Here is a 57,671-nt window from a genome sequence, read left to right as displayed (position 1 = left end):
CGTCTTGCCCGCAACCGGTCTGTCGATCCGGGCTTTGCGGCCCGTACCGCTGTTGACGACGTTTTGCATCATCTGGGTCATTTGGTAAGCCGTGCTTTCTTTCATGACCCGTTCGCCGTTGTCCTTGTGTTCATAGACAACTTTGCCGTCGCTGTCCACGATTTTTTTAATCGAATAAGCTTTATAGAAGGTACCGCCGTTGGCGAACGCCCCGTATGCCTGCGCCATTTCCAGCGTGTTGGTGCCTTTGCTGATGCCGCCGAGCGCCATCGCCAGGTTTTTGTCCTCTTCCGTCAGCTGAATGCCCAGCTTCGTCGCGAAATCATATCCCCTTTTGACGCCGATTTGGTTCAGCAGCCATACCGCCGGGATGTTCTCCGATTTCGTGATCGCGTCTTCCATGCTGATCGTGCTGGAATACCCGTGAAGGTTCGTCGGGCAATAATTGCCGAAGCACTGTTTCTCGTTGCTCAGCCGCGAATTCATGTTAAAATCCCCTGAATCGATAGCCGGCGCATAAGAGACGATCGGCTTGAATGCCGAACCCGGCTGGCGGCGGCTGTTCGTGACGCGGCTGTAGCCTTTGCGTTCATAATCGCGTCCGCCGAGCAGCGCAACGAGCGAGCCGTTCTCCTGGTTCATGATGACCATTGAGCCCTGCACGAGCTGATCGTCTTTGCCCTTCTCGAAGTTCGACGCATCGGCGAATTCTTTTTCGAGCACTTTCTGGGCGTTGGCGTCCATCGTGGTGTAAATTTTATAGCCGCCGATGTTCAGATCGTCTTCGCTAAGGCCCGTGACATCCTCGGCTTCGTTCATGACGTAATCCATAAAGTTCTGGTAGTTTTGCTTTTTCTTCGGCGGCTCGTAGTCGTAAACGACCTTTTTCGCCTTCTCCGCTTCTTCGGCCGTAATGTAGCCCTGCTCGGCCATCAAGTTCAAGACGACCGCGCGGCGCTGCATGGACAGCTCGGGATTACGGAGCGGATTGTATTTCGACGGCCCCTTCGGCATCGCCGCGAGTGTGGCCATCTCCCACAATTCCAGCTGATTCAAATCGCTTTTTCCGAAATAATACTTCGACGCTTCCTTGATGCCGTAAATCTGGCCGCCGAAGTTGATCCGGTTCAAGTACATCGTCAAAACATCATCTTTGGACAAATTCCGGTCCAAAGCCAGCGCGATCGACACTTCCGTCGCCTTACGGAAAAACGTCTTGTCGCGCGTCAGGAAAATGTTTCGCGCCAGCTGCTGCGTGATCGTACTGCCGCCCTCCACCTTGGAGCGGGCGATGATGTCCTTGACCGCCGCACGGCCGATCGACCAAAGGTCGACGCCGCTATGCTCGTAGAACCGTTTATCCTCGGTCGCGACAAAAGCTTCCTTGAGCAGCTTCGGAATGTCCTCGCTGTTGACCGGGTCGCTTTTTTGCAGCGACAGCTCGCCCATCACGTTCCCGTTGCGGTCATACACCTTGGAGTTTTCATGCACCGAAATTTTGTCCTTGTTCGCCTGATACAGCCTCTCCCCGTTGACGGAGATGTACAAGTACCCTGCCAATGCGCAAAATACCGCAATGGCGCACGTAAAAAACAAAGTCCAAAAGATGCGTTTGCCTGACAGCTTTCTTTTCTTCTTTTTGGGCGTCTTGGACGGTTGTTCTTTGTTTCTGTTGCCCGTCCGCGACAGTTTATTGTTATCCATGGTGCCTCCTGACTCCCTTTAGGACGATTTTCGGTTTTGGAATGAAAAGAACAACCTTGTCAAGGTTGCTCCGCTCCATTTTCTATGCCTACAGACATCTCCGGCAAGCGTGCGGTTCGGCCGCCCCGCTCCCCCTTGCTGTCTATATACTTAAACGAAAATCATCCAGAAAAGTTTCAAATTCCGGCGTTAGCCCTCGTTTTGCGTCTCCTGCATCAATGAAACATTGCGTTGAGGCGTAACCGTAGAGATCGCGTGTTTGAACAGCATCTGCTGTTTACCGTCGGTATCCACGACAACGGTAAAGTTGTCAAATGCTTTGATGGTGCCGCGAATCTGAAATCCGTTCACGAGAAAAATGGTCACTGGGATATTTTCTTTGCGCAGCTGGTTTAAGAATGTATCTTGGATATTAATGGATTTGTTCATTTATCCGTACCCCCAACGTTTCATTTAGATTGTTTTGAAGTATATTCAAGATTTGAGAGAAACTTTCCTGCTATTATATCACGGATTTCCGCCATTTTAGCAGAAAAATTTACGGGCTCCGTGACGTCCACCCATGAAATTTCCTTCATGTGGCGGAACCAGGACAGCTGGCGTTTGGCAAACCGGCGGGTGTCTCTCTTGAGGACCGCAACAGCGTCTTCGAGGGATTCGCGACCTTGAAGATAGCTTGCGATCTGTTTGTAACCCAGCCCCTGCATCGAGACCAGGTCGGTTCCGTAGCCCTTGTTCAGCAGCGAAGACACTTCTTCTACCAAACCCTGCTTCAGCATTTCGTCAATGCGGGCTTCAATACGTTTATATAGCATTTGCCTATCCATTGTCAAACCGAGCAGGCATAATCGGTAAGGAGACTCCCGGGTTTGCCCCTCAAGTTGGGACGATAGGGGGATGCCCGTCAAATGAAAGATTTCCAAAGCCCTAATAATTCGTCTCTGGTCGTTGGGATGGAGTTTTTCCGCGCTGGCCGGATCTACCGCCTTCAGTTTGGCATGCAGCGCTTCCGCCCCATTTTTTTCGGCGAATGCCATCTGTTCGTCCCGAAAAGCTTTGTCTTCCCCCACCTGGGCAAACCGATAGTCGTAGCAGACCGATTCGACGTACAAGCCGGTTCCGCCGACGATAAAAGGCAGCTTGCCCCGCCCATGGATTTCCTGGATGAGGCGGTGGCATTCCTCTTGAAACTCGGCCACGGAATACGGCTCGTCCGGGTTGTGGATATCGATCAGATGATGGGGGATTCCCTCCATCTCTTCCTTCGCGATTTTGGCGGTGCCGATATCCATTTCCCGGTATACCTGCATCGAATCGCCGGAAATGATTTCGCAGTTCCATTCTTTCGCCAGCTCTATGCTCAGCCGCGTTTTACCGACGGCCGTCGGTCCGACGAGCACCAGCAGCTTCGGTTTGTTCCGGGGCTCATTTATCCCTGTCAACGGTGATCACTCCATAAGAAATTTTTGAATGTGCCCGGGTTTCCTCCGCAAACCCGAGACGGGCAAATTCCCCGCTGCCTCTTTTTTCTTTCAGCACCACCGTTTTCCGGGCAACCCTGACGGCTTCCTTGATGCTGTCCGGAGAAAGCGGATCGCTGTTCGCAAACCACCTGAGCGGCCGAATCGCCGAGGAATCCATCAGCGGTTCGCGGAACATCGGGTCAAAATAAACGATGTCCACGCTACGGTCCGGCATCGAGCGCAGCACGTCCAAATGATGGCCGTTCACGACCCGGATGCGGCGCATCGCTTCGTTGATCTCTTCCACGTTGGAGGTATAATGGGCCAAACCTTCGGTCAGAAGCGCCGACAGGGAAGCCGAGCTCTCCACCGCCGTAATCCGGGAACCTGGCCCCCCCTTGACGGAAAACACGAGCGTATCGGTTCCAAGCCCGGCGGTGCAGTCCAGCACGCTGTCGCCCGGATGCATGGAAGCGGCATCGAGCATCGGGTCGCTTTCGCCCTTCAAAATGCGTTTCGCACGGATGAACCCCATGCTGGGATGAAATTCCATCGGCTCCTCCCCGGGTCTGACCAGCCTCGCCCCGCCGTCCAGCACGACGATGATGTCGTCGTCCCCGTAAGCCCTGGACATTTTGCCGAGCGGCGTATGGCGCCTCGGGACGTAGATGCCCCCGGTTCGGGAGGCCAGGGCTTCGGCCCGGCGAATAACGGCTTCCCCTGCCTTATCCCCTGTTGTAATGATCATGACGTTCTCCAATCCTGCTTGTATAGTTTTCGGTGATGTCCTTCAAGATGGGCCGCCGTTTTACATGACCCGTTTAAACAGTTTTTCCAAATCATAGGTAGAAAATGAAACGACGATCGGCCGCCCGTGAGGGCATGTATACGGCTGCCTGCACGCTCCCAAACGTTCGATCAGCGTTTTGGCCTCATCCTCGGTCAGCTTCTGGTTGGCTTTGATCGAAGCCTTGCAGGAACAGAGGATCGAAGATTTCTCCCTCAACTTGGCAAGGTCGATTTTGCGTTCACCGAGCACCCACTCCGCCATTTCCTCGATCAGCGATTTTTCTTCGCCTTTCGGGAACCAATACGGGAGGGAGCGCACGCGGAAGGTTTGACCGCCAAAATGTTCCAAATAAACGCCGACCTGTTCGAACCACTGCAGCTTGTCTTTCAGCTGCTCCGCTTCGGATGGGGTAAACTCCAGCGTGATCGGCAGCAGGAGCTCTTGGGAAGCATCGGCAGGCTGCCCGAATTTTTCATAATAATATTCGTAGTTGACGCGTTCATGGGCCGCATGCTGGTCGATCAGGTACAAGCCTTGATCGTTTTGGGCGATCAGGTAAGTGCCGTGATGCTGCCCGATCAGCGTCAGTTCCGGAAACGGCGGAATGTCTGCGGGAGCGTCCGCCGATGCCTCCAACAGCCGGCTTGCCAGCCCGGGATTCGAGCTGGGGCTTACCCGCTGCTGGGAAGGGGCGGCCCATTCCCGGTACGATGCCGGGCGCGTCTCCCTGACCATTCCGTTTCCGGCCGTCCATGCATCCTGGGAGGGGCTTCCGTACGAACCGCCGCTTCCGTCAGCCGGACGAACCTGAAGCTTTTGAACCGGAGCCTGGGAGTCGGTAGCGATCATCGGCTCGGGCGCAGGGCGGTTTTCCGGAACGGCCGAAACGGGCCCGGACGCGTTTTCCAGCGCGGCCGCCGCCTCCCCTTTATGGTCCGCCAAAGGCGCGGGAGCGCTCCGATTCGGAAAATGGAACTGCTCCTGGATGAAGGAACCGCTGTTTTTTCCGCCGATGTTTTGCTTCACCGCCTGAGGAATGAGCACCTCCTGCCGGAGGACCCGGCGGATGCTCTCCTCGATGAACGGATACAGCTCCTGCTCTTTGCTGAAGCGAACCTCCAGCTTGGCCGGGTGCACGTTCACGTCCACGAGAGACGGGTGCATCTTGATCTCCAGCACCGCAAGCGGGTACCGGTTAATCGGGAGCAGCGTATGGTAGGCCCGCTGGATCGCCTGATTCAACCCGTAATTGCGGATGTATCTGCCGTTGACGATCGTCGACACGCCGTTCCGGTTCGATCTTGTCCATTCGGGCAGGCTGACGAAACCGCTGAGCTCAAAGTCGAGGTTTTCCGCCTGGACCGGCAGCATCGCTTTGGCTGCCTGCGTCCCGTAGATGGCCGCGATGACCTGCAGCAGATCCCCGTTGCCGAGCGTTTTGAGCAGCTGGTTTTCGTTGTGCCGGAGCGTGATCGCGATTTCCGGGTGGGAAAGGGCGATTCTGTACATATAATCGGACACGTGGCCGAGTTCCGTCTGGATCGTTTTCATGTATTTCAATCGGGCGGGCGTATTAAAAAACAACTCTTTTACCTGGATATCCGTCCCCCGCGGCGCCGGCGAATCTTCTTCCGCCAGCAGCTTGCCGCCTTCGACGCGGATGCGTCGGCCCAGCCCGTCGTCGCCGCCGGCCGTCGTCAGCTGAACTTTGGCGACGGCCGCGATGCTGGGCAAAGCCTCGCCCCGGAAGCCGAGGCTCGTGATATGGAACAAATCCCGGCTGCTGCCGATTTTGCTCGTTGCGTGGCGGTAGAAAGCCGTCTGCAGGTCATCCGGCTCGATTCCCGAGCCGTTGTCGGTTACCCGGATGCTCTCCAGGCCGCCTTCTTCGACGTGAACGTCGATGCGGGTCGCCCCGGCGTCGATCGAGTTTTCCACCAGCTCCTTCACGACGGAAGCGGGGCGCTCCACCACTTCGCCGGCGGCTATTTGGTTGGCAATATGCTCGTCCAAGATATGAATTTTGGCCATATCCGTCACCCCTTCATTTTCTTGCTTGCCGTATAATCCGTCCGTTACAAATCCTTGGCCTTCATCTTGAGCTCGTTGAGCAGCTGCATGGCCTGAAGCGGCGTCATGTTCATGACGTCCACGCTTTTGATCGCGTCCACGATCTGGCCGATCGCCGGATCGGGCTTATCGGCGGGCGGTGCCGTTTTGGGCGTCGGCAGCGCTTCTTCTTCGCCGAAAATCGACAGCTGCACGACGGCCCCGGCCGGCGCCTCCGGATTGGCCGGTTCTTCCGCAACCGGGCTTGTCACGGGCGGGCGTTCCGCAGCTTCCGCAGCTTCCGCGGCCGCAGCCGCTTGGGCCGCTCCGTGCTCGATCCCTTGCAGCAAGTCGTAAGCCCGTCCGATGATCGAAGAAGGGAGCCCTGCCAGCCGAGCGCAATAGATGCCGTAGCTGCTGCTTGCGGGTCCCGGCACCAATTTGCGCAGAAAGTGAACGTTTTCCCCGCTTTCCTGCACGGCCATCGAGTAATTTCTTAAACGATGGAGGCTTTCTTCCAGATGGGCAAGCTCATGGAAATGCGTGGAAACCAGCGATTTGCAGCCGATGGTGTCATGCACGTATTCGATGACGGCCTGGGCGATGGCCATGCCTTCGCTGGTCGACGTGCCGCGGCCGAGCTCATCGATGATGATCAGGCTCCGCGGCGTCGCTTTTTCGGTCATGACCTGGATATCGGCCATTTCCACCATAAACGTGCTCTGCCCGCCGATCAGGTCGTCGGCCGCGCCGATCCGGGTGAAAATCCGGTCGACCATCGGCACTTCAGCCTTGCCCGCCGGCACGAAGCTGCCGATTTGGGCCATGATCGAAATAAGGGCCACCTGGCGCATGTACGTGCTTTTCCCGGCCATGTTCGGGCCGGTTATGAGCAGAATCGCCGCATCGTCGCGGGTCAGCCGCGTTTCGTTGGCGATGAAGGAAGCGTCCTTCATCACCGCCTCCACGACGGGATGGCGCCCGGCTTCGACGACGAGATCGTAGCCGTCCGTCAGCACCGGCTTCACGAACCCTTGCTCGGCGCTGACCGCGGCGAGCGACTGGTAAACGTCAATCTCCGCCACCTTCTCGGCAAGGTGCTGCAGCCTCGAAATCTCGGCGGCCAGCTTATCCCTTAACTCGGCGAAAAGGGCGTACTCCAAGTCGACCATTTTTTCCTGGGCTTCAAGGATCAGGCCTTCCTTCTCTTTCAGCTCCGGCGTAACGTACCGTTCCGCGTTGGTCAACGTTTGCTTGCGTTCGTACCGGCCTTCGGGCAGGGAGCTAACGTTGGCTTTGGTCACTTCGATATAATAGCCGAACACCTTGTTGAATCCGATTTTGAGCGACCGGATCCCCGTGACTTCCCGTTCCTTCGCTTCCAGCTCGGCGATCCACTTTTTGCCGTTCGTGCTTGCTTCCCTCAGTTCGTCCAGACGCTCGCTGCATCCCGGCTTGATCAGCCCTCCGTCCCTGACGGACACCGGAGGATCCTCGACGATGGTCCGTTCAATGGCTTCGCTCAAATCGCGGCAGTCGTCCATTTCGCTTGCGATGCGGCGCAAGGTCGCGGAAGCCGAGGACGCACAAAGCTCCTTCAGGGCGGGAATTTGCTGAAGCGACACTTTTAACGCGTTCAAATCGCGCCCGTTGGCGCTTCCGAACGCGATCCGGGCCACGAGGCGTTCCAAGTCATAAATTTCGTCCAAGGAAGCTTTGAGGTCTTCCCGCAAAATAAACTGGTTGTACAAGTGATCGACCGCTTCCAGGCGCTCTTCAATCGCACCCCGCTGCAGAAGCGGTTTGTCGATCCATCTCCGCAGGAGGCGCGCTCCCATCGACGTCTGCGTGCGGTCCAGCAGCCAGAGCAGCGAGCCTTTTTTCGAACGGTCGCGCACCGTCTCGACAAGCTCCAGATTCCGGCGCGTGAACGGATCCAAGATCATGTAATTGCCCGGTTCGTAAGGCGCGATCTGCGTCAGCTGCCCCAAAGAGCGGCGCTGCGTCTCGCTTAAGTACGAGATCAGAACGGCGACGCAGCGGCGGCGCTCCGGATCCAGCCTTGCCCACGCCGCTTCCCCGAATTGGCTTCGCACCAGGTTTTCTTCTTTTTTCTCCCATGGGGTATATACGATCGGGCGGCTCCACTGGATTTGCTCCGCTTGGATCAGCTCCAGCATGCGGCTGTCGCCGATGATTTCCGCCGGCTCGTAAATGCCGATTTCGTCGCGCAGCCATTCGACGGAGGACGGCACCGAGGTGACGTACAATTCGCCCGTCGATATATCGCATGCGGAGAGCGCCATCATCCGGTCGCTTTCCGTGACGCACACCAGGTAGTTATTGGATTTGTCGGCAACGGTTTTGCCTTCCATGATCGTCCCCGGCGTGACCACCCGGACGATCTCCCTGCGCACCATCCCTTTGGTGACGGCGGGATCCTCCATTTGCTCGCAAATCGCGACTTTATATCCTTTTTCGATCAAACGCTGTATGTAGCCTTCGGCCGAATGATACGGAACCCCGCACATCGGAATGCGCTCGTCCCCGCCGCCTTCCCGGCCGGTTAACGTAATTTCGAGTTCCCTGGACGCCTTCACGGCGTCTTCAAAAAACATTTCGTAAAAATCGCCTAAACGAAAAAAAAGGAATGCATCTTGTGCTTGTTCCTTGATTGCCAAATATTGTTCAATCATTGGCGTATATTTTGCCATGACTTACCTCCACACTCGAACTTTGCTCACGCCCTATTATAGCAGAAATCGGAGGGAGTTCATCATCAGGGGCGAAATGGAATATTCCATAGCGGCCGGATATCGCGGCTTTCGTTCCACGTCCCTCCTTGCCGGATGCGGTTCAGCAAAGGCAGGATGTGCTTTTGGGCCTCTTTTTCCTCCGCAAGGGACTGTAGGTCCGCGAGCAGCGGCTCCAAATATTCCCGGATAACGTCCCGCTGCCCGGCGTAATACGCCCTGTGGAGCCGCTCTTCTTCATCCAGCGGGCGGCGCGTCAGCTCAGCGTGATTCGTGGCGATCAAATGCGCCGTATACACGATGCCTTTCGTCAACATCGGAGACACGAGAAAGCTCGGCAGCGTGCGGTACTCGAAGCCGCCGTGGGGCTGCCTGCGGAAATCCCCGAGGTATCCGTACTTCGGGCGCCTCTTCTGGCTGCTTGGCGCCTCCAGGACGGAAACGGGAAGCGTCAAATAATTATCGAGGGCCCGCAGCAGCTCCGCGGTCAGCGCAATCCCGCTGAAATGCAAATGCCCCCCGAGGGGCAGACCGGATTTCGGCATCCCTCCGGCAAGCCAGTGGAGGGAACGGTCGCCGATCATCTCGCCTGCCATGCGGAGCGTCCGCATCAGCCCGATGAGCAGGCCGCGCGGACTTTCGCTCGGCTCCGGGCGCAGCTCCGCGATCGGATACGATATCCCGCCTTCCCCGTGAACGGCGTCGCACCCCACTTCCCCTTCCTTGTCGAGAAACCGGGATGCGGGCACCACCTCCCCGCTTCTCGCTGGATCCACGATCAGGAATTCCGGATCCATGCCGAGCATGAGGGGCAAGCCGCCTTCCAGACCCTCCGCCTGCCTGCGCTCCTGCTCCTTTTGCGCCCGCTCGTAAAGCGATCTCAGCCGCCGGCTGCCGATCCAAGCGGAAGGCGTCACTTCCTCGACCGCATATCTCCTTTCGCCTCCGGCGGAAACCAAAATCACCTCGCCCGCGCTGAGCCCCAGCGTATAAAGGCTGCGAACGGCCATTTTTTCCAGCTGCCTCAGCAGGGAAGGGGAGGAAGCCCGGTCCCGGCTTAACGCGATCGGAGTGCGCAAATTCCGGTTCGCTCCCTCCACGCTTGCGATTTCGATCGCCTGCAGTCCCGAGGCATGAACCGCGTACCTGCGCCGGTACACCTCCTGACCGTCCCGCTTTCCGCCCTGAACGAGCAGCGAGCCGATTCCCGATCTTTGCAAGCGCGAATGCCTGAGCTGGACGGACCAGCTTCCGAAACGTTCCGCTTCTTCCCGACTGTCCATGGGCTCCCTTCCCTTCGCAAACGAAATTTTTTTGGCAAAAAAATAAAAAAGGAGGGCATCCGCCCTCTACGCCGCCGCCCTCTCGTCATATATTAAACCATACCTCTTTTCCAGCTTCCGCGATTTACAATTCATCGTCATCCAGCGAATCAGGATCCAAATCTTCATAATCCCCGTCGTCGCTGAAATCGAATTCCTTGTCTTCGTAATCGCCATGGCCTCTGCCGCACACGAGCACACGAACTTTGGTTTCGGCCACCAGCTCCACACGAAACTCGCGTTCTACCCGGATGATGACATTGCCTCCCCCTGACGAAACACTGGCTTCAACGCAGCTCGGTTCCTGCGTGGCCTCCGCTGAAACCTCCACGGTTGAAGCCCGGTGTTTCGGATCCAGGTACGAAAGCGGGACTAATTCTACATAAGATACCGTTTCTTTCGCGACGTCGGTTTGAGAGTTTTTGTCATAGGAATACCAGATGTTGATATCGTAAGTACCAATAACTTCAATTCCGTCGCCTGCGGCAACCGCTTCGTACTGGTGGTTTATAATCCAAGCCCCCAAAATACTGGTCGGATTATGAGGCGGTGTCACGGTATGTGTTACGGTAGAGAACTTACGACCCTTGCCGCAGATCGCTTTCGTGATGATCTCTCTACATTGATGTTTATCGCTTAATGACATCTTTGAACCTCCTCCATACAATCATTCACTTAAGTGTATGCAGGACATAGGCATTTGTTGATTAAACGAGCATAAATGTATGAAATATTATTCTTCCTTTCCGAAAAAGAATGAGGGCGATTCTCGAAAAAACGCAACTTTTCCGCCGGACGCCGCGTTTTAGAAAATAAATTCAAGAGAGCTTAGCTCTTATGGAGCGTGAAGCCGAATGAAGAAGATAAAGAGAATGGCCTGCCTGCTGCCGCTCTTCGGAGGGATTCTGGGAGGCTGCGCCGCCGCGTCCGGGCCGCCTGGGGACGAGCCGTTTTCGGCCGATGACGCCATCGCCAAGGTGATCCGCCAAGAGCAGTGCATCCATTTCCCCGAAACGGAGGGCAAAATCGAAGGCATCATCCACGGGGGCGGTCCGGATCCGGGAATGCGCGTCCCCGGTACGTTCGCGTCCGCCGCGAAAAAACGAAGCGGCGCGGTCTACGTCGTCATGCTGACGGAAACGTGGAACGCGAAAGATTTCAGGCCAGAAGGGGCGCCTGCGGAGGGAAATTTAAGTTATTCCTGGGAGTACGAGGTCAGTCCCGCGGGAGTCAAGCTGGTGTCGGAGGGCGGGGACTTCCCGCCGGATCATGTGGAGTGAACGCGCCCGTTGCAAACAAAACCCCTGCCCGGTCAGGTTCTTCGGAATCCTGGGGCAGGGGTTTTGCGATTGCCTTTCATTTCGACGCGATGGCGGCTTTTCTTGCGGCCACCGAGGTCGGCGCTTTATTTTTTTTGGCCAATTTGAGATAAAGCGAAAGCTCGCGGTTCAGCTGCAGAATCGCCGAGCGGATTTCGAACTCCTCCCGCGTTGCGGGCAGCTCCATCCGCTTGAATTCCTCCTCCAGACGGCTCAGCAGAAATTCCGTCCGTCCGGTGTAGATCTCCTCCGTGACGTCGCGGCTGAGCTGATCGAACAGTTCGGCGACGTCGTCGGCCTGCGGCAGCTTCCGGTAAACATGCGAAACCAGCTGCATCATGTTCTGGATCGACTCCAGCTGCTCTTTCCGCATGTAAAAATAAATGCTCCAGGTTTCGTCCGGATGAAGCATCTGGTTTTCCATCGCCCGGTGCGCGGCTTCCTTTCCCTTCCGGATTTCCTTGCCGGCTTCGATGATTTCTTTCCCGTCCCATATATCGTCGGGATTGCGCAGCGACTCGGCGATCTTGGAAAAGATGATCGAGAACTGCTTATCCACCCGTTTGCGGATTTCAACCATTTGGTCGGATGCGCGCGGCATATACGCCAAATTGACGATCAGCGCCGAGCCGAGCCCGATCACCAAAAGCTCGATCTGCGTCCAAAGCGACTGCATCGTGATGCTGCCGTTCCCGTACACCCGGAATACCACGACCGAACTCGTGACGATGCCTTCCTTGAAATTGGCGCGGGCGATGGCCGGAAAAGCGACCAAAATATAAATCGCCAGCACCCAATAATGGAAGCCCAACATTTCAAACAACACGCAGGCGAAAACGAGACCCAGAAGAGACGCGAAAAACCTGGCCGAAATCGTTTTGATGCTCCGTTTGCGGGTGACGTCCACGCCCAGCACGGCCAGCAGACCTGCGGACAGCGGTCCCGTCACGCCAAGCGCATCGGCCACCAGGATCGCCATCAGGGTCGCAATCGCCGTTTTAATGACCCGAAAGCCCATGAAACCGCCTCTTTCTTTTGCAGCAGGATTTGAACAATCCTCTCCTCTTTTGACGTATTCCATGGTATCGGATTTCGGCGGCCAACACAATGTTACGCAGGCCTGTCAGCTCTTAAGGCAAAGTCAAACTCTTCATAATATCCGCAATCCCAGGCTGTCACCGGTGCGTCAGCAGCTTGCGTTCGACGTAAACCACAAGCTGGTACATGCCCGTCGCAACGACGGCAATGATCACCAGGCTAGACAGCACAAGCGTAAAATTGAACACCTGAAAGCCGTAAATGATCAAGTAACCGAGCCCCATTTTCGCCACTAGGAACTCGCCGACGATGACGCCGACCCAAGCCATGCCCACGTTGACTTTCAGCGTGGATATAATCGTAGGAAAGGATGCGGGCAAAATCACTTTTTGGAACACCTGCGTCCTTGTGCCTCCGAAAACGCGCACCACCTTGATCAGATTCGCATCGACTTCGCAGAAGCTGTTATATACGACCAAGGTCGTCACGATCACGGTAATCGACAGCGTCGTCACCGTAATGGACAAAAAACCCGCCCCGAACATGACGATAAAAATCGGGCCTAAGGCGACCTTCGGCATGCTGTTGAATACGACCATATACGGGTCAAGCACCTTGGACAAAAACGGGGACCACCAGATCAGCACCGCAATAAGCGTGCCAAGCAGCGTCCCGAGCACGAATCCGACCACCGTTTCGCCGACCGTGATGCCGAGGTGTCCCCACAGCTCGCCGCTCGCGGCGTCCTTGCCGATCTGGGCGAATACTTTCGACGGGTAACTGAACAGCAGCACGTCGATCCATTTCAGCCTGCCGGCGAGTTCCCACAACGCAAAAAACAACAGCAGGATCGCTATTTGAACCGAAAACACCTGCAGCCGCTGTCTTTTTTGGCGTTTGAGATGCGCTGCATGCAGCGCCTGTATGCCGTCTTCCGAAAGAGCGGGCGCTCTTGCGCCGATGCGGCCGTCCACAGCTGACATTCCCCTCACTCCTTATCTCCGGCGCTCTCCATTTCGCGCCAAATGTCATGAAACAATTCGTTAAAACCCGTTTGCTCCCTTGCAAGCAGCGGTCTTGCGCTGCGAATATGTTCCGGCACGTCGAACGATTTGCGGATTTTGCCCGGACGGCTTCCCAGCACGATGACCCTGTCGCTGACGGCGGCGGCCTCGGACAAATCATGCGTCACCAGTACCGCCGTTTTGTTTTTTTCGCGAAGCGTCCCTGCGATCAGGTCTTCGAGCTGCAGCTTCGTCTGGTAATCGAGCGCGGAAAACGGCTCATCCAGCAGCAGGATGCCGGGATCGGTCGTCAAGGTTCGCACCAGCGCGACGCGCTGCCTCATGCCCCCCGACAACTGCTGCGGATAAAGATTGCGGGCATCCGAAAGGCCCATTTCTTCAAGCAAAGCGCCGGTGCGCGCCAGATGCTCCTGATCAAGCCGTCCCGTAAGCTCCAAACCGATCGAGGCATTTTCGAAAATGGTGCGCCACGGGAAGAGATAATCCTGCTGCAGCATATATCCGACCTCGGCCGTGGGTCCATCCACTTTCCGTCCGTACACGAATGCTTCGCCTTTCGTGGGCTTCATCAGCCCGGCGATGATCGAGAGCAGCGTCGTCTTGCCGCACCCGCTGGGTCCGACAAGGCTCACGAACTCCCCCGGATATACCTGCAAATCCAAACCGTCCAGGGCCAGCGAGGCTTCGCGGTCACTGACGTATACGTGTGTGATATGCTTTAATTCGACTACCGGCTCCATGCTTCCATTCTCCTTTCGGCGTTCGGAATGCTATTTGACGGAAGATTTGGCTTTTTCGGCAAAGCTGTTGTCGACGATCGCGTTTGCCGGCACCTTCTCCTTCAGTTCTCCCGCCTGGCTCATGACATCCAGCAGGTTGTTCCATTCCTCCTCGTCCACGACGGGGTCCGCCGCGTACGTTCCTTGATCTTTGTAGCGTTTGACGGCCGAAGCGATGATGCCTTTGTCCGTGTCCTTAAAATAAGGAGCAATCGCATCGGCGATTTCTTCCGGGCTGTGCTGCTGCACCCAGTTTTGCGCTTTTTGCAGCGCGTTCGTGAATTTTTGCACCGTGTCGCCGTGTTTTTTGATGTAGCTCTGCTTCGCCATAAACACCGTATAAGGAAGTCTGCCGCTTTCTTCCCCGAAGGAAGCCACGACGCGTCCTTTGCCTTCTTTTTCGAAAATCGACGCCTGCGGCTCGAACAGCTGCACGTAGTCTCCGGTTCCGGACAGATACGCCGAAGCGATGTTGGCGAAATCGATGTTCTGGATCAGGTTCAAATCCTGACGCGGGTCGATGCCATGCTTCCTCAGCGCGAACTCGCCCGCCATCTGCGGCATGCCGCCTTTTCGTTGGCCGAGGAACGTGCTCCCCTTGACGTTGTTCCAATCAAGCTCCCCTTCGGCATTTCGCGCCATCAAAAACGTGCCGTCCGTCTGCGTCACTTGGCCGAAATTGACGACCGGATCCTCCGAACCCTGCTGATACACGTAAATCGAAGTTTCCGAGCCCACCAAGGCGACGTCGATGGCACCCGACAACAACGCCGTCATCGTTTTGTCGCCGCCCGGAATCGTCTGCAGTTCGACATCGAGCCCTTCTTCCTTAAAAAATCCTTTTTCCAGCGCCACATATTCAGGGGCATAGAAAACCGATCTCGTGACTTCCCCTACCTTTACCTTTTGGGCGGCGTCGCTGCCTGAGCAGCCCGAAAATACCATTCCGCACAGGACTAGGGAGAAAAGTCCGATCCAGATTCCGCGTTTGCCTTTCGTCATACGCCTTCCTCCATCCTCTTCATTAGCCTACTGCCATCATATGCAGGCGCCCAGCAAAGGGTTATTCCTTCGAGTGCCAGGAAACAAGGAATGGCTGCCCTGGAAAACGAAACGACGCCAGGATGTTTCCTCGCCGGCTGCCCAAGAAAGAACAAAAAACCCCCGAGCTTTGATCCGCTGCTGGATGCATGCGCGAATCGGCTCAAGGGGTTTTGGTCGCTGTTTTTTCGCTTAAAGCTTGTAGATTTCTTTATACTTCTCTTCCAGATAGTCGGCCAGGTAATCCGGATTCAGTTCTTCGCCGGTCACGTGCATGATAATCTCGGCCGGCGTAAGGCTTTTGCCGAAGCGGTAGATTTTTTCGGTCAGCCATTCCTTGATCGGAATCAGGTTGCCTTCGCGGATGTATCGATCCAGCTCCGGCAGCTCTTTTTTCATCGTGTTCATGATTTGGGCCGCGTACATGTTGCCGAGGGAGTAGGACGCAAAATATCCGAAATCCCCGCCCGACCAGTGGACGTCCTGCAGGACGCCAAGGCTGTCGTTCGGAGGCGTGATCCCGAGGTACTCCCGGTATTTTTCGTTCCATACCTTCGGCAGGTCCTTCACTTCCAACCCTTCGTTAAAAATCATTTTCTCGATTTCGTAACGGATGATGATGTGCAGATTGTACGTCAGCTCGTCCGATTCGATCCGGATTAAGGAATTTTCCACGCGGTTCACCGCACGGTAGAAGTCGTCGAGCGAGACGTCCTGGAGCTGCTGCGGGAAATGTTTTTGCAGATCCGGGTAATAACGCTCCCAGAACGGGCGGCTGCGGCCGATGATGTTTTCCCACAGGCGGGACTGGGATTCGTGGATGCCCATCGACGTCCCGGTCGCAAGCGGCGTGCCCGCCAAATCCTTGCTGATGTTTTGCTCGTACAAGGCATGTCCGCCTTCATGCAGGGAGCTGAACAGCGCGCTGGTCACGTCGTCCTGCAAATAATGGGTCGTGATCCGCACGTCGCCGGAGTTCAGTCCGATGGCAAACGGATGCACGCTTTCGTCGAGGCGTCCGGCATCGAAGTCGTAACCCATCTGCTCCAGGATGAACAGCCCCATCTTTTCCTGCTGCTCCCGTTCGAAAATTTGGTCCAGGAACGTCGTGTCCGGCTTGTTCGGAGATGCTTGAATGGCCGCAACGAGCGGCACCAGACGGTCGCGCAGCCGGCCGAACACTTCGTCGAGCTTGGCTACGGTCAGATCCGGCTCGTATTTATCGAGGAGCGTGTCGTACGTCGTTCCCTTGACGCCCCAGTATCCGATGAACTCTTTCAGCAAATCGACGATTTTGGCCAGGTTCGGCTCGAACGAAGCAAAGTCGTCGTTGGCTTTGGCTTCTTCCCAAATCGTTTGCGTATGCGCGGACAGCACGGAGAACTCTTCGATTTTTTTCGCGGGGATCCGTCTGTTTTCGTCGTAGTCCTTTTTGCATTCCTTCACGACGCGGCGGGTCGTTTCATCCAGCTGGCTGTCGACTTCCGGCCGGGTAAAAAAGGCTATGTACTCTCCCATTTCGTCCGAGACGCGCAGCTTGAACTGCTCTGCGGACAAGGTGCCGATGACGCCGGAACGAAGCTCCACGCTTTTGCGCGGCGCGCCTGTGCGCAGGTCCCAATGCATCAGCGAGATCGCTTCGTTATATGCGCTAATTTTGCGGACAAGTTCCATAAATGCTTCCAATTTTGCTTTCAAGTCTGTTTCCATTTTAGGTTTCACCTCGCCACGTATTTTTACCTTCCCTCTTGATGATACTTTTTGCGGAAAGTATAATCAATATTTAATACGAAATGTTCGTAGAAGGATTGCCGAAACCACGGGGAGGGCGGGCGCGCCATGAATATGCGAATCTCTGAACGGGCGGCGCGTTTTTTGCGCCGAAAGATCGGGGACGCCCCTTCACCCGTCAGGCTTGTCTTCGACTCGGAAGGATGCGGCTGCGGAGCGAACGGCATTCCGGCATGATGAATCGTGCCCGCGCCCGACAAAGACGATTTGCCGATACATAGCGAGCATTTCCACTTTGTCATCAACCGGGACCATGCCGTATACTTCGAAGAGAACCTGTATCTCGATTCCGAAGAAACGTACCCTTCCTTCCGTCTCTTCGGGGACAGCCGGCTGTACGGCAAAAGTATCCGCTTGCTGGATCAACGGTAGAATCATATTTTTTAACGAAAGGTAGTGTTGCACCATGAGCCAAGTATCCGAAATTTTGCAGTATAACCGTCAATTCGTTGAAGACAAAGAATACGAAAAATATTTGACGGGCAAGTTTCCCGACAAAAAAATGGTCGTCATCACCTGCATGGACACCCGTCTCGTCGAACTGCTTCCGAAAGCGATGAACCTGAAAAACGGTGACGTCAAAATCATCAAAATCGCCGGCGGGATCGTTTCCCATCCGTTCGGCAGCGTCATGCGGAGCATTCTCGTCGCCCTGTACGAGCTGAAAGCGGACGAAGTGATCGTTGTCGGCCACCTGGATTGCGGCATGGCGGCGCTGGACGGCGATCATATGATTCAGGAAATCAGAAACCGCGGCATTTCGGAGGAAGTGCTGTCGACGCTCGAACATTCCGGCATCGATCTGAACAGCTGGCTGCGCGGATTCAAGGACATTAAAGCAGGCGTGACGGGAACCGTCGACCTGATCAAAAACCACCCTCTCCTGCCTGCCGGCGTGCCCGTACACGGCATGATCATCGATCCGAACACCGGCGCGCTTGATCTGGTGGTCGACGGCTACGAGGATACATCGGCAAAATAACGTATCATTCATAAAATTGTCAAAACACGGATACCTGTATCCGTGTTTTTGTTTGCTCAGGTTGAAAACCATACAGTTTAAGTGTACACTTTGGGTTGAAAGAACATATCACGTATGGGAGACATTGCAAATGAATACGTTATCCTACGGATTATTGGCTTTTTTGGCGCGGGAACCTTCCTCGGGCTATGACGTTATGCTGAAAATTCAGCCGTTCTGGCAGGCCAAGCACAGTCAAATTTATCCTCTTCTGGCGCAAATGGAGGAAAAGGAATTCCTTACTTCGCATTGGGTCAAACAGTCGGAAAAGCCCGATAAAAAAATCTACTCGATCACAGATAGCGGGATTCGCAAACTGAAGGAATGGATGTACATGCCTCTTCCCGACCCGGTCACGCGGGATGAGCTTTCGATGAAAACGTTCTGCATGTGGCTGACCGACCGCGACAACGCGATCGATATCGTGGAGACGAGAAGAGTGTATTTTACGCGCAGGCTCGAATCGTTCCATAAAATGATGGAAAGCATCCCGGAGGAAAAGCGTGTTTTCGGCCATCGCGAGTTTTATGACTACATTCTCATCCAAAAAGGCATATTCAACGCGACCGCGGGAAAAGATTGGTGCGAGTGGGTTCTGGGCATGCTAAGGGAGCAGCAGGCCAAAGAAGCGCCGGCCCAAACGGTGAATTGAAGCCAAAAAAATTTAAGTTGTTGTATATTTTTTTATTAAAAAATGAAACTTTAAGATACTAAGCACGTAAAGCATAGTAGGCAGCCTATACATGCCAGCAAAATATTCGGGAGGGTTATTACTTCATGATGAACAAATCGATCAAGAAATGGATCATGATTGTCATGGCGTTTACGTTTATCTTCGCGGTCACGGTACCGGCGGACAACGCGGATGCCCGTCGCGGCGGCGGCGGTGGCTTCAGATCCGGCACGAAGGGTTTCACCAACACGCCAAAAAAATCGACGACGTCGGACAATTACAAAAAATCCACGAATACGAGCAATGCTTCGACAAGCGCTCCTCAGAAACGCGGATTCTTCAGCGGCGGCGGCTTCTTTAAAGGCCTGATGATCGGCGGCCTGGCCGGCATGCTGTTCGGCGGATTGTTCGGCAACATGGGCTTCTTCGGCAACATCCTTGGACTTCTCGTCAACCTGCTTGCGATCTACGTTATCATCGCCCTCGTCGTCGCAGCGGTCAGAGCGTTCAAGAACCGGCGCAAACCGGATACGCGCAACGGACGGTATTAAGCCATGCTGGTACTGACCATGGATGAAATCGTCAACGCGATCTGCCTGCATATCGCCGAACGCAAACAAATTCGTCCGCAGGACGTTCAAGTCGAGCTATTCTGGGACGAAGACACGGGTTACAGCGCAGAGGTCTGGGCTGAGGGGCGCAGCCAGTATTTGGTGGAATCGAACATGATCGAAGCCATCATGCGTTATCTGTACAGCGAATACAATATTCGCGCGTACCGCGAGCAGATTACGCTGGATCTGGATGAAGAGATCACCGCGCATGTCGATGTGGAAATGGAACAAGCGTACTGATATATACCGCTTTGGAATGATGAAGCCTGGGACCTCGGTCCCGGGCTTTTATTTTATGCGGGAGAATGCACACGTCTTGGTTTAAACGTAACCCCCTCCGGAAGAAGCGGCCGCTGATCCGTACTCGATAGCCGCTAAACGTTGCCGCGTACGAAATGGCGGACTACCCCGGACTATCCTACGCTTCCGCCGATTTCTTCAAGTTCTTTCGCGAGGCTTGCCATCGTATTTGCTCTTTCCGCGTCCGTCTGTCGGTCAAATAAAAGCTGCTCCATAAACTCCCAAACATCCTCCAACTTGCGCCGGCCTTGATAAAACCGAAGGGCACCGGGATGGAGTTCGAAGTTTTCATGCTGATTGCGATACACCTTCAGAAAATCAGGATAATAAGGCTCATCGATCAAAAACATCAGGTCCGATTCGACGGGCGCCAATTTCAACCCTTCCCAGTCGATCAACATCAGCTGCCGGCCGGCTTGCATCAGATTCCAAGGATGAAGGTCGGTATGGCATAAGGCTAATCGGACGTGCTCTTTTTTCAAAGATTTCGACAATTCCTCTACCCGATTGATCCAATTACGAATCTGTTCCAAGTGCGGCTGAACCACTGCTTCAACATCGCCTGGCAGCCGCTTGCAATCCTGATCCAAGGCAATCTTGAGCTGCCGCAAAAACGGTACGTCAAAATCTTCTTTAACCCTATCCGTGTTTACCGGTATCTCCTCCCCGTAGGAATGAAGTTCCGCGATAATTTCCGAAAGCTGGGCAACCTGCGCCGCGGTCATTTTTTTCTCACCGACCGTTTCTCCGTCGATAAAATCGTAAAGCATGTAGATTCCTTCGCCATCTTCGCACTTGTAGTTGCCACGATTCGTTAAAAGCGGCACGGGAACTTTGCCTTTTAAATTGCTATTTTGCGAAAGCCATCCGAGAATGGGGGCATAATCATCGATCAAGGCCGTCCATTTGGGCGTCGACGCTCTTCTTTTTTCATACATTTTCAGAAAGTAACGGCGGCTGCCTGCACGTATTTTGTAAGCGAGTGCCGCCCAGCCTCCCTGCTGGGGTACAATGTCGTTTGCCTCAATACTATAATGATTTTTCAGCATGAAAAAGATGTCGTTCATAGGCCCTCCTCCCTTTAAAATATATAATACCAATACATCGCAACCTCATCCGTATCCTTGTTGATCCCTTTATATACCTGCATGTCGAATCCGCCGATAAAGAAGCCGCAGCGTTCGTAAAACTTGCATGCGCGGACGTTATTGTTTTGCGTTTCCAACATGAGACCGGGCATTCCGCTCGCTTTCGCCCAACGTTTGGCTTGTTCCACCAATTTCGTTCCGACCCCATGCCGCCTGAACTTTCGATCCACTTTAATGTCCTCAATGCATGCGTATTCGTTCCAATTGCGTTTGACGACAATTTGCCCGGCCAGTTGGTTTTCCACGAACGCCAAAAAAACGGCCTGATCCGGATGATCGATATACATCGAGCCATCGGGTTCCGCCATATCTTCAAATGGTTCGTCTTCATAGCTTTTTTCGTAGCTTGGCACGGGCTGGACCGTATATTCAATCCGATTGTCCCGCAGCGACAGAAGCAAAATCGAGTCCACCGTAAACCGGTCATCGATGTCGATTCGTTGCCTGCAATCCTCTTTCGTCATTTTCCGGACGATGATGTTCTCCATATAAACGACTCCCCTTTGTGATCACGCTGAAAGTAGTTTATAAGCCTTCGGGCCAACCGCAAAAAAGCCGGTACCTTGGTCTGTTCCCAAACCTGGCTTGTCTTCAAAATCTATCAAAATATTCCCTATTATGCTTATATATGCTATCATGGATAGGAATATTATACCAGCAAGGAGTTCATACTATGAAAAAAAGATGGTTAACTAGTTCTTTTGCATTACTATTTTTGCTTTCCGGCACTCTCGCATCTGCACACCCGGGCAGAACTGATGCCCGTGGCGGCCATACCTGCTGGACCAATTGCTCCCGATGGGGCCTGGAATATGGCCAATACCATTACCATAACGGAGGAGGCTCCTCTTCGGGTTCCAAAAAGTCTTCGAGCAGCTCTTCTTCGGCCTCGAAACGTTCCAGTGCGCAAACATCCAAGCCCAAACCGGCAAAACCAACGCCTTCCTATAAAGAGTCCGGGCTTAAGGTATACGTCAATGGAAACAAAATCAATTTCACGAGTGCGCCTTTAATCATTGAAAATACCAATCTGGTGCCTCTCCGGGATCTCGTTACCGCATTGGGAGCCAGCATGAATTACGATCCGGGCAGCGGGACGATCGGGGTCGCCAAAGGCAAATCCAAAGTCACGCTAACGATCGGAAGCCGCACCGTATTTTACAACGGCAAATCCGAAACGGCCAGCGCGGCTCCCAAAATCCTACACGGGATTACATACGTGCCGGTGCAAGTGATCGTCAAAGGACTGGGAGCGGGCATGGACTACAGCTCCGGCGATCATTCGTTCAAAATCACGATCAAATAAACGGCAGTCCAAACGTTCCGCACTGCGCAACACGGCGTACGACCCGTTTGCCATTCAATAAATGCACGACCTTTATACATCAAAGCCCTTGCCATCAAAATACCGGCAAGGGCTTTTTGTCATTATGCTGCTATTCCTCTACAGGTCTTTTGATTTGCAGCGGAGGCGGAATCAGCCAGCCTTTTTCCTTGCTGAGCCGAAGAATGCGGAGGCCAAGGGCCATTTTGGTCGCATGGTATTTCGCAAACAACGCGCCGATGTCCTCGCGGATGCACTGGCCGATGATCGAGCTTGCGGCGACCAGGCCGGCAGCGGTTTCCACCGCGATTTTGGCGGCGATTTCCTGGTCCATGAATCTGGCGCCGATCGGAATGTCCTCCAGCTTGGCATCGGGCCTTTCCGGGAGTACCGGCGCGGGGGCAATGCCGTTATCCGTCAACAGCGCGTCGCATTCCTTGATTTCAAGTTTGGCTTGGTCGATCAGGTCCTCGAGGATTTTTTTCAATTCCTTGTCGCCGGCGTGGTTCAGATAAGCCTGATAGCACGATACCGTTCCTTTGGCCGTCTTGGAAGCTTCCCATACACTAAATACTTCGCCGTAATGCATCGGCTCGTCTTTTGGATTTCCGTCTAGAATGCCCATTGTATTTGATCTCCTTTGATCGTTATCGTTACCGATTCATTATCTGCAGGAAATCATTGTTTTATGTTTCCGGAAATCGAAGTGGGGGTCACCCCTTAATCCTTATAAGGATCAAATTCGTCCGCGCCCGCCATGCAGACGCCGATCGGCTTCAGCACATGCAAAACCTCGATCGTTTCCGCATGCGCATCCAACACGTCCTGAAGCTTTCGGTAAACGAACGGACTTTCATCCGTACCGGCGCCGCGCAGCTCCACTCCGAATTCCTTGACGGCCGCCAACATTTGCCCGGTCGAAATTTGGCCGCCGCTTCGTTTGCGGGTTTTCCAATTCATCCTTCCGGCCGCCTGCGTCCGGCTCATCACACGCCCGGCCCCATGGACCGTGCTGTAATAGGCATCGCGGTTTTCCGCCGTATCCTTCCCTCTCACGATGACGGAAATATCCCCCATGCTGCCGCCGATAAACCCCGTTTGACCGGGCGCGGACGGCGTGGCCCCTTTGCGCACGACGATGACGTCCTTCCCGTGGTGCGTCTCCTTCCACGCGTAATTATGATGGTTATGCACCTCGAAATCCGCCGCGGCGCCCAAAATGGACAGCACCTGTTCGATCACGTAATCCCGCCCGGCATAAGCGTAACGCCCCGCAAGTTTCATTGCCCGGTAATACATATCGCCGAGTTCGCTCTCCAGCTCCAGCAGCACCGGTGGTTGATCCATCGATTCTCCAGGCGCATTTGCCAGAAATTCGCGCCCGGAGCACAAGTTGATGAAGCCGCTTGCCGTTTTATGCCCGAAACCGCGGCTTCCAAAATGGTTCCCGATCCACAGCCGCCCCGTCGCCTTCTCCTCGAACAAATCGACAAAATGATTCCCGCTGCCGACCGTGCCGAGCTGGCTTCTGGCCAGCGACAACAGTTTGTCATGCACCTGCTTGCCCAATGTTTTGTACACGTCCCAATCCGGGTCGTCAAACAAATCGTGATCCAACGGGGTATGGTTGACGCGTCCGATCCCGAAGGATACGCTGCGCGCGATTTCGTCCATGATTCCCGCCAGTACAGGCTTTACGTCGCTTGCGTACAGATTCGTGCGCACCGCTTTATTGCCGCAGGCAATGTCGTACCCTACGCCCGAAGGCGAAATCTGGCCGTCGTAGACGACGACGCCTCCGATCGGCTGGCTGTACCCTTTATGGTGATCCGCCATCAGCAGCGTTTGCACCGTGTTTCCCGTCCGGGCGCATCTGAGCGCCTGGGCTACCGAACTTTCGTCCGGCTTTCCCCATACCCGCACTCCGTCTATGTTTTGGTATCCCATTACGCGTTCACTCCATTGATTTTCTCATTGTTTTATTGTCGGCCAAGGACCGTTTGTTCGCTAGACGGCAGATGTCCCCCCCGCAATTCCATCCGGAACCGTTTGTCTGCTATTCAGGCGTTAAAACCATGATTCCATCATGACTCCATTCCAAAGAAATGAACATGGCGAAAGTATGGCGATCCCCGTGGGAACGGCCGATAAATTTGCCGGAATCTCTCATAAGTGCATCTCTTCAACCTTTTTTCCCGTCACCCTGCAGTCATTCAGCATAAGCATCAAGAGAGCTTCATCCGCTCGTTCGACCTTCCCTTGAATCCGGTAACCCGGATACATCCACGCCGGAGGCGTTCTTTCCCTTAGCCCGGGATCGTCCGCAACGGCATAAGCGCCTTCGTCCAATTGGATGATGACGCCCTGCGGATAGAACATTCGAATGGTACCGGCGACGTTTTTGCCGGGGGGACAAAGCGATTTAGCCTTTTCCCATGCCTCCCTGTAAGGCAGCACGGCCTGTTGCCAGATCTCTTCGAATGCCTCCCGCGTGATCTCCTCATCTCCTTCAAACAGCTCCACTTCCGTTTCGATCAGATGAAAATCGGGGGCGACCGATACGCGGCAATGTCCGTTCACGACCGAAACCTGGCGGTAAGCGGCCATCTGCCCGTCGACCTCGAAAAAATACATTTCATGTTCTTCCAGTCCGCAAGCTTGGATATACTTCATGCAAAATCCTACTTTCGTATGTTCTTTAAATCTTTTCGATTTGAGTATGTTGCAGCATCCCGATGGATTAAAGTATAAGGAAAGCGCCTGCCGGAAGACAACGTTTGAGTGGTATTTATTCGATGGGAGAGTTTTTTTCGCATGCGTCCCGCTGTTGGAACGAAATTTGCTTGCGTAATAGGGTGACAAAGGAAAACGCGAGTGGATGTCCAAAGCGAAAGGGGAAGCGAAACATATGATCAGAATCGAACAGGACGGGTTGGGGGCGCGGGTGCTGCCCTCCCACGCTTATTACGGAATCCGTACGCTCCGGGCCTCGGAAAAGATTCCGCACGGCGCGGGCATGCCGATCCATGGGGAGCTTATGAAGGCGCTGGCATGCGTAAAAAAAGCCGCGGCTCTTGCGCATCTGGAATCTGGGACGCTGCCGGCGCGGATCAGCGGTCTCATCGTCAAGGCGGCGGAAGAAGTAATCGCAGGACAACATGCGCGGGATATCGTCGTCGATTGGCTTCAAGACCCGACGGGCGAATCGCTGAATATGAACGTCAACGAGATTATAGCCAACCGGGCTCTTGAACTGATGCTGGAGGACAAAGGCAATTATTCCATTCTTGATCCCGTCCGGCACGTGAACCGGGGGCAGTCAGCATCAGGCGTCATCGCGATGGCCCTTCGGGTTGCCTCCCACCGGTTAACTGAGCGGTTGATCCGCTCCGTCGACCAATTGATCGGCGCCCTGGTCGCCAAAAAATCGGAGATCGGCAGCCGGCCAATGCCTGAAGGCCATCAGGAACAGCCGGGAACGCCGGCGTGGTTCAGCCGCCGACTGGATGAAGGCGCGCGGCAGCTGCAGTCGGGTATGGAACGCATGGCGGCCGCAAACGCCCGGCTTGCCGCAAGTTTGACGACGGCGAATGCCGACATGGAGGATGCGGCCATCGCTTCCAAAACGTTATCCCATTTGCGCAATACCGCCCAAATCGGCGAATCGATCGGAGACGTTAACGGGGCGGCGGAGCGAAACAACGAAGCGTTTACCCGGCTTTCGTCGGCCGTAAGGCACTTGGCGCTGAATCTGTCCAACCTGTGCAGCGACATTCGGCTCGCAGCCTCGCTGCAGAACCTTGCCGATTCTCCCGAATGGATCAGCGGCAAAGAGGTTGCCGCCAGCGAAGCCTTGGGCCAAATCGCTTTTCAGGCGATCGGTTTTGATCACAGCCTCGGCCTTGCCGCCGAGGCCGGCATGCTCGATCCCGGCGCCATCCCGCCCGTCGTCGCTTATAACCTGTTGGAATCGCTGACCATGATGGATAAAGGCGTGGAGGCCTTTGCGACGGCGATCCAGAGTCATGCCGGACGGAGTGCTTCCTGCCGGTAACGCCAAGCATCCCCTGACAATGGCATTGAATCCTTCGAAGACCATCCGGCGCATCATTGCCGCTCGTTTGAGCGGCATTTTTCATGCAGGACAAACATAGGCCGCTCCCGGAAGCCGCGTTTTCGGGAACGGCCTATGTTTTTAGATTTTGTTTTTCCGGCCCTGCGAGGATGCAATGTTTAATTCTTCCCGGTATTTGGTCACCGCTCTGCGCGATAGCCGGATCCCTTCCGAAAAAAGCGCGTCGGCGATGTTCTGGTCGGATAACGGGCGATGTTTATCTTCGGAAGCGATCATTTCCTTGATCCTTGCTTTCACCATCCTGGATGAAGCCGATCCCCCGTTTGAAGTCGCAACCCCGGCGGCAAAAAAATACTTCAGCGGGAACACGCCATGCGGCGTAAGCGCATACTTTCCGCGAATCGCGCGGCTCACCGTCGACTCGTGCATATCCAGCTTGCCTGAAACCGTGCTTAACGTCATCGGCCGGATGCCTTTAATCCCTTCGTCGAGGAATGCCTTCTGTTCCTCCATCATGGCATTTGCCACTTTCAGCAAGGTCGTCTTCCGCATCTCCACGCATCGCATGAGCCATTCGGCCGACCTGAAGCAGTCTTTTACGTAGGAAAAAGCCGCGGCCGACGAGCGGGTTTCCGCCCATTTCCGGTATTCTTCGCTTATGGAAAGTTTGGGACGACTCATCGCATGCAGCGTGACCGAAAAAGAGTCCGCATGACGTTCGACGATCATGTCCGGGACGACATACTGCGGCTCGAAAGCAGCCAAAGCCAGCCCCGGGCGCGGATTCAACGTCCGGATGTATTGCAGCGCGCGGACCGCGTGCTCCTTCGGAATCCGAAGTGCCGAAGCAATCCGGCCAAGATTGCCGCCGGCTGCATCGGACAAATACTTGTCGGCGATCTCGAAGGCATACGGCACGGATTGCGGATCGCGGACGATCTGGAGAATCAGGCATTCCCGCAGATCCCTGCAGCCGATTCCCGCCGGTTCCAAGGATTGCAGCTTTTCCAGCGCCAGCCCGACCACCGTTTCAGCAACCTTTAAGTTCCCGGCGATTTCGGTTAGCGGAACGTCCAAATACCCGTTTTCGTTCAAATTGCCGGCCAAATAAGCAGCCGCTTTAAACACGTCGGAAGGGAGCGAAAGCAGCCGAAGCTGGCTCAGCAGTTTTTCTTCCATCGTATCCTGCTTGGCGGCGGCGTACCAAAGCGGATCGGGCATCATCGCCCCGCCTTTTCCGGTTCCGGTCTTTTTTCCAAACGCCTCCCGGCTTCGGGAAAACTCAAACTCCAGCACCGGATTTTCCGTCGCCTGTTCCTGCAAATATTGCAGCAGCTCATCGGCGGACAACGATAAAATATGGATGGATTGCTTCAGTTCAGGAGTGATCGCCAGCTTCAAGCGTTGGTCTTGCGCCAGTTGGTAGCCCAACAACGTCCTCTCCCCTTCCGCAGGTCGTTCTATCTCAAAAATAAAGGTGCTTTTTACAATACTCAATAACGGTACTATGAAATTGATTCTACTTAACCTTATGCAAAAAGGCTACCGCTGCCACTGTCTAAAATTTTAGAATCGATCGGAAACCAGCTTCGCCTGCGTAAACAGCAGCAAATAATCCCTTCCTCCGGCTTTCGAATCGGTTCCCGACATGTTGAACCCGCCGAAAGGATGCGTACCGACGAGCGCTCCCGTACATTTGCGGTTAAAGTAGAGGTTGCCTACGAAAAACTCGCGTCTCGCCTTTTCCAAATGGGCCCCGTTACGCGAAATGACGGCTCCAGTCAACCCGTACACGGTATTGTTCGCGAACTCCAGCGCTTCGTCGAACGATTTGGCTTTCGTGAACGCAACGACGGGACCGAAAATTTCCTCCTGCGAAATGCGCGCCTCTGGATCCACGTCCGCAAAAATGGTCGGCTCGATAAAAAATCCGTCGGGAGATCCCGTGCCGCCGCCTAACACCAGGCGCCCCTCCTGTTTGCCGATTTCGATGTATTCCTGTATTTTGGCATACGCCTTCTCGTCGATCACCGGCCCGAGGTTCGCGGACGCTTCGGCCGGGTTGGCCATGACCAGCTTGCTTGCGCGCTCGACGACTTTGTCCAGGACGATCTCGTACACATCCTCATGAACGATGACGCGCGAGCAGGCCGAGCATTTTTGCCCGGAGAAACCGAAGGCGGAAGCGGTGATCGCATCGGCTGCAAGCTCAAGGTCGGCTTCTTTGTCCACGATGATGGCATCTTTTCCGCCCATTTCGGCAACGACGCGTTTGATCCATTTTTGCCCCGGCTGCGTTTTGGCTGCCCGTTCGTTGATTCGCAGTCCGACATCCCGCGAGCCCGTGAAGCTGATGAACCGGGTAAGCGGATGATCCACGAGGTAATCGCCGACCTCCCCGCCCGGTCCCGGCAAATAATTGACGACCCCCGGCGGCAAGCCCACTTCTTCGAGCAAAGCTACGAATTTCGCCGCGATGACCGGCGTCGTGCTGGCCGGCTTGAGAACGACCGTGTTGCCGGCGACAAGCGCCGCCGTGGTCATGCCGGCCATAATCGCAAGCGGGAAATTCCACGGAGGAATGACGACGCCTACGCCGAGGGGCAGGTAATAAAGCTCGTTTTCTTCCTCTTCGCTAACCGTCAACGGCTGCGGCAAGCTGAGACGCTGCATTTCCCGCCCGTAAAATTCAAGGAAATCGATCGCTTCGGCCGTTTCGACGTCGGCTTCCACCCTTGTTTTACCGGCCTCCAAGGTCATCAAGGCGGAAAACTCGTGGCGGCGCCGGCGCAAGATCGCGGCAGCCCGGAACAAATACCGCGCGCGTTCGTTCGGATCGGTACGCTTCCAAGTTTCGAACGTCGCCGCCGCCGTTTGAATCGCCTTCTCCGCGAGCGGAATGTCGGCTTGCGAGACGCTGCCGATGATCTGCTTCTTATTGGCCGGATTGATCGAAGCGATTTTGCGGTCGGTCATGATTTTTTCGCCGCCGATGACGACGGGATACGCCTTCCCCAGTTCCGCTTCCGCCTTTTTCAGCGCGGCATCGTATGCCTCGTTGTTGCTTTTTTCTTGGAAATTGACAAAAACCTCGTTTTTGAATTCGGATCTCATAAATCGTTACCATCCTCTCTTTTCGGTTTCGATAGTTCATCCTGCTTCTACAACGGTATGCAAGCAAAATCCGTGCCAAACCACCCTCCCGGTGCGCGTGCGAAGAGGCAACCAAGCAAAAACAGGAAGAGCGGCCTGCGGTACCCGCTTTTTTGGCATGCCTTTTGCTTGGATCATCGTTAAAGAACGTTTAGCGATATATTTCGAAAGGGGAAAGATCCATGGACGCTACCGAACTATACCGAAAGGTGCTGCTCTCGATCGCCGGCAACAAGCTGGTCGAGAAGCTGTCCCTTAAATATGGAAGGAAATTGGCGAGCAAATTCATCGCGGGAGATACGCTGAGCGAAGCGCTGGACGAAATCGAAGTTTTGAACCGCAAAGGGATCATGGTGACGCTGGACCATTTGGGCGAGGGCATTCAGGCTTTATCGGAAGCTGCCGGGTACAAAGAGGAATATCTCAGGCTGGTTGACGGCATCGCCGAAAGGAAAGTGAACTCCAACGTCTCCTTGAAACCGACCCAAATGGGGCTGGCGCTGGATCCGGAAGCATGCTTCGGCAATATACGGGCGGTCGTCAGCCGAGCCCAAAAACACGGAAATTTCGTCAGGATCGATATGGAGGACTCGCCTTTCACCCAAGCGACGATCGATATCGTTTTGCGCCTCCACAAGGAAGGGCTGACCAACGTCGGCACCGTCATCCAAGCGTATTTGCACCGTACCGAAAACGACGTCAAACGGCTCATCGAGGCGGGCGTCAATCTCCGCTTGGTCAAAGGCGCCTACAAGGAACCCGGAACGGTCGCTTTCCAGCAAATGAGCGAAGTGATCGACAACTACAAAAAAATCATCCGCATGCATTTGGACAAAGGCATTTACACCGCCATTGCCTCGCATGACGACCGCATCATTTCATGGGTCAAGGATTATGCCCGCGCGAACGGCATCCCGAAGGATGCCTTTGAATTCCAAATGCTTTACGGCTTGCGGATGAGCGAGCAGGAACGGTTGGCCAAGGAAGGCTACCGCATCCGCTGCTACATGCCGTACGGAACCATGTGGTATCCCTACTACACCAGACGGCTGGCGGAAAAACCGGCGAATTTGTGGATGGTGCTCAAAAACATGTTTAAGTGAAATGGAAAGATGATTTACACCGAAAAACAGGCTGGGTATAATGGCCCTAACGATAGAACATCACCTGCATAGGGGGCAGCAAAATGAAACACGTATTGCCCAGTCTGGAACGTTTAATCCGCACGACATTCCATATCATCGGGCCTGCCGACCTGGAGCTGTATCAGAAGGGCCACCCAGTCGCGGAGGATTTCCCGGTTTTCGTGAAGCAGCCCTCCGGTCCATACGGCTTGTTGGCCCCGTCGACGGAAGCGGACGGCCGGCTTCGAATCATGGATGTAAGGACGATTCAAGCAGAGGAATCATTCTTGAATATTTCTTCCGCTTTTTGTTCCTGTTCGTTGGCGATCGTGCTGCAGGACGGCGAACCGGCGGGTTATGTCGCGGCCAGCGATGTCATCGAGGCTGTCGTCGCAGCCCATCGGCATCTGGAGGCTTATTTTTCGACCACCTTGGAAGCGCTTAACCCGGACGTCGCCATCACGCTCATTGACGATGAAGGCCGCGTGGCCGGCTGGACGACCGGTGCGGAGCATATTTTCTCCATACAAAAAAACGAAATCATCGGCAAACCCGCTTCGGATTTTTTTCCCGTTGATCGGCTGCAATCGCTGAAAACGCTGGAGACCGGCGAATCGGTCCAGAAAAAACTCCATCGGCCCAGGCCGGACATGTTCGTTCTCATTAACTCGGCCCCCGTGATGCTGGATGGCCGGATTGTCGGAGCGGTCGCCGCCGAATCCGACCTGACCACGCAGATGAAACTTCACCAGGAATTGCTGCATATGACAAGCAAAGTCCATCACCTTCAAAAGGAAGTCGCGCTGCTAAACCCTTCCAGCGATCCGTTCCAGCCTATCAAAGGAACCAGCCCGGCGATCAAAAAAAGCATCGACGCGATCCGGAAGATCAGCACGACCAAAGCGACGGTTCTGATCCAGGGGGAAAGCGGCACGGGGAAGGAATTGTTCGCCCAAGCGATCCATCGCTGCCGCGAAGCGGCGAACGCCCCGTTCATCGCCATCAATTGCGGGGCCATCCCGGCCGCATTGTTCGAGAGCGAGCTGTTCGGATACGAAAAGGGCGCGTTTTCGGGGGCCGACCCGAAAGGAAAAAAAGGAAAAATCGAACTGGCTAGCGGCGGCACGCTGTTTCTCGATGAAATCGGGGAAATGCCGCTTGATATGCAGGTCAAAATGCTGAGGGTGCTTCAGGAAAAAAATTATTTTGCGGTAGGCGGCACGAAACTGAAGCATGCCGATTGCCGGATCGTCGCGGCCACGAACCGCGATTTGAAACAGATGATCGCCGAAGGCTCCTTCCGCGAGGATCTGTTTTACAGGCTGAACGTCGTCTCCCTGGATATCCCTCCCCTGCGCCGACGCAAGGAGGATATTTATGAGCTGACGCAATCGTTTTTGCATGAATTTTCCATCGTGTACGGCCGCCATATCCATACCATCCCGCCGGACGTGCTCGAAGATTTGCTGCAATACGATTGGCCGGGCAATATCCGCGAGCTTCGAAACACGATTGAACGGCTCGTCATTTTCTCGACGGACGGCGAGGTGAAACGCGAATATTTGCCGGCCAACATTTATGCGGGGGATACGAATGCCGACCCGGGACCCGATTCGCTTGGAACCGGGGAGGAAATCAACGGATCCCTATACCAGGCAAGGCTCGATGATTACGAACGAAACCTGCTGCAGCAGCTGCTCGAGGCGGCCGGCGGCAACAAGCTTGCGGTCGCGAAGCAGCTTGGCATATCGAGGGCGACGCTGTACAACAAACTGAAACGGCTGCAATTGTAAACGATGGCATTGTTTGCTTTCTTAGACAGTCAAACTTTGAATGTCTAAAATTTTAGACGCAATCATCCCGCCATGCGAGGAAATGCCTTCCATGATGCAATGGCCGTTCCGCATGCTTAATATATCCGCGGGTATTACAAAACCGAACCTTATAATGAGGCTGCGGCAAAAAACGCCGGCTGATCTCGCGGCCGCTGATCCTCCGTGCCATAGGCACCTCTCCCCCTCATTCCTAATAGTATGGAAGGGAAAGGCGGGATCGGCGTGTTGAGCGTAAAATCGGATCAGGAAAAGCGGGCTATTTTTCTCGCGGCGGTATGCGGACAGACGTATGCGCAATTTAACAACCCGGACGGCTTGTTCGTCGTTCCGGCGAACTATTCGGTCGCGGACGTGATCGAGGCCAAATCCATTACGGGGGTGTGGGAACGTTTTGGCTTCATCCTTGACGCTCCGAAGGAAATCATCATCGCTTTCCGCGGAACCAGTTCGGCGGGCAATTGGATTTCGGACATCATCGCTTCGCAAAAAAACTTCAAATACGTAAAGGAACCCTGCCTAACGCACCGCGGGTTTACAAGCATCTACGCCTCGGCACGCAGCCGGGTGATCTCCGCGCTCTCCGGCATGTCGCCGGACAAAACGCTGTACATTACCGGTCACAGCCTGGGCGCGGCGCTTGCGACGTTGTGCGCAATCGACGTGGCGGCCAACACCCGCTTCGTCTCCCCGATTGTGTTTACTTACGGGTCTCCTCGGGTGGGCGATCCGGCGTTCGCAAAAGTATTCCCGAAGTACGTTCGCAACAGCTGGCGCGCCTGCAACCTGTTTGACGTCGTCACCCACGCCCCGCCGCCCGTCTACAAACTTCCCAAGCGGGAGAAAAAATATTATTACAGCCATGTTCCCGCTTCTTCGCCTTTGACATTCCAAAACGGATCGATCGGCGGAAACCACGTCATCAGCAGCTATTTCGCGGAGCTTGCCAAACTTCAGCCGCAGTTCGCAGAGTTGATGTGCTTGGCCAATCCCGGCTTTTGCCCGGTCGCGTCCGAGCCGAAACCGGTTGAGTAAATCATGCCTATGCTCGGCTGGGCGTACTTAAAAAGACGGCACAGGGACCCTTCCCTGATGCCGTCTTTTTTCGTTTCCGCTTATTTCAACCGAATCGGGCTGTCTACAATCCGCACTTGCCGTACGGGACAGCTCCTGTTGGCTTCACGGCCCTAGATTCAATGCCTTTAGAACGTGAATTTCGGATTCAAGCTGCCTTGATACGGTTCATGTTCGACGAATACGGTGATGTCTTTGCCGTCTTTGTCTTTGCCCGTTCTTTTATAAGTAAATTTATTGGGGTTCAGCTCCGTAAGCTCCAGAACGGCGCCGTACTTATTGGTACCGATGGAAACATGGGCTCTGATTTTATTTTCATGCGCAATGTCGAAGTAGCCGTAATCGCCGCGGCTTGCGCCTGTTTTCAGGTTGAAGAACTCATATTGATTCGTTTTGTCGTCGAATTTCGCCAGGCTTATAAAATTGGAATTAAACGCGGTGACATCGTTGCCGTTTTCGTCCCATACCTTCGTTCCGTTCCAAAGCGTGCCGCCTAAAATGCGGTCCCCGTCAACGTCTTTGACGATATCGCCGGTAGTCGAATTCAACGCTTTGTCAGGGCTTGTAAATTCAAGCTTTTTCCCTTGGTAAGGGACATGTTCGACGTATACCTCCACATCGTTGCCCTGCGCGTCTTTGCCCCATCTTTTATACGTGAAGATGTCCTGGTTCAGCTCCGTGATGTCAACGACAGCCTGGTAGTTCATGGATTCCGAAATCAATATTCTCTTTTTCCCGTCGTTCGTAACAAAAAAAGTGCCTTGATCGCCGCGGCTTGCGCCTGTTTTGGCATCGAAAAATTCATATCTTCCGTACTTCGCATCGTATTTCGCCAGACCGATGAAGTTTGCATTTTCTTTCGTCAGGTCGTTATGGTTTTTGTCGTATACCCTCGTCCCCTGCCAATGGGTGCTGCTAAGGATGTTAGCCATTTCCTGACCTTTCGTGAGCTTCGCGTTCGGCGAAGACATCGCTTCATGCGCCAGATTCAGCAGATAGGCCGCCTGACCGCGCGTGGCATGGCTTCCCTTTGCATAGAAGCGTTCCGCCCAGGAGGCCACGGTTTCCAAATCGCGATTCAGCGCTTTGGATACGATTTGCACCAATTCGTCGCCCGTTACCGCGCCCCGCGGATCAAAACGGCCGTCTTTCGCCTGCATGATGTCTTGTCCGACAAGTTCGGCGGCGTAATCATAAAACCAGGGGCCGGGGCTTGCATCCGCGAAGCTTGCCGGCAATGCGGCTTTACCTTGAAGCCCGAACGTCTCCACGACCATTTTTGCCAGCTCAGCCCGGGTAATCGGCTTTTCAATCCCCATGGAGCCGTCCTCATAACCTTGCATGGCATGAAGTTTGGCCAGCCCGTTTACGGCTTGTTGTATCTCTTCCGCGGACAGTTTTACGGAAGCAGCCCCGGCATTCGGCGTGTTGAACGGAAACGCGGCGGTTCCCAGCGCAGCCGCCAGCATGACCGCCGCCCATTTCGTGGAATATTTATTCATTCGGTTGTCCTCCTTTGAATCAACAAAAATCGTTGTTTGGTGTATACGTATATCATAAAGGAGACACCTAAAATCCCAAGAAACCGGGGATTAACGTTTTCGAAACAAAATATTAAAATTTTCTAAACGACGATTTTGAAAAATCCTGAAACTGACTACACCGAAAAACGGTATCCCGCGCCCCAAACCGTTTCGATATATTGCGGGTTGGATGGATCGGCTTCGATTTTTTCCCGCAGCTTGCGGACATGCACCGTCACGGTCGCGATATCTCCGTTCGAATCGAGCCCCCAGATCCGTTCGAACAGCTCTTGTTTGCTGAAGACGCGGTTCGGATGATTCGCCAGAAACTCCAGCAGGTCGAATTCGCGGGTCGTGATCGCCACCTCCCGGCTGCGCACGAACACTCGCCGCGCGGCTTGGTCGATCACGAGCCCCCGGATATGAATTTCGTTTTTTTGCGCGGGAGGCCGTTTGCCGAGAAGCCGCTCGTACCTCGTCAGATGCTCTTTGGCTCTTGCCACCAGCTCGCTTGGACTGAACGGTTTCGTGACGTAGTCGTCGGCGCCGAGGTTAAACGCCCGGATTTTGTCGATCTCCTCGTTTTTGGCGGAAACGATCAAAATCGGCACCTCTTTGCGCTGCCTGATTTGATGGCATAATTCGAAGCCGTTCGCGCCGGGAAGCTGCAGATCGACGATAACGAGATTATATTCGCCGCTTAGGGCAAGCCGTAACCCCTCGTCGCCCGTATGGCATAAATCGACGGTATACCCGTTCAGCTCGAAATAATCCCGTTCCAGCTGGGCGATCGTCACCTCGTCTTCAATGATGAGAATGCGTGCCGTCATGGCTCACCAAGCCCCCTTCTTCCAATGTCCGTTTCAAGGTGAAAAACAGGCTTGTACCTTCTCCAGGTACGCTTTCCGCCCATATCCGCCCCCCGTGCCCTTCGATGATCTGCCTCGCGATCGCCAGCCCCAGTCCGCTGCCGCCCTTCGCGGAATTGCGCGATCGTTCCGCCCGGTAAAAACGGTCGAAAATATGCGGCATGTCCTCCGCGGAAATTCCCATGCCGTTATCCCGGATTTCGACGGTAACCCGCTCAGTGGAAGCTTGCACGGAGACGGCAATGCGTTTTTCGGGCTTGTCCATAAAATGCTGGGCGTTGCCGATGATATTAAGCACGGTTCGCTTCAATTTTTCAAGATCCGCCATCACCGGAATGCCGCGGTCCGGCCGTTCGTTCCATTGCAGCGCGATGCCTTTCTCCTCCATCGCATAATGCAGCTCGTCGATGCAGTCATCCAAAAAACGCACGATGTCCACCCTATCGAAGGTGAAGGGAACCTGGTTTAAATCCAGCTTGGAATACAGAAACAGCTCGTCGACGAGCCTGTCCAAATCGACGGCTTTGGTATAAATGATGTTGACGTATTTGTCCATTTTTTCCGGGGTATCCGCAACCCCGTCGCGAATGCCCTCAATGTAGCCTTTGATGTTCGTGATGGGCGTGCGCAAATCATGCGAGATGTTGGAAATCAGCTCTTTGCGGTTCTCTTCGTCCTGCAGCCTCAGCCGGACCGATTCCTGAAGCCTTTTCCGCATATTTTCAAACGCTTCGTTCAATTGTCCGATCTCGTCCTTGGAGCGCAAATCGAGCGAAAACTGCAGGTTCCCCTCCTGGATGCGTTCCGCCGAATGGCGCAGCTTGTCCAGCGGCCTGACGACGCTGCGGGTGATCCAGCGGTATAACAGCAAATTCGCAACCACGATCACGCCGATCAGCGCCACGATCAAAACCGGGAGGAGCCTGCGCGTCACTTCGCCGAACGGACTCCGTTCGCGGATGACGAACACGCTGCCTTTGGTTCCGTCCGCAAAGCGGAAATCGTATTTCGCGTAGGCGTAAAAACGTTCCCCGATGTTAAACGTATTGCGGATCCGGTAATTATTCAAATCGTAAGGGGGCAGATGGCGATGGAGTGCGGGCTGGTTAAACGTACCCGATTCGAATACCTGGCTGTCTTCCTTGCGCACGTATAGTCCTGCCCTAACGGTTTTCAGCTTAAAATCATAATCCTTCAGCAGATTGATGTCCAGCAGCCCGTCCGGATCGTTTTTCGCCATGTATTTCAATTCCAGAAAAATCGATTCCTCCTGCTCCGTGAGGGGGTTCAATTGATAATGGACCTTGTAAAAATCCCTCAAGCTGTGAATATCGCCCGTTGCCGCGATGGTGAACAGGCCGGCGGTCAGGACGAACACCAGCAGGCTGACGACAAGCATGCCCGTATAAGAGAGCAATAATTTGATCCGGATCGACACGATTTCACCTCCGTGGTTGGAAATAGTTTTGGATGCGTTCACGGTGGCGCCGAGCCCCTCCCTGACCAGGTTGATGATCGAGGTGGCCGAGCTTGTTTCCAAAATGGAATGCAGCCGGAAACCATGGCGCCGCACCGCTTCCTCCACCAACTCCCGGCCCATGAAACCTTCGGGATATATGATCATCGGCACGTCCCGGAGCTCTTGGATATCGATGGTTGTCCGGCCGGCGAGCGGATGATTCGCCGATACGGTCAGCACGTACTCCTCGGTGCATAGCGGGATCGAGACAATCCGGTCCGTTTCCGGGACGTTCGTGCCGACCCCGATATCGACTTCGCTTTCAAGGACCTGCCGCAAAATGTCGATCGACGCGATCACCATCAGCTTCACCTGCGGAAAATCGCGATGAAAATCGACGACAAGCTGCGTGATCCGGTAATCCAGGTCGGACGGCATAATCCCGACCCTGATCTTCCCGCCGTGGACTTGGCGCAAATCGGCGATCGAATCCTTGACGTTTTGCAGCGTATCCATGATCGCTTCCGCATTGCGCAGCAAAAGCTCCCCTGCCTCGGTCAGCGAAATTTTTTTGCCGATCCGGTCGAACAGCGGCATATGCAGCTCGTCCTCCAGCGCCCGGATCTGCTGGCTCAGCGTCGGCTGGGATACCCCGATTTTTTCCGCAGCCTTCGTAAAATGCATCTCCTCGCAGACCGCCATAAAATAATGAAGCTGGCGAATTTCCAATCGGGTCCACTCACTTTCATTCGTAATACTTATGATCATATGCAAAACGATCATGTACATCAATCAAAAAAGTTCCGCGGCCATGCGTTTACAGGTTCGGCGGGAACCAAAAAGTCATGAAGGCCCCCTGTCCAGAGGGCCAGAAAAGCAACCAAACTAGGCCGCCGCAGGGCTCAAGGTTTGACAAGCACCGTCACAAACGCGTCGCTTCCTCCGCTAAAGGAAAAAACCAGCGCCTGCGGACCTTCGGGAAGCGTCGAAAGATACGCCTTTTGCAGGATGACCGAGGCATCCCGGACGATGTAATCGCTCCCTTCCTTCAATGGGCCTTGAATGTCATGGATCGCCACCAGCCGGTTTCCGTTTAAATCCATGCCGATCGACGACGCCGCATCCCCGTTTTTTGGATGCTCGACGATGCGGGCGGACAACCTGGCCGGGACGTGGGGCAGACCGGATATCTGCACTCCCGTTTCCCGAAGCGGAATAGGCTGAAACGCCGTCACGCCGGCAAAGGCTTCCGCAGCTTCATTCAGCTCCAGGGTTTTGCGTATCAAATCCACGGTTCCGATGTCGCTCAGTTTGCCGACGGAAACGTTGTTTTCGACCGTCCCTAGCTGCATGTTCAAAGGATCGCCCGTGATCGGGCCGCTATTCACGAAAATGTTGTTTCGCACGATATTCCGTTTGGGGAGCAGCGGCTCGTCATTCAATAGGTTCGGCAGCGTCGGATAACGCTCGCTCCAAATGACGCCCCGGTAAGGAACCTGGTCGAATTTGCCCATCAGCGAGTTGTAATTTTTTTCGCCGGGCTTATAGTTGCGCGCCATAAACGCGACCGCGGTGCCGGAATCGATGACGAGGTTGTTTTCGACGACGTTTTCGCGTCCGTTCGCCAGCTTGAACGCTTGTTTGCCGATGTTGTAAAAGACGTTGCCGCGCATCTCCACGCCGCTCATGTAATCGTCCAGATAAATGCCTGCCGTAGAGACGCGCAGGTTGCTGGCCGCGATGTCATGGATGTAGTTGTAGTTGATGGCATTGCCCCGCCAGACGAAGCTCCGGCCCGAATAGATCGCGGAGGCGTCCGCGGTCTCTTTGACCACGTCGTAGATATCGTTATAAGCGATAAGATGGTCGTTGCCCCGGAACTGAATGGCAAAATGCGGTGCGTCGTGAATATTGTTATGCGTCGCCCGGTTGCCTACGCCGTTGATTTCGACCGCGGGAGCGTAGGTCAATTTGATCCGCGAATAATCGGATATGTCGTTGTTGTCGGCATAGTTCCCCGCCGGCGTCAACGTGCCGGAATCGCCGCCGTTTAAGGAGATGCCGCCGTTCCCCGTGCCGTAAATGCTGCAGCCGTACACGCCGTTGCCGCGGCCGCCGTCGATTTTAACCGCGTATCCGCCCATGTTGCGGATCGTCATGTTGCGGATCAGATTATGTTCCCCGCCTTGGATGGTGATTCCGTTCCCCCGGCTGATTTCCAGGGTAAAGCCGCTGAAAATCACGTTGGACGTGCGATCCGTCCGGATCATATCCTGCTCCAGCAGCGACAATTGAAGTTTGATTTGATGAAGCGGCGCCGGCGGGAATACATACAGCATGCCGGTTTCCCTGTTCAATACCCATTCGCCCGGCATGTCGAGCTCCTCGAGCACGTTGTAAAAATAAAACCGCTGCCCGGCTTTCATGGCATAGCTGGTGCCTTTGTAGGTTTCGATGCGCTTTTGCCGCTGGTCGATCGTTTGGATCTCCAAATCGTTGGTTGCCCAATCGTTTCCCCAATAGCCCAGCATCCAGGCGTCCCGGACATCCGTCCAAGCATGGGGCATGCCGTCTTTATACGTAAACGTGTACCCTTTTCCGGCCGCGTCATCCGCTTTGGCGACCACCTGATCCACCGTCGTAAAACCGCTATTGGGCCAACGCGCCAACGACATGACATTGCCGCTCGCGAACAGCTCCGGCGCGACGGCGAGGTGATTGCCAAGCTTGCCGTAGTCCGTCAGGCCGATCGCTTTCAGGTCGATTTGGACGACGCTGCCCCGCCCCTCTTGCGGGATTTTCGCCAATATTTCCGGATCGGACACCGGACGGAACAAGGAAGGGCTCAGCGTGTCCCCGCCGACGAACGTCACCTTTTCCCCTTCAAACGCCTGGTAGGTTATGGGGGCCTCCGGTGTTCCCGAATCCCGTTCATCCAGCTCAAACGTATGGGTGAGCCGGTATTCCCCGCCGCGAATGAGGATTTTGACGCCGCCCGGGGGAAGTTTGCCGCCCCGGATCCGCTCCCGAACGGCGTCCCTTGCTTTTTCCAAGGTTGCAAACGGTTTGTTTTTCGTGCCGTCGTTGGCATCGTTTCCGTTTTTGGATACGAACAGCAGCGTTTGGGCATCCTGTTTCGCTGGCGCCGCATCGGCCTGCATGGGGGAATAGGAAGCGCTGCCCCAGAACATCAGGCCCAATGCCGCAAGCAGCTTCAATCCGGTCATCGCTCTCAACCCAATCACCTCGCAAATGGGATCTCCGCTTGAACCAAGCGGGCCCCATCATCATACAGCGCATTCCCGGCGGGCGATAGCGGTCATTCTAACCGGAAATGTTGCAAAACAAACGACTTGGTCCGGACGATGTCGAAAGCAGCGTCGTCATCCAGGATCCGGAAGGCATGCGTTTCGATATTCGGACGGGGATACCCCCGACTTCTTTTTAAATGCGGCGGAAAAATGGGATACGTCCCTGAAACCGCTTTGGTAAGCCACCTCGCTTACGGGCAGCTCCGTCGCTCCCAGCAGTTCCTGCGCATGCTCCAGCCTGCGCTCCCGGATATAACGCATCGGCGTCATGCCCAAATGCCTCTTGAACATCCGGATGAAATAGTTCGGGTGAAAATGCGCATGCCGGGACAGTTCTTCAATGGTAAGCTCAGCGGATAAATGGGCATCGATAAAATCGAGCGTCGCAAGCAGCTCCGGCGAAGCGCAGGCTGCGTCCGCACCGGGGGTTCGGACCGCCCGTTCCAGGAAATAAGCGATAATGGACAGCAGCGCGGACTGGATTCGGAGAGGTGCTGCCGGATTCCCGCTGACCCGCTGCTCGACCAGCTCCCGAAAACGGCCGTACAATTCGGAAGAATGGCCGGCATCGATCGCATAAGGAAGGCCGTATAGATGAAACAATTGCTCAAAATGAACGTTGGCCCGAAAATGGCACCAATATTTCGTGTAAGGCGGACCGTTCGTCACCGAATAGGACTGCTCCAATCCGCCGGGAATGAATATTAGTTCCCCGGGTTTGGGCCGCAGCTCCGTTCCTCCGACCTGAAGCCACCCTTCCCCGTCGCAAATATAATAAAGCTTGTGGTATGCAGGGATAAACCGATGCCTCCGCCAACCGGCATGGCATACGGACCTTTTGGCGAGAAGCAATTGGACCCGCAGCCGGGAAAGCTGATGATTCATGAATTGCCGCTGAACAAGCTCCATCTCCGATCTCCCTTCATCGTTTGTTATTCATCATCTATGCGAACCTCACCGAAGTATGCGGAAGCTTGATCCTTTTTCGCCCGGCAGTCATCATTCGAAATTCGAATGATTTCAATAGAAACAATAATATTGATCAATCAAAGCGCTCCCTATACACTGGATTAGACTTTATTGACTTAGAACATATCGGATGGAGATGAAACATCATGCGTTTTGTTTATTTGATCGCCGCGCTTTTTCTGGCTTCCCTCAATTTGCGCCCCGTCATCACCTCGGTGTCTCCCTTGCTGCGAACGATCCAGGACTCGCTCGGCATGAGCGGCGCCGAAGCCAGCCTGCTGACGTCGTTGCCGGTGCTCTGCATGGGATTTTTCGCCCCCGCCGCGGTGAAGCTGAGCAATCGCTTGAGCATCGAGCGGACCATTGCGTACTGTCTGCTGCTGATCGGCCTGGCAACGGCGGCGAGGTATTACGCATACAGCGCGTGGCTGATGCTTCTCACCGCTTTTCTCGCCGGCGCGGGCATTGCCGTGATCGGGCCGCTTTTATCGGGTTTTATCAAAAAGAACTTTTCCAACCCTTCGGCGATCGTCGGCGTTTATTCCATGGCAATGGTCGTCGGGGCGGCCCTGGGATCGGGTTTGTCCGTATCGCTCCAAAATGCGCTGGGCCATTCCTGGCAGGCTTCCGCCGCCTCCTGGTCGTTGCTGGCCGTCATCGCGCTGCTGTTATGGTGGAGACCCGTCAAGAAAACCCCGGCCCGGGCCGAGGCGGCAGCGATCAGTTCCGTGCCAACGAATCCGGCCGGCGGCTTCAAGCTGCCGTTAAAAAATAAGCGTGCCTGGCTGTTGACCAGCTTTTTCGGGATGATGGCGTTCATGTTTTATTCGCTGACCGCTTGGCTCCCTCCGATCGTGCAGGAACAAGGGTATGACAAACATACGGCCGGCATGATATTAACGTTGTTTACGCTTATCCAAATTCCGGTCAGCTTTTTGCTCCCCATTCTCGTCAGCCGGTTTCAGCATCGCGTCGTATGGCTTGTCGGATGCGCCGCGATGGAGCTTGCGGGGCTGCTGCTCACCCAGCTTCACGTGACGCCTTGGCTGACGTGCATCTTCCTGGGGATCGGCGCCGGAGGATTGTTCCCGATGGCGCTGATGCTGCCGATCGATGAGTCTGCCAGCATGGATGAAGCCAATGCGCTGTCCGCCATGACCCAGTCCGGAGGTTACATCTTCGCTTCCCTCGGACCGCTGAGCGTCGGTTTTATCCACGACATCACGGGCGGTTTCCCTCCGGCGCTTTTCGGTTTGATGATCGTTGTGGTCATCATGATTTTGATCCAGCTGAAAATCGGCAACCGGAAAATCCGAACGGTCCGTTCCGAGGATGCCCCTTTGTTAAGCAACAATCGCTAGTTCTTTGCCGGAGTCGATAATGTGTGTCCCCGTCAAAGTTAGACCCGGACGCTTCAAGCAAAAAAGCGAACGGATTGTCCGTTCGCTTTGTTCGTATGCGGGCATCACGTCGATCGAACCCATGTTTTCAGGCTCTTTCAGGCTCCGGCCTCTTTCAAAATCCGTTCAATGTCCCGGTATCCCCGTCTTTGCGCATGCTGCAGCGGGGTGACGCCTTCGCGGTCGGCTATATGGACATCGGCTCCATGATCCACCAGCAGTTGAACGATTCGTTGATGGTGTTCCCCGCCGTTGCCCAAGATAACCGCTTCGAGCAAAGCCGTCCAATGCAAATTGTTGATATGGTTGACGTCGACATCCGTACGCGCGAGCAGTTCCTCGACCACTTCGACATGTCCCCGTTCCGATGCGGGTATTAATGCCGTCCCTCCGAAACGGTTCGTCAGCTTCGTATTCGCTTTGGCATCGATGGCGAGCCTTAGGATGTCCAGGAATCCTTCCGCTCCGGCATACAAAAACACGTTGTTCAGGTTATGGTCGCGTATGTTGATGTCGGCGCCATGTTCGATCAACGCTTTGACCGTATCCGCTTTGTTGTTGTAAGTCGCCGCCATGACGGCCGTTCTGCCGCGTTCGTCGGTAGCGTTGACATCCGCCCCTTCTCGAAGCAGCTTCAGTACGTTTGCCGTGTCGCCTTTCTGCGCCGACGAAATGAGCTGCTGATCCAGATCCATCGCATCCACCTTCTTATCCTTAAATTCGGTTTCTACCGGAACGGGCTGCGTGGGAGCGGAAATCGAAGCGCATCCGGAAAGCATGGCAACGACAAGAAACGAAACCAAAAATCGGTACAATCCCGTTCCCTCCCTTCCTTGCCTATCTCGATGCTATCACGAACGCTTCTATATGGAAAATATACAAAAAATAATATTTTATTAGGTTTTTCATATAGCTTGACGGCAACTCGCCGGGAAGGGGAGATTGACGCGGAACGGGATACCTTTGCAGGAATTTTCCAAAAACGCATTGCTTGCCCCGATTCGCAAATGCGCCACGGGAAACGCCCAGCCCCTTTTTTAGGGTGTCAAAACTGAAATTTCATTTTCATGACTTCGTAACCAAAAATTTCACCGGCCCTCTTATGATTTAGTAGAACTCGAAAGGAGAGGAACAACAATGATCCATCAGACGATAAAAAAATCCATATTGGCCTTTACCGTTGCGGGAGCTGTATGCTTGGGAGCTTTCGGAAGCGGAGATGGCGTTTATACGGTCCAGCAAGCAAAAGCCGCCCCAACCGCGAGTGCCGACGGGTATGCCGCCGAGCAGGCGCTTAAAACCCTAAACAGCTTTTACAAGCCTGCCTTGAAAGGGCAATTTCCCGGATACGTGAGCGGTCTTACCGTCGGAAAAAGCACCCGGCAAGACGTGATCCAAAAGATCGGCGAACCTACGCTTCCCGGAAAAAACGCAGGGGCTTTCGATTTGTACGGAGCCGATATGGGCAGCCCCGGTTACGCCTTTTCCTATAAACAAAATAAAATCCGCGAAATACGTTATTTCGGCACGAACGTGGAACGCCAAACCAATATCGGCGGCATCACCATGAGCATGCTTAAAAAGCACTGGTACGCTCCAAGTTCCACGTCCACGTTCAAAAACGGCAAAACGACGCAAACCAAACTGACCTATAACCGCGGAAATTACAAGCTGGAATTCATCTTCAACAGCAGCACGGACCTCGACCATATCAATTTGACCACAAAATAATGCGGATACGATAAAAAATCCTCTTCGCCCATGCGGACGAAAGAGGATTTTTTCGATGCTTCCGGGAAGCGGGCGGCCCGTTAACGGGCGTTTTTCAGCTCCCTGATGATGTTGTCGAGCTTGTCGTTTATGTAGGTCAAACCTTCCTGAACCTTTTTGCTGAATTCGTCCTCCCGCATCTGATCCTTTCCTGACAAGTGCGCTTTGATCATTGCGGATAAATTCCGCTTGTACTTGTCCACTTCCCTCAATTGGAGGTTGCTGCGCTTTTTGGCATCGTTCACTTTTTTCGTGCAGGCCTTTTTGGCGTCCAGCAGCGCTTTTTTATCTTGATCCCGCACCGCTTTCGCTTGGGACACCGCCTCCTTGCCTGCCTTGCTTTTGACAAGGCTGTTATACTGCGCTGCCGAAGCTTTAGCCTTGGCGGTCAAAGCGGGCACTTCCGAGCAAAGCGAACCGTAAAGGGCCTTTTGTGCTTCCCTCACCTCTTTGACCTTGCTTTTATAATTTTCGAAATACAGTTTCTCCACGGTCGCGGTGGATACGCTTGCCGCAAATGCGCTTTGGTAAGGCAGCAGCACCAGCAGCAACACCAAGAACAAGATGGACTTCTTCATTTCAGTTCGATCCTCCCATGCAGTATTAAGAACATCATAGGACAACTAGCAAAATATTACAATGGATACATCCGCCCATCCGCCGGTTTTTGCCGTTTTTGCCGATACGTTGTCGAACGTTGCATATGGAATCCTGTGACACGCTTTAAGCAAAATTCGATTTATTTTTCATTCGCTGAACATTCTTAAAATATAATGCATCGTGAGTCATAAATTTCCAAAAGGACAGGTACAGCGCCATGGATTTATTTTATGAGGTTCAAGGAACAGGTTCGCCGATTCTCATGATTCACAGCGGAGGCGTCGATTCTAGAACGTGGAAATATATCGCGACTGCGCTCGCCGTGACCCATAAGGTCATCACGTTTGACGGACGGGGTACCGGACGTTCCCCCTCCCCGATTGCCCCCATGAACATCGCCCAAGACATCAAAAACCTGCCGGACCATTTGAATCTTGCCTCCGCGGTTCTGATCGGACATTCGATGGGCGGGCAAGCGGCGACGGAATTCGCGCTAAAATATCCGGGGATGACGGACAAGCTGATCCTGATTGCCCCGTCACTTTCCGGATTCGCCTTCTCCAAGCCGTACACCGATTGGATGATGGAGGTCCATTCTCTTGCCCCAAACTACGTAAAAATGACTGAATTTTCCTTGCAAGGCCTGCCCTATCGCGTAACGATGTCCAGTCCGCAGCGGGATTTTTTCGCCGACATGCACCTGCAATATATGAAAAGAGTGTTTACCGAATGGAAAAGCTTTGAACTGATATGGCCCGAAACGCCGGCAATCGAACGTTTGGAGCAGCTTGAGGCCCCTACATTGTTCAAGGGAAGGAAGAGCTCCTTGCCGAGATGGTTGAACACCGCGTCCGGGAAATCAAAACCGTGATGGAGGCGGCAGCGAGGCTGGAAGCGCCTGCGGATCAACTGATGCACATCATCGACGGCGCCATCGACAACGTGTACGAGCGTCCGCACGTTTTTCGTTTTTATCTACATCTGCAAACCCAGCCGGAAGAAGATTTGGCGCTGGCCAAATACAGCCGCATGCTCAATCGGGAAATGGCGGAACAATTTCAGGTGCAAACCCGCATGTTCGAACGCCTTGGGGCAGTTCAACCGCAAGTCAGATCGCTTTATTTTTCCTCCACCTTGCAGGGCATCATGCTGATGATTTCCACCTATCCGGAGCATTACCCCGTTTCCGACATCAAAAAGCAGTTGATCAGGGAGTTCTGCAAAGCGGATTAACTGGCGCATTCCAGTGCCCCGGATGGTCTTTCGTTTCATGTTCGGCCGGGAACCGGCCGCACATCGCCGCCCATAATTCAAATGGCCTCTCGAACATTCGAGAGGCCGAAAAAGCCGCCATTTCCGCCAGTCGGCAAGCATTGCCATACGTCCTTCGGCATCGCCGGTTTGGATGGATGCCGAAGAATCCGCGATTCCCCCTCGTCAATCGTCTATACCTTTCGGGACCCGCAAACGTATAGTAAACCAAACCCAAAGGAGGCGATTGTACTTGAGTCACTGTAAAAAAGAAGACCATAAGCCACATGTCGTCAAACCCAAAATCCGCAAAATTTCGCGCAAGTGCATAGATGGAAAAAAACTTGTATGCTGCCGCGGAAAAATCGGCAAAAGAGGTCCTAGAGGACCGGTAGGCTTCTGAGGACCCGTCGGACCGCAAGGACCGGTCGGACCGGCAGGACCTATCGGAGCTACCGGCGCCACAGGTGCAACGGGGGCAACCGGTGCACCAGGGCCAGCAGGCGGCGCAACCGGCGCGACGGGTGCTACCGGGGCAACGGGAGCAACCGGTGCGACGGGACCTGCGGGCGGAGGCGCGATCATTCCTTTCGCTTCCGGTATTCCTGCAATTTTGACTACCATTGCCGGCGGCTTGGTCGGCACTACAAGCCTTGTAGGCTTCGGAAACTCGGTTGCCGGCGTCACCTTGGCCGGAACGACGATCGACCTGACAGGGGCAGGCGGCACGCTGTTGAACTTTGCCTTCTCCGTTCCGCGCGCAGGAACCATTACGTCGATTGCGGCATACTTCAGTACCACGCTAGCCCTCAGCCTGCTTGGAACGACCGTTACCATCACAGCGCAGCTCTATAGTTCGACGACGCCAAACAATATATTCACAGCCATCCCGGGAGCTTCCGTAACTCTGGCTCCTCCGCTTACCGGGGTATTGGCCCTCGGCACCATTTCAAATGGCATCACGACCGGCCTGAACATTCCGGTAGCGCCTCAAACCCGGCTGTTGATGGTATTTTCGGCAACGGCAGCCGGAACGACGCTCATCACTACGGTTGCCGGATATGCCAGTGCCGGCGTCAATATCGTCTGATAGTTCATGTATACGCGAATCATCAGCCATGCGTGAAAAAAACAAGTCACTTGTCCGAAAGAAACGGTCAAGTGACTTGTTTTCCTGCGCTTCTTTAGGCGAATTCCCGCGGATGGCGCTTCATCAGCTCCTCTACCGCGTCCCCGCGGCCGGTGTTCTTCAGCCGCTCGATATACATAGGCAAATGCCCTTTGGCATGGTACGGTCCGCCTTCCTTCATAACCGTCCAGAGCGGATCCACGTCGAACTTCATCGTCTCCATCATGCGGTCATGCCATTCATTCAGGAAATAAACGGCCTCCTTGCACAGATCCCTGCGCTGCCGGGCAAGATTATGCTGCTCATGCGGATCTTCGGCGATGTTAAAAAGCATCTCCTTATCGAATAAATGATAGCCGTCATGATAGGTTCGAACGTACAGCCAGTCCCCGAAGCGAACGCTCCGCTGGCAGACATGGGCGCACTGCGATACGACCAGGAAGTCGCGTCCGGTTTGTTCGCCGCGGGCGACCGTCCCCGCATAGCTCATGCCGTCCCAGCTTGGCGCCGGGGAGACGCCTAGCAGTTCGGCCATCGTCGGTGGCAGGTCCAGATGGTAGTGGAGGCCGGTATCGACGAGCCCTTTTTGCTTGCCCGGCCACCGGATGATCATCGGGATGCGGCAAGTCCCCTGGTCAGCCGTTCCATGCTCCCCGTAGATGCCAAGCTCGCCCATGTTTTCCCCATGGTCCGCCGTAATGATGATGACCGTGTCATCCATGATTCCCTTTTGTTCCATCAGCCGGAAAATGGCGCCGACGTGATCGTCCATATGCCGGATTCCGCAATCATAGCCGTCGATCATCCTCCGCAGGTCGCGCATCGTTTGAATTTCGCCGGGATGGCGCGGATATTTGGGCAACGTGTCGCTGTTGTACATATTGATTTCGTTGGCGCCGTGCGGCCCCACTTTTTTCTTATGAAGCTCCAGTACCTCTTCCGTGATCCAAGCCGGCAGCGGCTCGTTTTCGAACGGATTGCCGAACGATTCCGGGGCGCGGTACGGCGTGTGCGGATCCCAATAGTTTACGTACAGCATCCAATCATCCTGATCCGCATTGCGCTCCAGCCAATCCAAAACGGTGGGCGTCACCTCTTCGGCGGATTCCATGCCGGATTTGCCCGTATTATAGATTTCGTTAAATCCCGCGTAAAAGGTCCAGGCCGAGTGCCGTTCTCCGAACGGGCTGACGAGCGCCGTCTTCATGCCCGCCCTGCGGAACAGCGCAGGAAAACTTTCCGTCGTCAATTTATCGTGAAAGTCCCGGTCGACCCCCTCATGCCTAACGTCCGCCGCCGTTCCCCCATGGCCGACGACCCCGTTATGAATGCCGAACCGCCCCGTCATGAGCGCCGTCCGAGACGGAAAGCAAGGCGCGTCGGAAGTATAGTAGTTTTCGAACCGGACGCCTTCGGCGGCGATTCTGTCGATGTTCGGCGAGGTATTCCGGTGATAGCCGTAACATCCGAGATGATCCGGTCTCGTCGAATCCAAATCGAGCAATAAGATTTTCATTCCATCCATCCTCTCCCCGTTTGTAGAAAAATTATAGGTCACAGGCGCCGTGATCGTCATGTATATTCCTCCAATGATTTGGATTGATTTCCACGGTCCCTTGACTGCTGCACGCAAAGCTGTTCGCTAGTTATTTCTCAATTGCCATTAGCCGGAAAAATATCCCGCTGCTTTCATTGTTTTGAACAGCACGCCTTCTTTATTGTACAATTCTACAATTCATGAGAACCCGACATCGACAATAAAAGAATGTTTACGGTCCATGTTCTTTATGTTAGGGTTTGGGATAGAACTTGCTTGAAAGGGGCGGTTTCCTTGTTCCAGTTGATTAGCGTAAACTTCGACAACCATATTCCGAACTGGCATACGCAGCTTGAATCGATCCCTTACAACGTACTTTCGATCGTGAAGGAAGGAAAAGTCCGGTACGACATTAACGGAGACGAAGTGATCGGGGAACGAAGCGATGCATTGTTCATTCCGCAGTCCACCCGCCGGGCCGGAGGTAATTGGATGGGGACGGCCCATCAAAAATTCACGATTTTGTTCGCCTACGACAACGCCCCGATGACCGGAATCCCGTTTCTCGATCAGGCGAGGTTTGCGAAATTCCGCATGCCGGATCCCTTGCAGGTCTTCGACCTCTGCGGGAGATTGCACGAGGAAATGAGAGGCGGCAAAAGCTACCGCGCCTTCATCTGTTTAGGCTTGTTTCAGGAGTTGGTCGGCACGCTTGCCCGCGAGATGGAAAAATCCCCGGAGTTAACGCCCAGCAAACTGAAATATGCCGAAACGATAAAAAAGCATTTGCTTGCGCATTACCGCGACCAGATCGAAATCGAACAATTGGCCGGACTCGTCGGGCTTACTCCAAACTACGTGACCGCCATGTTCAAGGAGGTTTGCGGCCACTCCCCGATCCGGTACATGCACCGGCTACGCATTCTCGAAGCCTGCGGCCTGCTCCTCGGCTCGACCATGACGGTTGCCGATATAGCGCAATATTTGGGGTATTACGATACGTCCTATTTTTGCCGCATGTTCAAACAGCTCGCCGGAATGTCCCCTACGGAATACGCGAAACGGGGAGACCTTTCGGAAACGTCCAAGCTTTTGGTTTGATGCCGGAGGCCGCTTGTTTCGGCTATAGAAACGCTCCTTGATTCGCCGAATCCAACCAGCTTGCCGCCCCGTTTGCTGCGGTCTGCATCCCCCTTCGGGATGGGCGGCGATCGGATCGGTGCGCGGGTTAGCACATGCTGTCACTCATTTCCCTCATCATGCGTACTTCGTACTATAACCTATCCATTTTTCATCATTCGCGGCTGCGGGGTGATCCGTCGATCCACCTTCCCAGCCTTTTTTGTACAAGTACAACTATTTTAAATTATGAAAACTTTTTTGTATGTATATTTGAACACCCCGATAGAAATTTTCAAAAAAGAAAAAAATAGTGTTGCAACCCTTTAATTTTGTAGTGTAGAATAACAGAAAATCATTTTTGCCCTAGGGAAAGATTTTTTCGTTACTTAAATACTTAGAAGCTTAGTCATGTTGAAACACTTCCGTTTGGAGGGGGGATGATGCCGCAAGCTTGTTTTCTCCTGATATTGGATCAGGAGCGCTTTTTTACGCCATAAAAGTTTACCTAAGGAAAAATATTTTTATCGAGGAAAGAAATAATAGAACAAATCATAGCCTTGTATCCTTACTAGGGACATACAGGCCGGAATTTGCTTTTACGGGAGGAGAATGAACCAATGGCAACCACTTATCATTCCCGACGAGGGAGGCGAATGCGCCGTCTGCTCAAGATCGCGTTCTTCATCGGATGCATCGCCCTGATCACCGCCTGCGGCAGCGGAGCCGGAGAACGAGGGGCCGAAGCGGAGGGCAAAATCAAAGTGACCGCCACCATCGGCATGATTACCGATATTGTCCGCGAAATCGGCGGCGAGCATGTCGCCGTTACCGGACTGATGAAAGCCGGGGTTGATCCGCATCTGTATAAAGCTTCCCAGGGGGATATCAAAAAGCTGGACCAGGCCGACATCATCTTCTACAACGGGCTGCATCTGGAAGGAAAAATGGTGGAAATATTCGAAAACATGGCCAAAAAGAAGACGACCGTGGCGGTATCGGACCGAATCGACCGTTCCATGCTCCGAACCGGCGCCGAAAACGGCATGGATACCGAATACGACCCGCATATCTGGTTTCATGTGAAGCTTTGGATGAAAGCGGCCGAAACCGTCAGGGATACGCTCGCCGAACATGACCCGGCACATGCCGATGATTACCGCAAAAACGCCGAAACCTACCTGCAGGAGCTGCAGCGGCTCCATGAGGAAACAGCGGAAAAAATCGAATCGATTCCAAAACAAAGCCGCGTGCTCGTGACGGCGCATGACGCCTTCGGTTACTTCGGCGACGCTTACGGGATGAAGGTCATGGGGCTTCAGGGCATCAGCACGGCCTCCGAGGCCGGCACGAAAGACGTGACCGATTTGCGGGATTACCTGATTGAGCACCACATCAAAGCGGTGTTCATCGAATCCAGCGTTCCCCGGAAAGCGATCGATGCCGTCATTCAAGGCGCCAAGGAAAAAGGCCACCCGCTTGCCATCGGCGGCGAACTGTTCTCCGACGCGATGGGCGAAGAAGGAACCCCTGAGGGCACGTATATCGGCATGATCCGCCATAACGTCGATACGATCGTGGAAGCGTTGAAATAGAAAGGAGCCATGAGCATGCATAAAAGCCCATTGTCGATTCACGGATTGTCCGTCGCTTATCAGAAGAAACCCGTGCTGCGCGATATCACGTTCGAGGTCCCGGAAGGAAATCTGATCGGCATCGTCGGCCCGAACGGAGCGGGCAAGTCGACCTTGATCAAGGCGGCACTCGGCCTCATCCCCCGCCTGCACGGCGAAGTAACGATTTACGGAAAGCCGTACGCGAAGCAGCGCAAGCTTGTCGGCTACGTCCCGCAAAGAGAATCGGTCGATTGGGATTTTCCGACCAATGCCCTGGATGTCGTCATGATGGGCAGGTACGGGCATCTGGGCTGGATCAAACGTCCCGGCAGCGCCGAGAAGAAGCTGGCCTTGGAATGCCTGGCAAAAGTCGGCATGGCCGATTACGCCGGCCGGCAGATCAGCCAGCTTTCCGGCGGGCAGCAGCAGCGGATATTTTTGGCCAGGGCGCTTGCCCAGGATGCCACGCTGTATGTTATGGATGAACCTTTCGTCGGGGTCGACGCGGCTACCGAAAAAGCGATCATTACGCTCCTTAACGAACTGAAAACGCAAGGAAAAACGGTGCTTGTCGTGCATCACGATTTGGCCACCGTCAAGGAATATTTCGATTGGGTCATGCTGCTTAACGTGCGGCTTGTCGCTTTCGGACCGACGGAACCGACGTTCACGGCCCAAAAGCTGCAGGAAACCTACGGTGGAAGATTAACGATGCTGGACCGGGAGAGCCCGTCCGCGCTGATCGTAAACGGGAGGTCATCCGATGTCGACGGCTCTATACATTTGGCTTGACCCGAACGTTCAGTGGATTCTTTTCGGCTCCATGCTCCTCGGGTTAAGCAGCGGCGTGATCGGCAGCTTCGCCTATTTGCGCAAGCAATCGTTAATGGGGGATGCCTTGTCGCATGCCGCCCTTCCCGGCGTCTGCATCGCCTTTATGCTTAGCGGATCGAAATCCATCGGGCTTTTCCTGCTCGGCGCCGCCGTGGCGGGCGTCATCGCCACCTTTGGCATCGGCTTTATTACGCGCAACAGCCGAGTGAAGCAGGACGCGGCGCTTGCGATCGTCCTCACCGTGTTTTTTGGCATCGGCATCGTCCTGCTGACCCGGATCCAGCATTCGGGCAACGGTAACCAGAGCGGGCTCGACAAATTTCTGTTCGGTCAGGCCGCCTCCATGATGCTCTCCGACGTGATGATCATGGCCGCGATCTCCCTCGTTCTGGTCACCGTATGCAGCCTGCTGTTTAAAGAGTTCAAGCTGCTCAGCTTCGATCCCGGATTTGCCCGCGGCATCGGGTACCCCGTGGCGTTCATGGATCAGCTGATCATGTTTTTGATCGTGGTGGCGGTCGTCGTCGGCATCCAGGCGGTCGGGGTCGTGCTCATGTCCGCCCTTCTGATTACCCCTGCCGTCTCGGCCAGGTATTGGACGGAAAAACTCGGGATGATGGTCGTGTTAGCCGGGTTGTTCGGAGCATTAAGCGGACTGATCGGTACCTTCATCAGCGCCAGCGGCAACAATTTGCCTACGGGGCCGTTAACGGTTCTCGTCGCTACCGCCGTCTTCGCATTATCCGTTGCGGCGGCGCCGCGGCGGGGCGTGATTTCCAAACTGCTGCTGCGGGCGTCCGTTCGCACCCAGGTCCGACGCGAGCAGGCCGAGGTTTCGGGCGAAAGGAGGAATCGCGCCGTATGAGTACGTTTTGGATCGTTTTAACCGGCGCGCTTGTCGCCAGTGCGTGCAGCATCGTCGGCTGCTTTCTCGTGCTCCGCAAGATGGCGATGATCGGGGATGCGATCAGCCACGCCGTGCTGCCGGGGATCGTCATCGCCTTCCTGATCGGCGGTTCGAGGGATTCGCTCCTCATGCTGCTTGGCGCCGCGGCCATCGGTTTGCTCGCGGTATTTCTCATCCAATGGTTTCACCAAAGCGGCGTTCCGTCCGACGCATCGATCGGCGTGGTGTTTACCGCCCTGTTCGCGGCTGGAGTCGTCCTCGTTAGTATGTACACGCGGGATATCGACCTCGATCTCGACTGCGTGCTTTACGGCGAAATCGCCTACGTCCCATGGAACACGCTCCAGATCGCCGGCGTCGACATCGGGCCCAAGGCGGTATGGGGCGTCGGTCTGGCGCTGCTCCTCTCCGTCGTCCTGATCGCGGCCTTTTACAAGCAGTTCAAAATCTGTTCGTTCGACCCCGCCATGGCCGCGGCCGTCGGCATTCCGGTCGCCTTGTTCCATTATTTGCTCATGGGGCTCGTCTCCGTCAGCACCGTCGCTTCCTTCGAAAGCGTCGGCGCCATTTTGGTCGTCGGCATGCTGGTCGTGCCGCCGGCCACGGCATATCTGCTGACGGAAAAGCTGGGACGCATGATCGTATACAGCGTTCTGATCGGCTGCGCCAGCTCCGTCATCGGCTATTTTGCGGCAAGCATGCTGGATGCTTCGATCGCAGGCAGCATGATCAGCATCGCGGGCGGAATCTTTTTGATTGCTCTGCTCTTTTCGCCTTCGCACGGCGTGGTTCTGCGCAAAATCAAACAGAAACAAATGGTTCGGCAAGCAAGCATCGCTGAATAACCGCAAAAAAAGGAGCGCCTTTCCATCGGGCGCTCCTGATTTTTTCCAATATGCGGCTTGTTTTGCTCCCCTGATCTCCTTCGGCATGAGGTGAAAATAATTGACCACCATGCAATTTATCTATACACTCAACCTATGGAATATAAAGGGAGGAGACACATATGAAAGTAGGGGCTTCAGCAATGAATACCAACGCAGACACATTAGTGACTATGCTTCGTATGGCCTTTTCTTTTGAAAACTGGGACAATCTTATTCTTTTGGCGGATGAGCTGCTGGATAAAGTGTACGGCCCTTACAGGGAAGACTCCGATCAACCCAAGCCCGTCATGGAACGGCCGCTGGTTTATTATTTGGGATACAGCAACCTGATGAAAGGCGTAGCCTATCAGAAGAAGAAACTATATAAAGAAGCGATGGAATGCATCGATCAGTACCGGGATTTAAGCCTGTTTTCGGACGGAAGCAAAAGCAATGCCAACATCATTGAAGATTTCAGCTTTCTGGCCAAGGCCAACTCATATACCCTCGAAATTTCGTCGGGAAATACGGACAGCATCGAAGAGTATGCATCGTTCATCCATCAATATCCTTCCGAAACGCTGCCCGGGCTGGTCACGATCTTGGAATGCGCCAACAAACATGACCTTGACGTCGACACCATCGTGAACCCCCTGCTCGAATACATCAAAAAAATGAACCATCGGGACCTGAACCCGACCGACCGCTCCTATTATCTTTCGATTTTGTATTTGATTTCGATCTACCATTTGAAAAAAAGCAACTATAAAGAAGCCATCCATTACACGATAAAATCCTTGATATTTGCCGATAACATCGAGGATCACCGGCATTTCAAGAAATCGGTGGCGTTGTTTGAAGTTTTTAGGTCGCACGCGACGAGGCAACAAAGAGATACCTACGCTGCCGTATTAAAAAATTATCTGACGCTGGCGATCGAACATGAGGACGGCTTTTCGCTCGACAACGGTCGTCACGGTTCTGCTTAGCCCTGAGCTGCCAACGTCGTCTCCGCCTTCCCCCGGGCACCGGTTTTCAACCTTGTTTTCAAACCTGGATCCCGGCGTCGGCCGCGGCGGCGATCCCAACTTAGTCGAAACAGGGTTCTCCCGGGCTAACCCCTATCGTTTGGGCGGAGTCCCCGAACCGCTTGCGCCTTGTCCATCTTGAAGATATTTTTTCAAATACCTCCCCGTAACCGACCTTTCGCTTGCAAGGATGTCTTCCGGCGTCCCTGAAAATACGATCTCTCCCCCCTCCTGTCCCGCTCCGGGTCCCATATCGATGATCCAATCGGCCCGGCTGATCAGGTCGAGGTGATGCTCGATGACCACCACGGTACAACCTTGATCCGTCAAACGGTCCAGCATCCGCATCAGCTGCCGGATATCCGACAAATGCAGCCCCGTCGACGGCTCGTCCAAAACGTACATCCCTCCTTGACGTTCCATCTCTTTCGCAAGTTTGATCCTTTGCAGCTCCCCTCCGGACAATGTGCTGAGCGGCTGGCCAAGCATCAAATACGCTGCTCCCGCTTCGCGGAGACGGGCGAGAATCGCCAGGATATCGGGTTCCTCAAAAAAGTCCCCCGCTTCTTCCACGGACATGCGAAGCACGTCGCTGATGTTTTTGCCGTCTACCGTATAGGAAAGCACCTCGTTTTTAAACCGCTGTCCCCCGCAAACCTCGCATACCGTTTCGACGGAATCCATAAACGCCAGGTCGGTCGTCACGATCCCCGTCCCTTTGCATTCCGGGCACGCTCCCCGGGAGTTGAAGCTGAATAGGGAAATATCCGCCCGATTGCGTTTGGCGAACAGCGTCCGAATGAGATCGAACATGCCCGTAAACGTCGCAAGATTCGAACGGCTCGAGGCATGCACCGCATCCTGGTTGACATAGACGGCCTCCGGCGCGTACCGGGGGAGGATTTGATTGATGAGCGTGCTTTTCCCCGATCCGGCTACGCCCGTTACGACCGTCATGACGCCTTGGGGAATGCGGACGCTGACGTTTTTCAGATTATGCAGGTTCGCGCCCTGAATGGACAGCCACCCGGATGGGGATCGGGTTGCCTGTTTTAGCGCAGGTTTCTCCTTCAGGAATTTCCCCGTCAGCGTATCCGACGCCAGCAGCCCCTGGAAATCCCCTTCGTAAACCACGTTCCCGCCGTGGATGCCCGCCCTTGGCCCCATATCGATGACATGATCCGCGATCCGAATGACGTCCGGGTCATGCTCGACGATGATCACGGTATTGCCTTTGTCTCTCAATTGCTTGAGGAGCTCGTTGATGTTGTGAACGTCATGCGGATGCAAGCCGATGCTGGGCTCGTCAAAAATATACGCAAGATCGGTCAGGCTGCTCCCGAGCTGGCGGACCATCTTGATCCGCTGGGATTCTCCGCCCGACAAGGTGGCCGTTTCGCGGCCCAAAGCCAAATATCCCAACCCGACGGAAAGCATCTGCCGCAAACGAAACCTCAGCGCCTCGACGATGGTCGATACGATCGGATCATGAATCAAGCCCAAAAAATCGATGAGATCGCTGACCTGCATCGCGGTGCAGTCGGCGATGTTTTTCCCTTGGATCCGGCATTTCAGCACTTCGGCATTCAATCTTGCGCCGCCGCATGCCGGGCACGTCCCTCGTCTGACCACGCGCTCGATATCCTCCTTGTACAGCTCGGCATCCCTTAGATCTTTGCTGAGAAAGCTGCGAACGATTCGGGGAACGACTCCTTCGTACGTAGCGGTTGGCGGCCATCCTTCGGTCGGATGCGGAGGTTTGAATCCCGACTTGAACACCAGCGTATCCCATTCCTCCTCCGTGAAATCCTTCAGTTTTTTGTCGTTGTCGAACAAACCCGTGCAAACGTAACGCTTCCAGCGAAAATCGCCGGGCCTGAACGTCGGGAAACGAATGGCTCCTTCGTTTAAGGATTTGTCCTTGTCAATGAGCTGGTCGATATCGATCTCTTTGGCGGTCCCAAGCCCTTCGCATTTCGGGCACATGCCTTTCGGATTGTTGAACGAAAAGACTTCGGCTTCGCCGGCGAAAGGTTTTCCGATCCGGGAAAACAACAACCGCAGCAGCGAG

The 57,671-nt window shown here is 54.5% G+C and carries 52 protein-coding genes and 2 pseudogenes (2 of these 54 cut by a window edge); 23 read left to right on the top strand and 31 right to left on the bottom strand.

All coding sequences use genetic code 11. The features are described from left to right. The 8 genes from KI367_RS06320 to KI367_RS06285 all read right to left on the bottom strand — a co-directional run. On the bottom strand, positions 1–1,704 hold the 5' portion of the coding sequence (locus tag KI367_RS06320; protein ID WP_212948452.1) for a PBP1A family penicillin-binding protein. 987 nt of this gene lie to the left of the window's left edge; 1,704 of the gene's 2,691 nt are visible here — the first part of the coding sequence; its start codon is at positions 1,702–1,704; its stop codon lies off the left edge, out of view. 189 nt (positions 1,705–1,893) lie between these two features. Then, positions 1,894–2,133 (bottom strand): RNA chaperone Hfq, encoded by a 240-nt coding sequence (gene hfq, locus KI367_RS06315; RefSeq protein ID WP_036708256.1) that lies wholly within the window; start codon positions 2,131–2,133, stop codon positions 1,894–1,896. 20 nt (positions 2,134–2,153) lie between these two features. Beyond that, positions 2,154–3,146, bottom strand: coding sequence for a tRNA (adenosine(37)-N6)-dimethylallyltransferase MiaA (gene miaA / locus KI367_RS06310; RefSeq protein ID WP_246536699.1), 993 nt, complete (start codon positions 3,144–3,146; stop codon positions 2,154–2,156). Continuing rightward, the gene (locus KI367_RS06305; protein ID WP_036708254.1) at positions 3,130–3,915 is read right to left on the bottom strand and encodes a class I SAM-dependent methyltransferase; all 786 of its coding nucleotides are present in this window, start codon (positions 3,913–3,915) and stop codon (positions 3,130–3,132) included. Before KI367_RS06305 ends, miaA begins: the two co-directional genes overlap by 17 nt. A gap of 60 nt (positions 3,916–3,975) precedes the next feature. Beyond that, positions 3,976–5,988 (bottom strand): DNA mismatch repair endonuclease MutL, encoded by a 2,013-nt coding sequence (gene mutL, locus KI367_RS06300; RefSeq protein ID WP_212948450.1) that lies wholly within the window; start codon positions 5,986–5,988, stop codon positions 3,976–3,978. 44 nt (positions 5,989–6,032) lie between these two features. After that, complete coding sequence (mutS, locus tag KI367_RS06295; RefSeq protein ID WP_212948448.1) at positions 6,033–8,720, bottom strand: DNA mismatch repair protein MutS; 2,688 nt, start codon at positions 8,718–8,720, stop codon at positions 6,033–6,035. Between the two features lie 65 nt (positions 8,721–8,785). Then, positions 8,786–10,042, bottom strand: a complete 1,257-nt coding sequence (locus KI367_RS06290) for a putative amidoligase domain-containing protein (protein ID WP_212948446.1) — start codon at positions 10,040–10,042, stop codon at positions 8,786–8,788. A 124-nt stretch (positions 10,043–10,166) separates the two neighbouring features. Beyond that, positions 10,167–10,727, bottom strand: a complete 561-nt coding sequence (locus KI367_RS06285) for an outer spore coat protein CotE (RefSeq protein WP_036708252.1) — start codon at positions 10,725–10,727, stop codon at positions 10,167–10,169. Between the two features lie 208 nt (positions 10,728–10,935). Here KI367_RS06285 and KI367_RS06280 point away from each other — a divergent pair, with 208 nt between their 5' ends. Further along, positions 10,936–11,361, top strand: coding sequence for a hypothetical protein (locus tag KI367_RS06280; protein WP_212948445.1), 426 nt, complete (start codon positions 10,936–10,938; stop codon positions 11,359–11,361). Positions 11,362–11,437: 76 nt separating this feature from the next. Here KI367_RS06280 and KI367_RS06275 read toward each other — a convergent pair whose 3' ends face one another. The 5 genes from KI367_RS06275 to KI367_RS06255 form a co-directional block, all read right to left on the bottom strand. Then, positions 11,438–12,418, bottom strand: coding sequence for an aromatic acid exporter family protein (locus KI367_RS06275; protein ID WP_212948443.1), 981 nt, complete (start codon positions 12,416–12,418; stop codon positions 11,438–11,440). A 157-nt stretch (positions 12,419–12,575) separates the two neighbouring features. Next, positions 12,576–13,421: an ABC transporter permease gene (locus tag KI367_RS06270; protein WP_212948441.1), complete on the bottom strand. Its 846-nt coding sequence runs from the start codon at positions 13,419–13,421 to the stop codon at positions 12,576–12,578. 5 nt (positions 13,422–13,426) lie between these two features. After that, a complete protein-coding gene (locus KI367_RS06265) occupies positions 13,427–14,203 on the bottom strand; it encodes an ABC transporter ATP-binding protein (protein WP_212948440.1) in 777 nt (258 codons plus the stop codon). Between the two features lie 30 nt (positions 14,204–14,233). Continuing rightward, positions 14,234–15,244, bottom strand: coding sequence for an ABC transporter substrate-binding protein (locus tag KI367_RS06260; RefSeq protein ID WP_212948438.1), 1,011 nt, complete (start codon positions 15,242–15,244; stop codon positions 14,234–14,236). 231 nt (positions 15,245–15,475) lie between these two features. Then, the gene (locus KI367_RS06255) at positions 15,476–16,993 is read right to left on the bottom strand and encodes a carboxypeptidase M32 (protein ID WP_212948436.1); all 1,518 of its coding nucleotides are present in this window, start codon (positions 16,991–16,993) and stop codon (positions 15,476–15,478) included. 129 nt (positions 16,994–17,122) lie between these two features. Between KI367_RS06255 and KI367_RS27130 the strand changes: the two genes are divergently transcribed. From KI367_RS27130 to KI367_RS06230, 6 genes are all read left to right on the top strand, one after another. Then, a complete protein-coding gene (locus tag KI367_RS27130; RefSeq protein ID WP_246536698.1) occupies positions 17,123–17,251 on the top strand; it encodes an iron-sulfur cluster assembly accessory protein in 129 nt (42 codons plus the stop codon). A 6-nt stretch (positions 17,252–17,257) separates the two neighbouring features. Next, complete coding sequence (locus tag KI367_RS06250) at positions 17,258–17,446, top strand: iron-sulfur cluster assembly accessory protein (RefSeq protein ID WP_212948434.1); 189 nt, start codon at positions 17,258–17,260, stop codon at positions 17,444–17,446. Between the two features lie 34 nt (positions 17,447–17,480). Then, the gene (locus KI367_RS06245; RefSeq protein WP_212948432.1) at positions 17,481–18,056 is read left to right on the top strand and encodes a beta-class carbonic anhydrase; all 576 of its coding nucleotides are present in this window, start codon (positions 17,481–17,483) and stop codon (positions 18,054–18,056) included. A gap of 130 nt (positions 18,057–18,186) precedes the next feature. Then, positions 18,187–18,747, top strand: a complete 561-nt coding sequence (locus KI367_RS06240) for a PadR family transcriptional regulator (protein WP_212948431.1) — start codon at positions 18,187–18,189, stop codon at positions 18,745–18,747. Between the two features lie 125 nt (positions 18,748–18,872). Continuing rightward, positions 18,873–19,319 (top strand): hypothetical protein, encoded by a 447-nt coding sequence (locus tag KI367_RS06235; RefSeq protein ID WP_246536696.1) that lies wholly within the window; start codon positions 18,873–18,875, stop codon positions 19,317–19,319. A 6-nt stretch (positions 19,320–19,325) separates the two neighbouring features. Further along, positions 19,326–19,622 carry a YxcD family protein gene (locus KI367_RS06230; RefSeq protein WP_160044472.1) on the top strand — a complete coding sequence of 99 codons (297 nt, stop codon included), beginning with the start codon at positions 19,326–19,328 and terminating at the stop codon, positions 19,620–19,622. A gap of 173 nt (positions 19,623–19,795) precedes the next feature. Here the strand turns inward: KI367_RS06230 and KI367_RS06225 are convergent, their stop codons facing one another. Together KI367_RS06225 and KI367_RS06220 are read right to left on the bottom strand one after the other, a co-directional pair. Continuing rightward, entirely contained in the window at positions 19,796–20,749 is a 954-nt protein-coding gene (locus KI367_RS06225; protein WP_212948429.1) for an aminoglycoside phosphotransferase family protein, read from the bottom strand. 14 nt (positions 20,750–20,763) lie between these two features. Beyond that, positions 20,764–21,318: a GNAT family N-acetyltransferase gene (locus KI367_RS06220; protein ID WP_036708214.1), complete on the bottom strand. Its 555-nt coding sequence runs from the start codon at positions 21,316–21,318 to the stop codon at positions 20,764–20,766. A 140-nt stretch (positions 21,319–21,458) separates the two neighbouring features. On the opposite strand from KI367_RS06220, the gene KI367_RS27450 reads away from it, so the two are divergent. Then, positions 21,459–22,136: a copper amine oxidase N-terminal domain-containing protein gene (locus tag KI367_RS27450; protein ID WP_306433219.1), complete on the top strand. Its 678-nt coding sequence runs from the start codon at positions 21,459–21,461 to the stop codon at positions 22,134–22,136. A gap of 130 nt (positions 22,137–22,266) precedes the next feature. Here KI367_RS27450 and KI367_RS06210 read toward each other — a convergent pair whose 3' ends face one another. From KI367_RS06210 to KI367_RS06200, 3 genes are all read right to left on the bottom strand, one after another. Next, a complete protein-coding gene (locus KI367_RS06210) occupies positions 22,267–22,779 on the bottom strand; it encodes a DUF3231 family protein (RefSeq protein WP_212948426.1) in 513 nt (170 codons plus the stop codon). A gap of 95 nt (positions 22,780–22,874) precedes the next feature. Continuing rightward, positions 22,875–24,101 carry an RtcB family protein gene (locus KI367_RS06205; protein ID WP_212948424.1) on the bottom strand — a complete coding sequence of 409 codons (1,227 nt, stop codon included), beginning with the start codon at positions 24,099–24,101 and terminating at the stop codon, positions 22,875–22,877. A 219-nt stretch (positions 24,102–24,320) separates the two neighbouring features. Beyond that, on the bottom strand, positions 24,321–24,827 hold the full coding sequence (locus tag KI367_RS06200; RefSeq protein WP_212948422.1) for a hypothetical protein: 507 nt from the start codon (positions 24,825–24,827) through the stop codon (positions 24,321–24,323). 235 nt (positions 24,828–25,062) lie between these two features. On the opposite strand from KI367_RS06200, the gene KI367_RS06195 reads away from it, so the two are divergent. Continuing rightward, a complete protein-coding gene (locus KI367_RS06195) occupies positions 25,063–26,208 on the top strand; it encodes a lyase family protein (RefSeq protein ID WP_212948420.1) in 1,146 nt (381 codons plus the stop codon). 141 nt (positions 26,209–26,349) lie between these two features. Here KI367_RS06195 and rpoN read toward each other — a convergent pair whose 3' ends face one another. Together rpoN and pruA are read right to left on the bottom strand one after the other, a co-directional pair. Beyond that, positions 26,350–27,663, bottom strand: coding sequence for an RNA polymerase factor sigma-54 (rpoN, locus tag KI367_RS06190; protein WP_246536694.1), 1,314 nt, complete (start codon positions 27,661–27,663; stop codon positions 26,350–26,352). A 132-nt stretch (positions 27,664–27,795) separates the two neighbouring features. Continuing rightward, positions 27,796–29,343 (bottom strand): L-glutamate gamma-semialdehyde dehydrogenase, encoded by a 1,548-nt coding sequence (gene pruA / locus KI367_RS06185; protein ID WP_036708189.1) that lies wholly within the window; start codon positions 29,341–29,343, stop codon positions 27,796–27,798. A 221-nt stretch (positions 29,344–29,564) separates the two neighbouring features. Between pruA and KI367_RS06180 the strand changes: the two genes are divergently transcribed. The 3 genes from KI367_RS06180 (at position 29,565) to KI367_RS06170 (ending at position 33,373) form a co-directional block, all read left to right on the top strand. Further along, positions 29,565–30,485, top strand: coding sequence for a proline dehydrogenase family protein (locus tag KI367_RS06180; RefSeq protein WP_212948416.1), 921 nt, complete (start codon positions 29,565–29,567; stop codon positions 30,483–30,485). A gap of 83 nt (positions 30,486–30,568) precedes the next feature. Then, positions 30,569–32,299, top strand: coding sequence for a sigma-54 interaction domain-containing protein (locus KI367_RS06175; RefSeq protein WP_036708186.1), 1,731 nt, complete (start codon positions 30,569–30,571; stop codon positions 32,297–32,299). 267 nt (positions 32,300–32,566) lie between these two features. Continuing rightward, a complete protein-coding gene (locus tag KI367_RS06170; RefSeq protein ID WP_246536714.1) occupies positions 32,567–33,373 on the top strand; it encodes a lipase family protein in 807 nt (268 codons plus the stop codon). Between the two features lie 167 nt (positions 33,374–33,540). On the opposite strand, the gene KI367_RS06165 is transcribed toward KI367_RS06170, so the two are convergent. From KI367_RS06165 to KI367_RS06130, 7 genes and pseudogenes are all read right to left on the bottom strand, one after another. Beyond that, entirely contained in the window at positions 33,541–34,494 is a 954-nt protein-coding gene (locus KI367_RS06165; RefSeq protein ID WP_373316211.1) for a DUF4822 domain-containing protein, read from the bottom strand. A 36-nt stretch (positions 34,495–34,530) separates the two neighbouring features. After that, a pseudogene (locus KI367_RS27445) lies at positions 34,531–34,881 on the bottom strand (S-layer homology domain-containing protein); the annotation flags it as partial. A 188-nt stretch (positions 34,882–35,069) separates the two neighbouring features. Further along, positions 35,070–35,765 (bottom strand): response regulator transcription factor, encoded by a 696-nt coding sequence (locus tag KI367_RS06150; protein WP_212948412.1) that lies wholly within the window; start codon positions 35,763–35,765, stop codon positions 35,070–35,072. Next, positions 35,740–37,242, bottom strand: coding sequence for a sensor histidine kinase (locus KI367_RS06145; protein ID WP_212948593.1), 1,503 nt, complete (start codon positions 37,240–37,242; stop codon positions 35,740–35,742). The genes KI367_RS06150 and KI367_RS06145 overlap by 26 nt, the downstream gene beginning before the upstream one ends. A 27-nt stretch (positions 37,243–37,269) precedes the next feature. Beyond that, positions 37,270–38,031: pseudogene (locus tag KI367_RS06140) on the bottom strand (LysR family transcriptional regulator); the annotation flags it as partial. A 134-nt stretch (positions 38,032–38,165) separates the two neighbouring features. Then, positions 38,166–40,490, bottom strand: a complete 2,325-nt coding sequence (locus tag KI367_RS06135; protein WP_246536713.1) for a X2-like carbohydrate binding domain-containing protein — start codon at positions 40,488–40,490, stop codon at positions 38,166–38,168. Between the two features lie 156 nt (positions 40,491–40,646). After that, a complete protein-coding gene (locus KI367_RS06130; protein WP_212948408.1) occupies positions 40,647–41,483 on the bottom strand; it encodes a helix-turn-helix domain-containing protein in 837 nt (278 codons plus the stop codon). Between the two features lie 206 nt (positions 41,484–41,689). On the opposite strand from KI367_RS06130, the gene KI367_RS06125 reads away from it, so the two are divergent. Continuing rightward, positions 41,690–42,904: an MFS transporter gene (locus tag KI367_RS06125; protein ID WP_212948406.1), complete on the top strand. Its 1,215-nt coding sequence runs from the start codon at positions 41,690–41,692 to the stop codon at positions 42,902–42,904. Between the two features lie 137 nt (positions 42,905–43,041). On the opposite strand, the gene KI367_RS06120 is transcribed toward KI367_RS06125, so the two are convergent. Next, positions 43,042–43,632: an ankyrin repeat domain-containing protein gene (locus tag KI367_RS06120; RefSeq protein ID WP_212948590.1), complete on the bottom strand. Its 591-nt coding sequence runs from the start codon at positions 43,630–43,632 to the stop codon at positions 43,042–43,044. A gap of 508 nt (positions 43,633–44,140) precedes the next feature. On the opposite strand from KI367_RS06120, the gene KI367_RS06115 reads away from it, so the two are divergent. Further along, positions 44,141–44,674: a YjgB family protein gene (locus KI367_RS06115; protein WP_246536692.1), complete on the top strand. Its 534-nt coding sequence runs from the start codon at positions 44,141–44,143 to the stop codon at positions 44,672–44,674. Positions 44,675–44,754: 80 nt separating this feature from the next. Here KI367_RS06115 and KI367_RS06110 read toward each other — a convergent pair whose 3' ends face one another. Beyond that, positions 44,755–45,291 carry a hypothetical protein gene (locus KI367_RS06110; protein ID WP_052146873.1) on the bottom strand — a complete coding sequence of 179 codons (537 nt, stop codon included), beginning with the start codon at positions 45,289–45,291 and terminating at the stop codon, positions 44,755–44,757. Positions 45,292–45,530: 239 nt separating this feature from the next. Between KI367_RS06110 and KI367_RS06105 the strand changes: the two genes are divergently transcribed. The 3 genes from KI367_RS06105 (at position 45,531) to KI367_RS06095 (ending at position 47,654) form a co-directional block, all read left to right on the top strand. Continuing rightward, positions 45,531–46,184, top strand: coding sequence for an alpha/beta hydrolase (locus KI367_RS06105; RefSeq protein WP_052146872.1), 654 nt, complete (start codon positions 45,531–45,533; stop codon positions 46,182–46,184). Further along, the gene (locus KI367_RS06100; protein WP_212948402.1) at positions 46,148–46,546 is read left to right on the top strand and encodes a TetR/AcrR family transcriptional regulator; all 399 of its coding nucleotides are present in this window, start codon (positions 46,148–46,150) and stop codon (positions 46,544–46,546) included. Before KI367_RS06105 ends, KI367_RS06100 begins: the two co-directional genes overlap by 37 nt. A 631-nt stretch (positions 46,547–47,177) precedes the next feature. Next, positions 47,178–47,654 carry an exosporium glycoprotein BclB-related protein gene (locus KI367_RS06095; RefSeq protein WP_036708167.1) on the top strand — a complete coding sequence of 159 codons (477 nt, stop codon included), beginning with the start codon at positions 47,178–47,180 and terminating at the stop codon, positions 47,652–47,654. Between the two features lie 94 nt (positions 47,655–47,748). Here the strand turns inward: KI367_RS06095 and KI367_RS06090 are convergent, their stop codons facing one another. Continuing rightward, positions 47,749–49,209 (bottom strand): sulfatase family protein, encoded by a 1,461-nt coding sequence (locus KI367_RS06090; RefSeq protein WP_212948400.1) that lies wholly within the window; start codon positions 49,207–49,209, stop codon positions 47,749–47,751. A 315-nt stretch (positions 49,210–49,524) separates the two neighbouring features. Between KI367_RS06090 and KI367_RS06085 the strand changes: the two genes are divergently transcribed. The 6 genes from KI367_RS06085 to KI367_RS06060 all read left to right on the top strand — a co-directional run bounded on the left by KI367_RS06085 (position 49,525) and on the right by KI367_RS06060 (position 55,561). Then, positions 49,525–50,331, top strand: a complete 807-nt coding sequence (locus tag KI367_RS06085) for a helix-turn-helix domain-containing protein (RefSeq protein ID WP_212948398.1) — start codon at positions 49,525–49,527, stop codon at positions 50,329–50,331. A gap of 674 nt (positions 50,332–51,005) precedes the next feature. Then, on the top strand, positions 51,006–51,944 hold the full coding sequence (locus tag KI367_RS06080) for a metal ABC transporter solute-binding protein, Zn/Mn family (protein ID WP_246536711.1): 939 nt from the start codon (positions 51,006–51,008) through the stop codon (positions 51,942–51,944). Between the two features lie 9 nt (positions 51,945–51,953). After that, positions 51,954–52,757, top strand: coding sequence for a metal ABC transporter ATP-binding protein (locus KI367_RS06075; protein WP_373316208.1), 804 nt, complete (start codon positions 51,954–51,956; stop codon positions 52,755–52,757). Continuing rightward, complete coding sequence (locus tag KI367_RS06070; RefSeq protein WP_212948392.1) at positions 52,729–53,664, top strand: metal ABC transporter permease; 936 nt, start codon at positions 52,729–52,731, stop codon at positions 53,662–53,664. The genes KI367_RS06075 and KI367_RS06070 overlap by 29 nt, the downstream gene beginning before the upstream one ends. After that, on the top strand, positions 53,661–54,551 hold the full coding sequence (locus KI367_RS06065; RefSeq protein ID WP_212948390.1) for a metal ABC transporter permease: 891 nt from the start codon (positions 53,661–53,663) through the stop codon (positions 54,549–54,551). The genes KI367_RS06070 and KI367_RS06065 overlap by 4 nt, the downstream gene beginning before the upstream one ends. A gap of 182 nt (positions 54,552–54,733) precedes the next feature. Then, complete coding sequence (locus KI367_RS06060) at positions 54,734–55,561, top strand: hypothetical protein (protein WP_156124530.1); 828 nt, start codon at positions 54,734–54,736, stop codon at positions 55,559–55,561. 132 nt (positions 55,562–55,693) lie between these two features. On the opposite strand, the gene KI367_RS06055 is transcribed toward KI367_RS06060, so the two are convergent. Further along, positions 55,694–57,671: the 3' portion of an ATP-binding cassette domain-containing protein gene (locus KI367_RS06055; RefSeq protein ID WP_212948388.1), read on the bottom strand. Its footprint extends 338 nt past the window's final position; 1,978 of the gene's 2,316 nt are visible here — the last part of the coding sequence; its start codon lies off the right edge, out of view; its stop codon occupies positions 55,694–55,696.

This window comes from Paenibacillus cookii (assembly GCF_018333375.1).
GTDB lineage: Bacteria > Bacillota > Bacilli > Paenibacillales > Paenibacillaceae > Paenibacillus_AQ > Paenibacillus_AQ cookii.
Note: the sequence above shows the minus strand (reverse complement) of the source record. Positions and strands in the feature narration are given on the sequence as shown.

Coding starts and splice junctions, on each gene's coding strand:
- KI367_RS06275 (WP_212948443.1), bottom strand. CDS start 12,418: ATGGGCTTTCGGGTCATTAAAACGGCGATTGCGACCCTGATGGCGATC.
- KI367_RS06240 (WP_212948431.1), top strand. CDS start 18,187: ATGAATACGTTATCCTACGGATTATTGGCTTTTTTGGCGCGGGAACCT.
- KI367_RS06080 (WP_246536711.1), top strand. CDS start 51,006: ATGCGCCGTCTGCTCAAGATCGCGTTCTTCATCGGATGCATCGCCCTG.
- KI367_RS06305 (WP_036708254.1), bottom strand. CDS start 3,915: ATGATCATTACAACAGGGGATAAGGCAGGGGAAGCCGTTATTCGCCGG.
- KI367_RS27450 (WP_306433219.1), top strand. CDS start 21,459: ATGCTATCATGGATAGGAATATTATACCAGCAAGGAGTTCATACTATG.
- KI367_RS06075 (WP_373316208.1), top strand. CDS start 51,954: ATGAGCATGCATAAAAGCCCATTGTCGATTCACGGATTGTCCGTCGCT.
- KI367_RS06200 (WP_212948422.1), bottom strand. CDS start 24,827: ATGAAGTATATCCAAGCTTGCGGACTGGAAGAACATGAAATGTATTTT.
- KI367_RS06280 (WP_212948445.1), top strand. CDS start 10,936: ATGAAGAAGATAAAGAGAATGGCCTGCCTGCTGCCGCTCTTCGGAGGG.
- KI367_RS06070 (WP_212948392.1), top strand. CDS start 52,729: ATGTCGACGGCTCTATACATTTGGCTTGACCCGAACGTTCAGTGGATT.
- KI367_RS06130 (WP_212948408.1), bottom strand. CDS start 41,483: ATGGAGCTTGTTCAGCGGCAATTCATGAATCATCAGCTTTCCCGGCTG.
- KI367_RS06210 (WP_212948426.1), bottom strand. CDS start 22,779: ATGGGCATTCTAGACGGAAATCCAAAAGACGAGCCGATGCATTACGGC.
- KI367_RS06060 (WP_156124530.1), top strand. CDS start 54,734: ATGAATACCAACGCAGACACATTAGTGACTATGCTTCGTATGGCCTTT.
- KI367_RS06180 (WP_212948416.1), top strand. CDS start 29,565: ATGGACGCTACCGAACTATACCGAAAGGTGCTGCTCTCGATCGCCGGC.
- KI367_RS06195 (WP_212948420.1), top strand. CDS start 25,063: ATGATCAGAATCGAACAGGACGGGTTGGGGGCGCGGGTGCTGCCCTCC.
- KI367_RS06175 (WP_036708186.1), top strand. CDS start 30,569: ATGAAACACGTATTGCCCAGTCTGGAACGTTTAATCCGCACGACATTC.
- KI367_RS06290 (WP_212948446.1), bottom strand. CDS start 10,042: ATGGACAGTCGGGAAGAAGCGGAACGTTTCGGAAGCTGGTCCGTCCAG.
- KI367_RS06270 (WP_212948441.1), bottom strand. CDS start 13,421: ATGTCAGCTGTGGACGGCCGCATCGGCGCAAGAGCGCCCGCTCTTTCG.
- KI367_RS06220 (WP_036708214.1), bottom strand. CDS start 21,318: ATGGAGAACATCATCGTCCGGAAAATGACGAAAGAGGATTGCAGGCAA.
- KI367_RS06265 (WP_212948440.1), bottom strand. CDS start 14,203: ATGGAGCCGGTAGTCGAATTAAAGCATATCACACACGTATACGTCAGT.
- KI367_RS06150 (WP_212948412.1), bottom strand. CDS start 35,765: ATGACGGCACGCATTCTCATCATTGAAGACGAGGTGACGATCGCCCAG.
- KI367_RS06255 (WP_212948436.1), bottom strand. CDS start 16,993: ATGGAAACAGACTTGAAAGCAAAATTGGAAGCATTTATGGAACTTGTC.
- hfq (WP_036708256.1), bottom strand. CDS start 2,133: ATGAACAAATCCATTAATATCCAAGATACATTCTTAAACCAGCTGCGC.
- KI367_RS06135 (WP_246536713.1), bottom strand. CDS start 40,490: ATGACCGGATTGAAGCTGCTTGCGGCATTGGGCCTGATGTTCTGGGGC.
- KI367_RS06100 (WP_212948402.1), top strand. CDS start 46,148: ATGGTTGAACACCGCGTCCGGGAAATCAAAACCGTGATGGAGGCGGCA.
- mutS (WP_212948448.1), bottom strand. CDS start 8,720: ATGGCAAAATATACGCCAATGATTGAACAATATTTGGCAATCAAGGAA.
- KI367_RS06225 (WP_212948429.1), bottom strand. CDS start 20,749: ATGAACGACATCTTTTTCATGCTGAAAAATCATTATAGTATTGAGGCA.
- KI367_RS27130 (WP_246536698.1), top strand. CDS start 17,123: ATGAATATGCGAATCTCTGAACGGGCGGCGCGTTTTTTGCGCCGAAAG.
- KI367_RS06110 (WP_052146873.1), bottom strand. CDS start 45,291: ATGAAGAAGTCCATCTTGTTCTTGGTGTTGCTGCTGGTGCTGCTGCCT.
- KI367_RS06125 (WP_212948406.1), top strand. CDS start 41,690: ATGCGTTTTGTTTATTTGATCGCCGCGCTTTTTCTGGCTTCCCTCAAT.
- pruA (WP_036708189.1), bottom strand. CDS start 29,343: ATGAGATCCGAATTCAAAAACGAGGTTTTTGTCAATTTCCAAGAAAAA.
- KI367_RS06285 (WP_036708252.1), bottom strand. CDS start 10,727: ATGTCATTAAGCGATAAACATCAATGTAGAGAGATCATCACGAAAGCG.
- KI367_RS06105 (WP_052146872.1), top strand. CDS start 45,531: ATGGATTTATTTTATGAGGTTCAAGGAACAGGTTCGCCGATTCTCATG.
- KI367_RS06245 (WP_212948432.1), top strand. CDS start 17,481: ATGAGCCAAGTATCCGAAATTTTGCAGTATAACCGTCAATTCGTTGAA.
- KI367_RS06090 (WP_212948400.1), bottom strand. CDS start 49,209: ATGAAAATCTTATTGCTCGATTTGGATTCGACGAGACCGGATCATCTC.
- KI367_RS06235 (WP_246536696.1), top strand. CDS start 18,873: ATGATGAACAAATCGATCAAGAAATGGATCATGATTGTCATGGCGTTT.
- KI367_RS06260 (WP_212948438.1), bottom strand. CDS start 15,244: ATGACGAAAGGCAAACGCGGAATCTGGATCGGACTTTTCTCCCTAGTC.
- mutL (WP_212948450.1), bottom strand. CDS start 5,988: ATGGCCAAAATTCATATCTTGGACGAGCATATTGCCAACCAAATAGCC.
- KI367_RS06205 (WP_212948424.1), bottom strand. CDS start 24,101: ATGGGATACCAAAACATAGACGGAGTGCGGGTATGGGGAAAGCCGGAC.
- KI367_RS06065 (WP_212948390.1), top strand. CDS start 53,661: ATGAGTACGTTTTGGATCGTTTTAACCGGCGCGCTTGTCGCCAGTGCG.